This window comes from Variovorax sp. H27-G14 (assembly GCF_046156345.1).
Classification (GTDB): Bacteria; Pseudomonadota; Gammaproteobacteria; order Burkholderiales; family Burkholderiaceae_C; genus Variovorax.
On the sequence record NZ_JAYLVN010000001.1, the window covers coordinates 503,523 to 558,600 of the forward strand.

General features: G+C 67.7%; 53 protein-coding genes and 1 riboswitch (1 of these 54 running past the window's edge). Of the genes, 33 read left to right on the plus strand and 20 right to left on the minus strand.

Features of this window, described 5'->3' with window-relative positions; translation table 11 throughout:
- The 13 genes from VLK31_RS02360 to VLK31_RS02420 form a co-directional block, all read left to right on the plus strand.
- A partial coding sequence (locus VLK31_RS02360; protein WP_409166761.1) for a hypothetical protein occupies positions 1 to 625 on the plus strand: 625 nt, incomplete at its 5' end.
- 14 nt (positions 626 to 639) lie between these two features.
- On the plus strand, positions 640 to 1,050 hold the full coding sequence (locus VLK31_RS02365) for a 2OG-Fe(II) oxygenase (RefSeq protein ID WP_409166762.1): 411 nt from the start codon (positions 640 to 642) through the stop codon (positions 1,048 to 1,050).
- A 39-nt stretch (positions 1,051 to 1,089) separates the two neighbouring features.
- Entirely contained in the window at positions 1,090 to 1,620 is a 531-nt protein-coding gene (locus VLK31_RS02370; protein WP_409166763.1) for a MolR family transcriptional regulator, read from the plus strand.
- A gap of 49 nt (positions 1,621 to 1,669) precedes the next feature.
- Complete coding sequence (locus VLK31_RS02375) at positions 1,670 to 2,038, plus strand: SnoaL-like domain-containing protein (RefSeq protein WP_409166764.1); 369 nt, start codon at positions 1,670 to 1,672, stop codon at positions 2,036 to 2,038.
- A gap of 438 nt (positions 2,039 to 2,476) precedes the next feature.
- A complete protein-coding gene (locus VLK31_RS02380; protein ID WP_409166765.1) occupies positions 2,477 to 3,394 on the plus strand; it encodes a LysR family transcriptional regulator in 918 nt (305 codons plus the stop codon).
- Positions 3,395 to 3,538: 144 nt separating this feature from the next.
- A complete protein-coding gene (locus tag VLK31_RS02385; protein ID WP_409166766.1) occupies positions 3,539 to 4,240 on the plus strand; it encodes a hypothetical protein in 702 nt (233 codons plus the stop codon).
- A 60-nt stretch (positions 4,241 to 4,300) separates the two neighbouring features.
- Entirely contained in the window at positions 4,301 to 5,653 is a 1,353-nt protein-coding gene (locus VLK31_RS02390; protein ID WP_409166767.1) for an MFS transporter, read from the plus strand.
- Position 5,654: 1 nt separating this feature from the next.
- Positions 5,655 to 6,389, plus strand: coding sequence for a DUF2848 domain-containing protein (locus VLK31_RS02395; protein ID WP_409166768.1), 735 nt, complete (start codon positions 5,655 to 5,657; stop codon positions 6,387 to 6,389).
- The gene (locus tag VLK31_RS02400) at positions 6,389 to 7,732 is read left to right on the plus strand and encodes an amidase (protein ID WP_409166769.1); all 1,344 of its coding nucleotides are present in this window, start codon (positions 6,389 to 6,391) and stop codon (positions 7,730 to 7,732) included. Before VLK31_RS02395 ends, VLK31_RS02400 begins: the two co-directional genes overlap by 1 nt.
- A 50-nt stretch (positions 7,733 to 7,782) precedes the next feature.
- The gene (locus tag VLK31_RS02405; protein WP_409166770.1) at positions 7,783 to 8,403 is read left to right on the plus strand and encodes a GNAT family N-acetyltransferase; all 621 of its coding nucleotides are present in this window, start codon (positions 7,783 to 7,785) and stop codon (positions 8,401 to 8,403) included.
- Positions 8,404 to 8,457: 54 nt separating this feature from the next.
- Positions 8,458 to 8,736: a DUF2277 domain-containing protein gene (locus VLK31_RS02410; protein WP_409166771.1), complete on the plus strand. Its 279-nt coding sequence runs from the start codon at positions 8,458 to 8,460 to the stop codon at positions 8,734 to 8,736.
- Between the two features lie 445 nt (positions 8,737 to 9,181).
- Positions 9,182 to 9,586 carry a GFA family protein gene (locus VLK31_RS02415; RefSeq protein WP_409166772.1) on the plus strand — a complete coding sequence of 135 codons (405 nt, stop codon included), beginning with the start codon at positions 9,182 to 9,184 and terminating at the stop codon, positions 9,584 to 9,586.
- Positions 9,587 to 9,612: 26 nt separating this feature from the next.
- A complete protein-coding gene (locus VLK31_RS02420; RefSeq protein WP_409166773.1) occupies positions 9,613 to 10,239 on the plus strand; it encodes a LysE family translocator in 627 nt (208 codons plus the stop codon).
- Between the two features lie 84 nt (positions 10,240 to 10,323).
- Here the strand turns inward: VLK31_RS02420 and VLK31_RS02425 are convergent, their stop codons facing one another.
- Positions 10,324 to 10,530, minus strand: a complete 207-nt coding sequence (locus VLK31_RS02425) for a thrombospondin type 3 repeat-containing protein (RefSeq protein WP_409166774.1) — start codon at positions 10,528 to 10,530, stop codon at positions 10,324 to 10,326.
- 295 nt (positions 10,531 to 10,825) lie between these two features.
- Here VLK31_RS02425 and pbpC point away from each other — a divergent pair, with 295 nt between their 5' ends.
- Positions 10,826 to 13,111, plus strand: coding sequence for a penicillin-binding protein 1C (gene pbpC, locus VLK31_RS02430; RefSeq protein WP_409166775.1), 2,286 nt, complete (start codon positions 10,826 to 10,828; stop codon positions 13,109 to 13,111).
- A 38-nt stretch (positions 13,112 to 13,149) separates the two neighbouring features.
- Complete coding sequence (locus VLK31_RS02435; protein WP_409166776.1) at positions 13,150 to 14,586, plus strand: TPM domain-containing protein; 1,437 nt, start codon at positions 13,150 to 13,152, stop codon at positions 14,584 to 14,586.
- A 28-nt stretch (positions 14,587 to 14,614) separates the two neighbouring features.
- Here the strand turns inward: VLK31_RS02435 and VLK31_RS02440 are convergent, their stop codons facing one another.
- The gene (locus VLK31_RS02440; protein ID WP_409166777.1) at positions 14,615 to 15,508 is read right to left on the minus strand and encodes a LysR family transcriptional regulator; all 894 of its coding nucleotides are present in this window, start codon (positions 15,506 to 15,508) and stop codon (positions 14,615 to 14,617) included.
- Between the two features lie 328 nt (positions 15,509 to 15,836).
- Here VLK31_RS02440 and VLK31_RS02445 point away from each other — a divergent pair, with 328 nt between their 5' ends.
- Together VLK31_RS02445 and VLK31_RS02450 are read left to right on the plus strand one after the other, a co-directional pair.
- Positions 15,837 to 16,541 carry a FadR/GntR family transcriptional regulator gene (locus VLK31_RS02445; protein WP_409166778.1) on the plus strand — a complete coding sequence of 235 codons (705 nt, stop codon included), beginning with the start codon at positions 15,837 to 15,839 and terminating at the stop codon, positions 16,539 to 16,541.
- Positions 16,538 to 17,785, plus strand: a complete 1,248-nt coding sequence (locus VLK31_RS02450; RefSeq protein WP_409166779.1) for a CynX/NimT family MFS transporter — start codon at positions 16,538 to 16,540, stop codon at positions 17,783 to 17,785. Before VLK31_RS02445 ends, VLK31_RS02450 begins: the two co-directional genes overlap by 4 nt.
- Before the next feature lie 3 nt (positions 17,786 to 17,788).
- Here VLK31_RS02450 and VLK31_RS02455 read toward each other — a convergent pair whose 3' ends face one another.
- From VLK31_RS02455 to VLK31_RS02485, 7 genes are all read right to left on the minus strand, one after another.
- A complete protein-coding gene (locus VLK31_RS02455; protein ID WP_409166780.1) occupies positions 17,789 to 18,973 on the minus strand; it encodes a M20 aminoacylase family protein in 1,185 nt (394 codons plus the stop codon).
- 41 nt (positions 18,974 to 19,014) lie between these two features.
- Positions 19,015 to 20,517, minus strand: a complete 1,503-nt coding sequence (locus tag VLK31_RS02460; RefSeq protein ID WP_409166781.1) for a M81 family metallopeptidase — start codon at positions 20,515 to 20,517, stop codon at positions 19,015 to 19,017.
- A gap of 51 nt (positions 20,518 to 20,568) precedes the next feature.
- Positions 20,569 to 22,209, minus strand: coding sequence for a dipeptide ABC transporter ATP-binding protein (locus VLK31_RS02465; RefSeq protein ID WP_409166782.1), 1,641 nt, complete (start codon positions 22,207 to 22,209; stop codon positions 20,569 to 20,571).
- 4 nt (positions 22,210 to 22,213) lie between these two features.
- Positions 22,214 to 23,155 carry an ABC transporter permease gene (locus VLK31_RS02470; RefSeq protein WP_409166783.1) on the minus strand — a complete coding sequence of 314 codons (942 nt, stop codon included), beginning with the start codon at positions 23,153 to 23,155 and terminating at the stop codon, positions 22,214 to 22,216.
- A gap of 30 nt (positions 23,156 to 23,185) precedes the next feature.
- Positions 23,186 to 24,127 (minus strand): ABC transporter permease, encoded by a 942-nt coding sequence (locus VLK31_RS02475; RefSeq protein WP_409166784.1) that lies wholly within the window; start codon positions 24,125 to 24,127, stop codon positions 23,186 to 23,188.
- A gap of 25 nt (positions 24,128 to 24,152) precedes the next feature.
- Positions 24,153 to 25,757, minus strand: coding sequence for an ABC transporter substrate-binding protein (locus VLK31_RS02480; protein WP_409166785.1), 1,605 nt, complete (start codon positions 25,755 to 25,757; stop codon positions 24,153 to 24,155).
- Positions 25,758 to 25,898: 141 nt separating this feature from the next.
- Positions 25,899 to 26,023: riboswitch (glycine riboswitch) on the minus strand.
- A gap of 143 nt (positions 26,024 to 26,166) precedes the next feature.
- Positions 26,167 to 26,952: a hypothetical protein gene (locus tag VLK31_RS02485; RefSeq protein ID WP_409166786.1), complete on the minus strand. Its 786-nt coding sequence runs from the start codon at positions 26,950 to 26,952 to the stop codon at positions 26,167 to 26,169.
- Positions 26,953 to 27,031: 79 nt separating this feature from the next.
- On the opposite strand from VLK31_RS02485, the gene VLK31_RS02490 reads away from it, so the two are divergent.
- From VLK31_RS02490 to VLK31_RS02500, 3 genes are all read left to right on the plus strand, one after another.
- On the plus strand, positions 27,032 to 27,703 hold the full coding sequence (locus tag VLK31_RS02490; RefSeq protein WP_409166787.1) for an ATP-binding cassette domain-containing protein: 672 nt from the start codon (positions 27,032 to 27,034) through the stop codon (positions 27,701 to 27,703).
- A gap of 171 nt (positions 27,704 to 27,874) precedes the next feature.
- The gene (locus VLK31_RS02495) at positions 27,875 to 30,112 is read left to right on the plus strand and encodes an NADP-dependent isocitrate dehydrogenase (protein ID WP_409166788.1); all 2,238 of its coding nucleotides are present in this window, start codon (positions 27,875 to 27,877) and stop codon (positions 30,110 to 30,112) included.
- A gap of 189 nt (positions 30,113 to 30,301) precedes the next feature.
- On the plus strand, positions 30,302 to 30,631 hold the full coding sequence (locus VLK31_RS02500; RefSeq protein ID WP_409166789.1) for a DUF1161 domain-containing protein: 330 nt from the start codon (positions 30,302 to 30,304) through the stop codon (positions 30,629 to 30,631).
- 40 nt (positions 30,632 to 30,671) lie between these two features.
- On the opposite strand, the gene VLK31_RS02505 is transcribed toward VLK31_RS02500, so the two are convergent.
- Positions 30,672 to 31,574, minus strand: a complete 903-nt coding sequence (locus VLK31_RS02505; RefSeq protein ID WP_409166790.1) for a response regulator transcription factor — start codon at positions 31,572 to 31,574, stop codon at positions 30,672 to 30,674.
- A 265-nt stretch (positions 31,575 to 31,839) separates the two neighbouring features.
- Between VLK31_RS02505 and VLK31_RS02510 the strand changes: the two genes are divergently transcribed.
- Positions 31,840 to 32,814, plus strand: a complete 975-nt coding sequence (locus tag VLK31_RS02510) for an AraC family transcriptional regulator (RefSeq protein ID WP_409166791.1) — start codon at positions 31,840 to 31,842, stop codon at positions 32,812 to 32,814.
- Between the two features lie 25 nt (positions 32,815 to 32,839).
- Here the strand turns inward: VLK31_RS02510 and VLK31_RS02515 are convergent, their stop codons facing one another.
- Positions 32,840 to 33,715, minus strand: a complete 876-nt coding sequence (locus tag VLK31_RS02515; protein WP_409166792.1) for a lysophospholipase — start codon at positions 33,713 to 33,715, stop codon at positions 32,840 to 32,842.
- Between the two features lie 397 nt (positions 33,716 to 34,112).
- On the minus strand, positions 34,113 to 34,742 hold the full coding sequence (locus VLK31_RS02520) for a nucleoside 2-deoxyribosyltransferase (RefSeq protein WP_409166793.1): 630 nt from the start codon (positions 34,740 to 34,742) through the stop codon (positions 34,113 to 34,115).
- A gap of 263 nt (positions 34,743 to 35,005) precedes the next feature.
- Between VLK31_RS02520 and VLK31_RS02525 the strand changes: the two genes are divergently transcribed.
- A complete protein-coding gene (locus tag VLK31_RS02525) occupies positions 35,006 to 35,767 on the plus strand; it encodes an SDR family oxidoreductase (RefSeq protein ID WP_409166794.1) in 762 nt (253 codons plus the stop codon).
- Here VLK31_RS02525 and cynS read toward each other — a convergent pair.
- Both cynS and VLK31_RS02535 read right to left on the minus strand, forming a co-directional pair.
- Positions 35,761 to 36,204 carry a cyanase gene (gene cynS, locus VLK31_RS02530; protein ID WP_409166795.1) on the minus strand — a complete coding sequence of 148 codons (444 nt, stop codon included), beginning with the start codon at positions 36,202 to 36,204 and terminating at the stop codon, positions 35,761 to 35,763. The two genes, VLK31_RS02525 and cynS, sit on opposite strands and share 7 nt — an antisense overlap.
- A 64-nt stretch (positions 36,205 to 36,268) precedes the next feature.
- The gene (locus tag VLK31_RS02535; protein WP_409166796.1) at positions 36,269 to 36,691 is read right to left on the minus strand and encodes a DUF1348 family protein; all 423 of its coding nucleotides are present in this window, start codon (positions 36,689 to 36,691) and stop codon (positions 36,269 to 36,271) included.
- A 122-nt stretch (positions 36,692 to 36,813) separates the two neighbouring features.
- Here VLK31_RS02535 and VLK31_RS02540 point away from each other — a divergent pair, with 122 nt between their 5' ends.
- The 5 genes from VLK31_RS02540 (at position 36,814) to VLK31_RS02560 (ending at position 41,745) form a co-directional block, all read left to right on the plus strand.
- Positions 36,814 to 37,410, plus strand: a complete 597-nt coding sequence (locus VLK31_RS02540) for a TetR/AcrR family transcriptional regulator (protein WP_409166797.1) — start codon at positions 36,814 to 36,816, stop codon at positions 37,408 to 37,410.
- The gene (locus VLK31_RS02545) at positions 37,407 to 38,294 is read left to right on the plus strand and encodes a LysR substrate-binding domain-containing protein (protein ID WP_409166798.1); all 888 of its coding nucleotides are present in this window, start codon (positions 37,407 to 37,409) and stop codon (positions 38,292 to 38,294) included. Before VLK31_RS02540 ends, VLK31_RS02545 begins: the two co-directional genes overlap by 4 nt.
- A 123-nt stretch (positions 38,295 to 38,417) precedes the next feature.
- Positions 38,418 to 39,575 carry an L-lactate dehydrogenase gene (locus VLK31_RS02550; protein ID WP_409166799.1) on the plus strand — a complete coding sequence of 386 codons (1,158 nt, stop codon included), beginning with the start codon at positions 38,418 to 38,420 and terminating at the stop codon, positions 39,573 to 39,575.
- Positions 39,576 to 39,718: 143 nt separating this feature from the next.
- Complete coding sequence (locus VLK31_RS02555) at positions 39,719 to 41,059, plus strand: MFS family transporter (RefSeq protein WP_409166800.1); 1,341 nt, start codon at positions 39,719 to 39,721, stop codon at positions 41,057 to 41,059.
- Positions 41,060 to 41,136: 77 nt separating this feature from the next.
- Entirely contained in the window at positions 41,137 to 41,745 is a 609-nt protein-coding gene (locus VLK31_RS02560) for a hypothetical protein (protein WP_409166801.1), read from the plus strand.
- Between the two features lie 183 nt (positions 41,746 to 41,928).
- Here the strand turns inward: VLK31_RS02560 and VLK31_RS02565 are convergent, their stop codons facing one another.
- The 3 genes from VLK31_RS02565 to VLK31_RS02575 all read right to left on the minus strand — a co-directional run bounded on the left by VLK31_RS02565 (position 41,929) and on the right by VLK31_RS02575 (position 46,570).
- Positions 41,929 to 42,369 (minus strand): helix-turn-helix domain-containing protein, encoded by a 441-nt coding sequence (locus VLK31_RS02565; RefSeq protein ID WP_409166802.1) that lies wholly within the window; start codon positions 42,367 to 42,369, stop codon positions 41,929 to 41,931.
- 110 nt (positions 42,370 to 42,479) lie between these two features.
- On the minus strand, positions 42,480 to 43,850 hold the full coding sequence (locus VLK31_RS02570) for a hypothetical protein (RefSeq protein WP_409167350.1): 1,371 nt from the start codon (positions 43,848 to 43,850) through the stop codon (positions 42,480 to 42,482).
- Entirely contained in the window at positions 43,832 to 46,570 is a 2,739-nt protein-coding gene (locus VLK31_RS02575) for a tannase/feruloyl esterase family alpha/beta hydrolase (protein WP_409166803.1), read from the minus strand. Before VLK31_RS02575 ends, VLK31_RS02570 begins: the two co-directional genes overlap by 19 nt.
- Positions 46,571 to 46,689: 119 nt before the next feature.
- Between VLK31_RS02575 and VLK31_RS02580 the strand changes: the two genes are divergently transcribed.
- Together VLK31_RS02580 and VLK31_RS02585 are read left to right on the plus strand one after the other, a co-directional pair.
- On the plus strand, positions 46,690 to 47,619 hold the full coding sequence (locus VLK31_RS02580) for a LysR substrate-binding domain-containing protein (RefSeq protein ID WP_409166804.1): 930 nt from the start codon (positions 46,690 to 46,692) through the stop codon (positions 47,617 to 47,619).
- A complete protein-coding gene (locus VLK31_RS02585; RefSeq protein WP_409166805.1) occupies positions 47,616 to 48,650 on the plus strand; it encodes a Bug family tripartite tricarboxylate transporter substrate binding protein in 1,035 nt (344 codons plus the stop codon). The genes VLK31_RS02580 and VLK31_RS02585 overlap by 4 nt, the downstream gene beginning before the upstream one ends.
- Before the next feature lie 4 nt (positions 48,651 to 48,654).
- Here VLK31_RS02585 and VLK31_RS02590 read toward each other — a convergent pair whose 3' ends face one another.
- A complete protein-coding gene (locus VLK31_RS02590) occupies positions 48,655 to 49,218 on the minus strand; it encodes a putative glycolipid-binding domain-containing protein (RefSeq protein ID WP_409166806.1) in 564 nt (187 codons plus the stop codon).
- Between the two features lie 165 nt (positions 49,219 to 49,383).
- Here VLK31_RS02590 and VLK31_RS02595 point away from each other — a divergent pair, with 165 nt between their 5' ends.
- From VLK31_RS02595 to VLK31_RS02605, 3 genes are all read left to right on the plus strand, one after another.
- Positions 49,384 to 50,001, plus strand: coding sequence for a YiiX family permuted papain-like enzyme (locus VLK31_RS02595; RefSeq protein WP_409166807.1), 618 nt, complete (start codon positions 49,384 to 49,386; stop codon positions 49,999 to 50,001).
- Positions 50,002 to 50,114: 113 nt separating this feature from the next.
- A complete protein-coding gene (locus tag VLK31_RS02600; RefSeq protein ID WP_409167351.1) occupies positions 50,115 to 51,302 on the plus strand; it encodes a Y-family DNA polymerase in 1,188 nt (395 codons plus the stop codon).
- Between the two features lie 4 nt (positions 51,303 to 51,306).
- Positions 51,307 to 52,002: a TIGR02117 family protein gene (locus VLK31_RS02605; RefSeq protein ID WP_409166808.1), complete on the plus strand. Its 696-nt coding sequence runs from the start codon at positions 51,307 to 51,309 to the stop codon at positions 52,000 to 52,002.
- A 291-nt stretch (positions 52,003 to 52,293) separates the two neighbouring features.
- Here the strand turns inward: VLK31_RS02605 and VLK31_RS02610 are convergent, their stop codons facing one another.
- On the minus strand, positions 52,294 to 53,364 hold the full coding sequence (locus VLK31_RS02610; protein ID WP_409166809.1) for a purine-nucleoside phosphorylase: 1,071 nt from the start codon (positions 53,362 to 53,364) through the stop codon (positions 52,294 to 52,296).
- 142 nt (positions 53,365 to 53,506) lie between these two features.
- Between VLK31_RS02610 and VLK31_RS02615 the strand changes: the two genes are divergently transcribed.
- Positions 53,507 to 54,781: a DNA topoisomerase IB gene (locus VLK31_RS02615; protein ID WP_409166810.1), complete on the plus strand. Its 1,275-nt coding sequence runs from the start codon at positions 53,507 to 53,509 to the stop codon at positions 54,779 to 54,781.
- On the opposite strand, the gene VLK31_RS02620 is transcribed toward VLK31_RS02615, so the two are convergent.
- Positions 54,724 to 55,078 carry the 3' portion of a hypothetical protein gene (locus VLK31_RS02620; protein ID WP_409166811.1) on the minus strand. Its footprint extends 326 nt past the window's final position, so 355 of the gene's 681 nt are visible here — the last part of the coding sequence; its start codon lies off the right edge, out of view; the stop codon is at positions 54,724 to 54,726. The two genes, VLK31_RS02615 and VLK31_RS02620, sit on opposite strands and share 58 nt — an antisense overlap.

Consider the following 55,078-nt stretch of genomic DNA (forward strand, 5'->3'; position numbering starts at 1 on the left):
TTCCACCCACCGCCACCCCCACCGCCCTCACCGCGCCATGAGCCAGGACCGCATCTTCTTCACAGGCAACCCCTGGCCCGAAGGCCACCCCGTCAAGGAATTTCGCTGGACGGCTGCCGTGCGCGACGGCCAGGTGCGCTTCGACCTGCACCTGCGCAGCGACGACTACGAGGCCGAGCGAGAAATCGAAGACCCCGAAGAAAACGACGAAGAAGGCGAAGAAGGCAACGACACCGAAGACCGCGCGTACATCGGCGACTGGCAATCGGTCGGCGTGTGGACCAACTACCACCGCTGCACGCTCTCCTCCACGAACTGGGGAGCGGGCGACGGCCTGCCCGTGTGCGCCACGGCCGACTACAGCCTGGCGCTGCTCGACGGCCTGGAGATCGAGGTGGACGACCCGCCGCCCGCCAACATCGAGGACAACTTCTTCCACATCTACCTGCTGGGGCACGACGCGGCGGCCGCGCACCGCATTCGCTTCGACCGCATTCCCGGCACCGACCGCTTCAACATCACCTGGACCGGCAAGATCGCGCTGGCCTATGCCGGTGACAACGAATACAAGTACGAGTTCGCCGCCCACCTCTATGGCGTGGAGGCGCCGCGCCTTCCGGCGTGAGCCTGCGTTCACCAATGCGTTTCGCCGCCGTCAGCGCTGCCTTTCACGCCGCCCTTCGCACTTACCTCTCCCAGGCTTTCCGCTGGCAGCGCGGCCGCCAGGGCACGGGCTACGACAAGATGCTGCTGGCCACCGCGCGCTGGCCGCTGCCGTTCGACAGCTACCTTCTTCGCTACCCCGAAGGCTCGGAGATTCCGCCGCACACCGACCCGGTGCAGGCCGGGCGGCACTACCGGCTCAACATCGTGCTGAAGTCGCCGCGCTCAGGCGGTGAGTTCGTGTGCGCCAACCCGATCTTCGAGACGCGGCGCATCAAGCTGTTCCGCCCCGATGCCTGCGAGCACAGCGTGACGCGGGTGGTGGGCGGCAGCCGGTATGTGTTTTCGCTGGGCTGGGTGCTGGGCCGTGACAAGGCCCAGGCCTAGCTTTTCTCATTCGCGCCTTCACACCCCTGGAGCTACCTGATGACCCATCACTTCGACGACCCTGAAGAAGGCCTCGCCCGCGAGACCAGCCACCCGCGCTTCGTGGCGCTCGCCGCCGACGATTTCTACTACGACGTGGGCGACGACTTCAGCCCCTTCGGCAGCGACGACGGCAACGACACGCTCTCGTCGCTGGAAGACTGGTACCGCGACGGCGGCAAGACCAACAAGGTTGCGGGCTTCCTCAAGGACCTGCTGGCCGACTGGGACTTCGGAGTGCCGAAATCCATGCACCGTGCAGAGGCCGAAGCGCGCGAAAAATGGCTCGCGAAGGACGACATGCACGAGACCTGCCTGCAGTCCGAATGCCGCGCGCGCGTTGCAACCGCCTTTGGGCAACTCAAGATCACAGGCGAGGTCGATCCCGGCATGCGCGACGAAGCGCTGGCCGCCATCGCGTGCCAGTTGGCGCTGAACGAGCGCGCCCGCACCCTGCACCCCGCCTGGCCGCATGCCGACGAGAACCAAGCGCGGCTGACCGCGATGCGGGCAGTGTTGAACACCCTCTGACACACGCATCGGCCTAAACTGCCTTCCCCTCTTCCTCAGGAGAAAGCCCATGACCACGATGGAGATAGCGAACAAGCTCGTCGCGCTGTGCCGCGAAGGCAAGTTTCAGGACGCGAGAGCGCTCTACGCAGACGATGCCGTGAGCGTCGAGGCGGGCGCCCCGCCCGGCGGGCAGCGCGAGGCTGTCGGCCTGGCGGCCATCGAGGCCAAGGGCAAGTGGTGGACCGACAACCACGAGGTGCACTCGGCCAAGATCATCGGCCCGTGGCCGCACGACGACCGGTTCATCGTCGGCTTCGAGTTCGACGTGACCCTCAAGCCCACCGGTCAGCGCTTCAAGATGGAGGAAGCGGGCCTGTACACGGTGAAAGACGGGGCCATCGTGCGCGAAGAGTTCTTCTATTCGATGGGCGGTTGAAGGCGCGCGTGTCCTGGCGAGACGCGTCCACGCTGATGTTCGGGGACACGGTTCATTCAGGGCGGCGCTCACGCCGACGGGGTGCTCCCCTCCGCGAATGTCCCCCGGCCTGCGGCCTCCTCCTTTATTTCGCTGCGGGGAGCACCCCATCGACGTGATCGAGTTCGGAGCCAGGGTTGATCAGCCGCACACCGACAGCAGGGTCGTTGCTCAGAACAGTAGTTGATCAGCGAGCACCAGCAGCGCGTCCAAGTGCACAGGGCGTCGGGTGCTCCCCGCAGCGAAATAAAGGAGGAGCGAAGCGGGGGACATTCGCGGAGGGGAGTACCCGGCGGCCTGTGCACGCGCCCTGAACAACAGCGCCCCGAATAACAGCGCCCCGAAACAAGCCGCCGCACCGCCGGCATGATCCCGGCAAAATGCCCCGCAGGTGCATTCATGAACACACGATTTGTCGAAGCCTTTCTCTGGGCTGCCCGCCTGGGCAGCTTTCGCGCAGCCAGCGACCGGCTGCACATCACGCAGGCCGCGGTGTCCAACCGCGTCGCCTCGCTAGAAGAAGACATTGGCGCGCGCCTGTTCGAACGCGACGCGCGCGAACTGCGGCTCACGCCCGTGGGCGTGCGGCTCATGGACTACGGCGAGCGGCTGCTGGAGCTGCGCCGCGAAATCGTCTCGCTCGGCCGCCCACGCGACGACCTGCTGGGCCTCGTGCGCATCGGCGCCATCGAGACGGTGGTGCACACCTGGCTGCTGGGCTTTCTGACCAACCTGCGCTCCACCTACCCGGGCATCGAGGTACAACTGACCTCGGAGACCACGCTGGCCCTGCACCGCGGCCTGCGCGAAGGCGCACTCGACATCGCGCTGCAGACCGACCACATCGCCGGCGCGGGCATCGTGAGCACGCCGTGCCTGCCAATGCCTATGGGCTGGGTCGGCCCGCAAGGCGCCGAGGCCACGCAAACCGTCGACCAGCTGCTGCGCCAGCCGGTGCTGACCATGAGCCCCGGCTCGCAGCCGCACGAAGCGCTGAAGAACCTGTACCGCGCAGTGGGCATTCCGCTGGGCAAGGTGCATTGCGTGAGCTCGATCTCCGCGCTCGCGCGGCTGGTGAAGTCGGGCTTTGGCAACGCGCTGGTGCCGCTGCCGCCGGTGTACGAGTACGTGGCCAGCGGCGACGTGCGCATCATCGAATGCGACGCCCTCATCTCACCGCAGCGGCTGGTGGTGAGCCACCTGGAAGCGGCCGACTCCGACGCCATTCGCCTCGTGGCCGAGCTGGCCTGCCGGGCGTCGGACCAGTTCACGGCCTCCGCTATCGCACCAACCTGGAGCGGCGGCGCAGAGGGTTAACCCTCCAGAACGTGCATTTCCGCCCCACGAAGGGGCCAGTAATTCTTGTGCCTGTCGCCCACAAAAACTCGTTTGTGACAGTGGCACCCCGCGACGGAAGATCGCGCCTTCATTTTTCGAAGGCCCGCCCGCTCCTCCGCCGCCATGACCACGACCGACGCTTCCTCCGCTCCTGACACCGCTACCGACAGCAATGCACAGGCCGTGAACGGCCTGCTGTTCGTGGCCTGCGACGTAGCCCCGGCCGACGACGCCGACTTCAACCGCTGGTACGACCGCGAGCACGTGGAAGAGCGCGTGCGCATTCCCGGCTTTCTGTCGGGCGCGCGCTATTCCTCGCTCGAGGGCGGGCGCAAATACCTGGGGCTGTACCGCACCGAATCGCTGGACGTGTTCGGCACCGCGGGCTACCGCGCCGCGTTCGAGAAGCAGACGCCCTGGTCCATCGCCAACCTGGACCGCATGCGCCAGCCGATGCGCCGCGTGTGCGCCGTGCGCGCCGTCACCGGCTTCGGCAGCGGCAGCCATGCGGTCGTGCTGCCGCTGGCGGCCACAGCCGATACAGAAGCGCTGGCCGCCCATGCCGCACGCGTCGGCAAGGCCCTGGCCGAGCAGGCAGGCTTCGTGCAGTCGTACCTGCTGGTGCCCGACACCGTGCTCAGCACGCCCCTGCCGCGCGAGTCGACCGAAGGCCGCGTGCTGCAGCCGCTGCTGGTCGTGGAGACCAGCAGCGCCAACGCCGCGCGCAGCGCGCGTGCCATGGCCGCCACCGCCTTCGACACCGACCCCGCCACTGGCTGGCTGCTCGCACTCGGCTGGAAGCTGAGCGCGGCCGAGCTACGCTGACCCGGCCTTCCTGCAACCTTCCCCCGACTTCATCCGTCTTCACCGAACAAAGGCATTTCCATGACCGACCATGTTCTTCCCCCGGCCACAGCGGCAACAGCGGCAACATCCGCCACAGCGGCCGCACCCACCGCCGCACGGGCCGCGCCCAGGATGGGCCGCCTGGCCATGGCCAGCTCCATCGGCACCACGCTGGAGTGGTACGACTTCACCGTCTACAACATCATGGCCGCGCTGGTCTTCAACGCGGTGTTCTTCCCCTCGTTCGACCCGCTGACCGGCACCATCCTGGCCTTCTCGACCTACGCGGTCGGCTACATCTCGCGCCCGCTGGGCGGCGTGGTGTTCGGCCACCTGGGCGACCGGCTGGGCCGGCGCTTCGTGCTGGTGGCCACGCTGGTCATCATGGGCATCTCCACCGGCTTGATGGGCCTGCTGCCCACCTACGCGACCTGGGGCATCTGGGCGCCGGTGGCGCTGGTGGCCTTGCGCTTCGTGCAGGGCGTGGCGCTCGGCGGCGAATGGGCCGGCGCTGTGCTGCTGTCGATGGAACACGGCAAGAGCGACGAGCGCGGGCGCAACGCTTCGTTCACGCAGGTCGGCCCGTCGTGCGGCACGCTGATCGGCACGGGCTTCATCGCCATCGTGTCGGCCTGGCTGAGCCCGGAAGAGTTCCAGGCCTGGGGCTGGCGCTTGCCGCTGATCTCCAGCGTGGCGCTGGTGCTGTTCGGCCTGTGGCTGCGCCGCGGCGTGGACGAGACGCCCGTGTTCCTGGAGATGGAACAGAAGAAGGCCACCGCCAAGACCCCCATCAAGGAAGTGTTCACGCAGCACTGGCGCAGCCTGCTGGTGGCCGGCGGCTCGCGCATCGGCTCCGACGTGCTGTACGCGCTGGTGGTGGTGTTCACGCTGACCTACGTGACGACAGTGCTGCACCTGTCGCGTCCGCTGGCGCTCACCGCCACCATGATTGGCGCGGCCTGCAACGCGATTGCGGTGCCGTGGTTCGGCGGGCTGTCCGACCGCGTCGGGCGCCGCCCGGTCTACATTGCCGGCGCGTTGCTGGGCATGGTGTGGGCCTTTGTGTTCTTCGTGCTGATGGACAGCGCGCACCCTGTCGCCATCTGCGCGGCGGTGGTGGTGGGCCTGCTGATCCACGCCATGATGTACGGCCCGCAGGCCGCCTTCGTGACCGAGCAGTTCCCAGGCCGCGTACGCTACGCGGGCGCCTCGCTGGCCTACACGCTGGCCGGCATCGTGGGCGGCGGCTTTGCGCCGCTGATCATCGCGAGCCTGTTCAAGTCGTGGGGCAGCACGCTGGCCGTGTCGCTCTACGTGGTGGCGGCGCTGAGCCTCACGCTCGTTGCCCTGGTGGTTGCACGCGAAACCGCCAAGCGCCCGCTGGAGACCTGAAATGCCTGTCGACACGACCATGCAACGACTGAACTTTGCCTGCGAGAGCGTTGCCGAAGACGGCACGCGCTCCACCGCCCTGCACACCGTGGCGCCGCGCGCGCTGGTGGTGGCGGGCTGGACCGGCCGCGACGTAGCGGCCATCGAGCACCACATCGAGGAGCTGGCGGCCATCGGCGTGCCGCGCCCGTCGAGCGTGCCGCTGTACTACCGCGTGGCGGCCCAGCTGCTGACGCAATCGCCCACCATCGAAGCCCTGGGCGACCAGAGCTCGGGCGAGGCCGAGCCTGTGTTCTTATTCTCGCAGGGCGCGTGGTGGCTCAGCGTGGCCTCCGACCACACCGACCGCCAGGTCGAGAGCTATTCGGTGGCCGTGTCCAAGCAGATGTGCGCCAAGCCCGTGGCCGAGACCGCCTGGCGCTGGAGCGACGTGCAGGCGCACCAGGACACGCTGGAGCTGCGCTCGCGCATCCTGGAAGACGGCCGCTGGGTCGACTACCAGCGCGGCACGCTCGCATCCATCCGCCCGCTGGCCGCGCTGCGTGACGGCATGCCCGGCGCCAGCGCCGCGCCCGAAGGCCTCTTCATGACCTGCGGCACGCTGGGCGCGCTGCCCAACGCCAAGGGCGAAGGCATCCGCCCGGCCACACAGATGGAGATCGAACTGCACGACCCCAAGCTGCAGCGGCGCATCGTGCATCGCTATGCAGTGCAGGCACTGCCGGTGGTGGCGTGATGAACACGCGCCTCACCATTTCAGAATTGCGCGCACGCATCGCCAAGGGCGAGCTGTCGCATGAAGCGCTGATCGACCAGGTGCTGGACGCGGCCGCGCAGCCTGCCGCCGCGCATGTGTTCACGCGGGTCTACGCCGACGCCGCGCGTGCCGCGGCGCGCCATGCCGACGCGGCACGCAGGGCCGGCGTGCAACTGGGCCCGCTCGCAGGCCTGCCCGTGTCGGTGAAAGACCTGTACGACATCGCAGGCGAAACCACCATGGCGGGCTCCGCCGTGTGCGCCGGCGAGCCGCCAGCCGCGCACGACGCGGTGGCCGTGGCACGGCTTCGCACGCAGGGCGCGGCCATCGTGGGCAAGACCAACATGACCGAGTTCGCGTTCTCCGGCGTGGGCATCAACCCGCACCACGGCACGCCGCGTAACCCCGCGGACGTGACCACGCCGCGCATTCCCGGTGGCTCGTCGTCGGGTGCGGCGGTGTCGGTGGCGCTGGGCCTTGCCGTGGCGGGGCTGGGCTCGGACACGGGTGGCTCCATCCGCATTCCGGCCGCGCTGTGCGGGCTCGTGGGCTTCAAGAGCACCCAGTCGCGCGTGCCGCGCACCGGTGCCTTCGAGCTGGCGCGCTCGCTCGACACCGTGTGCGCCATGGCGCGCAGCGTGCAGGACTGCCTGACCCTAGACGCAGCCATTGCCGACGTGCCCCTGGCCGTGCGCCGCCGTCCGCTGCAGGGCATGCGCCTTGCGGTGCCGCGCACGCTGATGTTCGACGACATCGAGCCCGCCGTGGCGCAGGCCTTCGACCGTGCGCTGCACGCGCTGTCGGTCGCGGGCGCGCACATCGTCGACATCACGCTGGCCGAGCTGGCGGAGATATCCACCGTCAATGCGCCCGGCGGTTTCTCGCCCGTGGAGGCCGCGGCCGTGCACCGCGAGCGCTTTGCGGCCAAGCGCGCCGGCTTCGACGCCCGCGTGGCCGCGCGCATTGCGCTGGGCACCGAAGTGCGCGCCGCCGACTACATCGCCATGCAGGACCGCCGCCGCGACTGGGCCGGCCGCGTCGAGCGCGCCATCGAAGGCTTCGACGCGCTCGTGTGCCCGACCGTGCCGATCGTTGCGCCGCCCATCGCGGCGCTGGCGCAAGACGCGGCCTTCTTCAAGGCCAACGGCCTGTTGCTGCGCAACACCTTCGCCATCAACCTGCTCGACGGCTGCGCCTTCAGCCTGCCCTGCCATGCGCCGGGCGAACTGCCGGTGGGGCTGATGCTGTCGTCGGTGCGCGGCGACGACGCGCGCCTGGCTGCGGTGGCGCTGGCGGCGGAGCCGGTGGTGCGGTCGAACTGAGCAAGCCGAACGCCGGTGACGCGTCAGCGTCATCGGCTATCGTTTGGCGCATGTCGCTCGCGCAACCCTCGCTCACCGGTCCCCGTCTTCTGCTTCGCCCGTTGCTTGCCGCTGATACGTCGGCGCTGGTCGAGGCCGCCTCCGACGGCCAGCTCTGGACCCTGCCTTTCACCGTGGTGCCTTCGGCCGACACGGTAGAGGCCTACATCGGCAACGCGCTGGCCGGCCAGGCGGCCGGCACGGTGATGCCTTTTGCCACCGTGTTGCGCGAGACGGGCCAGGTGATCGGCTCCACGCGGTTCTGGAAGATCGACCGCGTCAACCGCAAGCTGGAAATCGGCAGCACCTGGATTGCGGCCTCATGGCAAAAGACCTTCGTGAACACGGAGGCCAAGTACCTGATGCTGTGCCATGCGTTCGAGGTGCTGCAGTGTGTGCGCGTGCAGTTCACGACGGACGAGATCAACGCGAAGTCGCGTGCGGCCATCTTGCGGCTGGGTGCGCAGCAGGAGGGCATCGTGCGGAACGAGCGCATCATGCCGGATGGTCGCAAGCGCAATTCGGTGCGTTTCAGCATCATCGACAGCGAATGGCCGCAAGCAAAAGAACAGCTCCAGATGCGGCTTGGTGCGGTTCTGCAGGCGCACACGGCCCAGGCGCTGCGTCGCTAGACTGAACGGTGCAGCGGTTGCGCTGTATCGTTTTTTTGTCAAACGGAGAGTGCCATGTGCCGCAGCATCAAGACCCTCTACAACTTCGAGCCGCCTGCCACCGAGCAGGAAATTCGCGCGGCGGCGTTGCAGTTTGTGCGCAAGCTCAGCGGCTTCAGCGTGCCGTCGCGTGCCAATGAGGAGGCGTTCGAGCATGCGATCGATGAGGTGACTGCTACGGCGACTCGGCTCCTCGAATCGTTGGTGACTACGGCAGGGCCGCGTGATCGAGAGGTCGAGGCGGAGCGTGCCAAGGTTCGCAGCGCGTTGCGTTTCGGAACTGCTTCTGACTGAAACGCAAGGCACGGTTCGGGCTCCGTTCAGGGCGACGCCCACGCCGACGGGGTGCCTTGCTCCGCGAATGTCCCCCGGGGCTTCGCCCCTCCTCCTTTATTTCGCTGCGCAAGGCACCCCATCGACGTGAGCGTGTTCAGAGCCGAGGTTGATCGTGCGATCACCGGCGGCGTGCCCAAGTGCACAGGGCGTCGGGTGCTCCCCGCAGCGAAATAAAGGAGGAGGGGCGAAGCCCCGGGGGACATTCGCGGAGGGGAGTACCCGGCGGCCTGTGCACGCGCCCTGAACAGGAGCCCCGAACAGGAGCCCTGAACAAGAGCCCCCAAGAAATCAAATGCCCCGCAAACAGCGAGCCCCAAAAACCGGACCCGAAGCACTCCGGCCCAGCCTTTGCTATGGTCCTTTTCAGCGCCACCTTGCGCCGCATTGCCGGATCCCCGAGCGTATGAAAAAGACCTATACCGGCGGCTGCCACTGCGGCGCCGTTCGATTCGAAGCCGACATCGACCTCAGCCTGGGTACGTTGCGGTGCAACTGCTCCATCTGCACCAAAACCCGCTTCTGGCCAGCAGCCGTTGAGCCCGACGCCTTCCGCCTGCTGGCCGGCCAGGAAGAACTCACCGAATATCTCTTTCACACACGCCAGAACAAACACTTCTTCTGCAAACACTGCGGCGTGCGATCCTTCGGCCTTGGCAACAGGCCCGACGACGGCAGCGCCATCTACGGCGTGAACGTGACCTGCCTGGACGACGCCGAACCCGAAGAGCTCATCAACTCACCCATCACCTACGTCGACGGCCGCAACAACAGCTGGCACCTTCCGCCGGCCGAAATACGCCACCTCTGAACCACCCACCGCAGCACCACTCCACCATGCCTATCGAACTCTGGCTCGCCTTCGTTGCAGCGTCCGCGCTCATGCTGATCATTCCCGGCCCGACCATCCTCACCGTCATCAGCTACTCCATGTCGCACGGCCGCCGCGCCAACGTGCCGCTGGTGGCCGCCGTGGCGCTGGGCGACTCCACCGCACTGGTGGTGTCACTGCTGGGCCTTGGCGCGCTGCTGGCCACCTCGGCCTTCTGGTTCACCGTGGTGAAGTGGGTGGGCGGGCTCTACCTGCTGTACCTCGGCATCAAGCTGCTGCGCGCCGGCGTCTCGCCCACGCAAGTTGCGAAGCCGGCCGCGCTCGTGTCGCGCTGGCGGCTGTTCGCCAACACCTACCTGGTGACCGCGCTGAACCCCAAGGGCATCGTGTTCTTCGTGGCGTTCCTGCCGCAGTTCATCAGCCCGGCCGCCGACGTCACGCGCCAGCTGTGGGTGCTGGCCGTGACCTTCGTTGTGCTGGCCGCGACCAATGCCACGCTGTATGCGGTGTTCGCGGGTTCGGCGCGCAAGCTGCTCTCGTCGCCGCGCGCGCAAAAACGCTTCAACCTGGCGGGCGGCTCGCTGCTGAGCGCGGCCGGCATCTGGGCGCTGATGGCACGCCGACCAGGCTGAGCTGGCGGACGCACTCGAAAAAAAGGCCGCGAAGCACATGGCTTCGCGGCCTTTTCTTTTCAAGCGCCGGTGGGACGCTGTCGCTCAGTTGCGATTCGGGTTGTTCGGGGCGCGGTCGTAGCGGTTGGGCACGCCGTCGTTGTCGCGGTCCCGGTCATAGCGGTTCGGCACGCCGTCGCGGTCACGGTCGCGATACCCGCCGCGCGGCGGTGGCGGGCGGTCGTAAGGGGCCACCACGCAGCCCGCCAACAGGGCCGATGCGGCCAGCAAGATCGCCAATGTTTTTGTCATGTGATTTCTCCTTGGAGTGTTTATGAAACGGGTGCTCGCCCTCTGCGATCCGCGAGCCCGTGGGTGCATTGAAGGCCACACCGGTATGCCTCGGGTTTCCCAATGAAAACCCTTGCGTGAAGTTCGTTACCGGATGTGGTGCGTGGTACGTTGCAGGCAGTGAGTGATGCGAACTTTGGCGTGCGGTTTTCACTGGCCGGGGCGGTCGGCGGCCCGTGTGCAAGTAGGCGCGGTTCCCGTGGTGCATCGCGGAGAATGTCACCGGCCCACACTTTCGGATACGACGCTTTTCTCGATGCAGTTCGCGCTTTTCCACCTCCCCCGCAAGACCCTTGCAGCCGCGCTGCTGGCCATCGCCTGCGCGCACCCGGCCTGGGCCCTCACCAGCTTCGAGGACGTGAAGCGCGAGTTCCGCTCGTCCGACACCGCCGTGCTCGACCGCAACGGCGAACTGCTGCAACGCGTGCGCACCGACCCCTCCGTGCGGCGCGGCCAGTGGACCGCGCTGGCCGACGTGTCGCCCGCGCTGCGCACGGCCATGGTGCTGAGCGAAGACCGGCGCTTCTATGAACACAGCGGCATCGACTGGCGCGCCGTGTCGGCCGCCGCGTGGGGCAACCTGTGGAACACGCGCACGCGCGGCGCATCGACGATCACCATGCAGCTGTCGGGCCTGCTGGACGACGAGCTGCGCCGCAATTCAGGCGGGCGCAGCTTCACGCAGAAGATCGGCCAGACGGTGGCGGCCGCGCAGCTGGAACGCAACTGGCGCAAGGACCAGATCCTGGAGGCCTACCTCAACACCGTGCCGTTTCGCGGCGAAATAGTGGGCATCGACGCGCTCTCGCGCACGCTCTTCGGCAAGGCACCGAGCGGGCTCGACACGCGCGAGGCGGCCGTGGCCTCGGCGCTGGTGCGCGCACCCAACGCCAAGCCCAACGTGGTGGCGCAGCGCGCCTGCGAAGTGCTGCGCGCGATGGAGCCGCAGCAAAAGGTCGACTGCGAAGCGCTGGACATGTTCACCAGCGCGGCCGTGCAGCGGCGCGCCTTCGAGGCGAACGAAGGCATCGCGCCGCATGCCGCGCGCCGGGTGCTGCGCGAGATCAGGGACGCGGATGCGGGGACCGCATCCACCGCACCCACCCCTGCCCGCCCGCAGAGCGGGAAAGAGAAAGACAGGGAGGCCACCGTCAGCACCACGCTGCGCGCGCCGCTGCAACGCTTTGCGCTTGACACGCTGCAACGCCACCTGCGCGAACTGCGCGATCGGCATGTGGAAGACGGCGCGCTGGTGGTGCTCGACAACGCGACCGGCGAAGTGCTCGCATGGGTCGGCTCCTCAGGCCCGCTGAGCCAGGCGGCCGAGGTCGATGGCGTTACCGCGCTGCGTCAGCCCGGCTCCACGCTCAAGCCCCTGCTCTACGGGCAGGCCATTGCCGAGCGGCGCATCACCGCGGCGTCGTTGATCGAGGACTCGTCGGCGCAGATCAGCACCGCCAGCGGCCTCTACATTCCGCAGAACTACGACCGGCGCTTCAAGGGCCCGGTGTCGGCGCGCACCGCGCTGGCCGCGTCGCTCAACGTGCCGGCGGTGCGCACGCTGGTGATGGTGTCGCCCGAGTCGTTTGCGCGCGAGCTGCGCGCGGCGGGCCTGCCGCTGCGCGAAAGCGGCGACTACTACGGCTACAGCCTCGCCCTGGGCAGCGCCGAGGTGTCGCTGCTGTCGCTCACCAACGCGTACCGCATGCTGGCCAACGGCGGGCGCTACGGCACGACGACGATGATGGCCAGGGCCACGGCGCCGGCGGCATCGACGGACAAGTCCAAGGCCGTTACCAACACCAACAACCAGCCCCTGCTCGACCCGCGCGCCGCCTTCATCGTCGGCGACATCCTGTCCGACCCCAACGCGCGCACGCGCACCTTCGGCCTGGACAGCATCCTGTCGACTCGCTTCTGGAGCGCCGTGAAGACCGGCACCAGCAAGGATATGCGCGACAACTGGGCCGTGGGCTGGTCGCAGCGCTACACGGTGGGCGTGTGGGTGGGCAACGCCAGCGGCGAATCGATGTGGGACGTGAGCGGCACCAGCGGCGCTGCGCCGGTGTGGGCCGAGGTGATGCGCTTTCTGCACGCGCGCGAACCCAGCCGTGCGCCCGCGCCGCCGCCGGGCCTGGTGGAGGCGCGTGTGGAGTTCGGCCCCGGCACCGACGGCAGCCCGCTGGAAGCGGCGCGCAGCGAGTGGTTTCTGCAGGGCACCGAGCAGCCGCTGTTCGCGCTGGACACGGGCATGGCAAGCGACGCGGCCTTCGCGCGCATCACCGCGCCGTCGGACGGCACCATCATCGCGGTCGACCCCGACATTCCGCCGCTGCGCCAGCGCGTGCGCTTCGAGTCCGAAGGGCGCGGCGTGCAGTGGCGCATCGACGGCAAGCACTTTGCGCGCGGCAACACCGCGCAGTGGCTGCCCTGGCCGGGGCGGCATGTGATCGAGTTGGTGGACGCCACCGGCAAGGTGGTCGACCAGCGCCGCATCGAGGTGCGCGGCGCGGGCGTGGTGCAGAAGAGCGCGCGTCGCTGAACGGCAACCCAAGAACACGAAGACGAAGGGAGTCCTGAATGAATGCTCGTCGCTGGCCGGCATCGGCGCTGGCGTGGTTGTACCTGTACGTGTGCCTGAGCCTGCTGGCCGTGTCGCTGCCCGCCCAGGCCAAGCAGGTGCCGGTGCCCGCCATGGCGTCGCGCGTGGTCGACCTCACCAAGACATTGACGCAGGACGAGGCCCAGTCGCTGCGCGCCGACATCGCCGCGCTGCAGGCGAACACGCAGGCCCAGCTCGCGGTGCTGATCGTGCCGACCACCGGCGAGGAGTCGATCGAGCAGTACGCCACGCGCGTGTTCGCGCAATGGAAGCTCGGGCGCCAGGACGAGGACGACGGCCTGCTGCTGCTGGTGGCGCTGAAGGACCGCAAGATGCGCATCGAGGTGGGCACGGGCCTGGAGGGCACCGTCACCGACATTCAGGCCGCCCGCATCATCGACCGCGAGATGACACCGCGCTTTCGCAACGGCGACTTCGCGGGCGGCATCCAGGCCGCCGTGCAGGCGCTGTCGCAGCAGATCAGCACGCCCCTGTCTTCGAGTGCGTCGGACGCTGCGCTGGCGGTGCACGAAGAAGCACCGCCCGAGCCGCCGTCGCGCGGCGCGCACGTGACGCCCGAAGGCTGGGCGCTGCTCGGCGTGTTCCTGTGGAGCATGGCGGTGGGCGTGTGGCATGCGCGCGGCGTGACCGACAAGCCGCGCCGCGGCGCACCGCCAGCGGGCCAGAGGCACAAGAGCGGCAAGAGCGGCAAGCGTGGGCGCCGCGTCGAGCGGCCCGAGCCGTGGACCGCGGCGGTGGAGGCCATTGACCCCGCCGCAGCCAAGCGCCCGCGCGACTGGCGGGTGTTGCTGGGTCTGCTGGCCGTCGGGCCTGTCGCTGCGGCGGCCGGGTTGATGAACCCGGTGATGGCGCTGTTCGCGTTGATGCCTGCTTCCTTCTCCTACGCGCTGGGCTACGGCTGCGGGCGTTGGCGCCCCATGGCCTATGTGGTCGGCGGCATCGCGCTGTTCATTGCGGGCTTGGTCGGCGTGGGCTTCGCGGTGGGCGCGGAGCGTTTCTGGTGGGGCTTTCTGTGGGCCATGTGCGCGGGCGGTGCCTGCCTGTTCGCCACCGTCATCTTCTTCTGCATGCGCAATTGCTGGAACAAGAGCCTGAGCGGCTTTCTGCTGCGCTCGGCCGTGGTGCTGGGCGTGTTTGTCTTCGTGCTGAGCCAGAGCCACCTGAGCCCGGTGCCCGACGAAACCTGGATCCCCCTGGCGCTGGCGACCTTCATCGCGCTGTTGTTCGCCTACCTGCCGTACGGTGGTGGCGGTGGCGACGGGGGTGACAGCGACGACGACAGCGGCTGGAGCAGTTCGTCGAGCAGCAGCTCGTCTTCGTCCTCTTCGTCCTCTTCTTCGTCCAGCAGCGGCGGCGGCTCCAGCAGCGGCGGGGGCGCCTCGGGCAGTTGGTAGTGCAGGTAGCTCAGGCAGCTCAGGGCATTCAAGAGGCCCTGAACACGCCCAGCAGGTAGTCCACAAAGGTCTTGATCTTGGGCGAGTTGCGCCGCGCGGGCAGGTAGACCAGGTTGATCTCCTGCGGCTTGAGCGTCAGCGACGGCAGCACCGGCACCAGCAGGCCGCCGCCCAGCTGCGGCTGCGCCAGCGACACCGGCAGCAGCGCGATGCCGCGGGCCGACAGCGCCAGTTGCAGGATGAGCTCCAGGTCGTCCGACTGGAACACGCTGTCCACCCGCACCCGGTGCACCTTTTCGACCGCGGCCAGGTGAATCTCGCGCTTGCGGCCTTCGGCATCGGCGCCCAGGAAGGCATGCGAAGCCAGGTCGGCCAGGCTCTCCAGCGGGGCATTCGACGCCAGGTAGGCCGGAGCGGCGCACAGCATCAGCGGCTCGCTCTTCAGGTGGCGCGCGACCAGGTCGTCGCAGCCTTCGCGGCCACGCCGGATGGCCACGTCGGTCTCGTCGCGGGCCAGGTCCACGCGGTCCTTGCCGGTCTCGACCCACACGTCGAGCTGCGGGTAGGCGGCCATGAAGTCGGGCAGGTGGCTGGTGAGCAGCTCGCGGCCGTAGTAGTGCGGCACGGCAATGCGCAGCCGGCCGGTGACCGTGCCCCCGCCTCCGGACAGGTTGAGCATCACGTCGTCCAAGATGCTCAGCACATGCTGCGCCGCCACCAGAAACTCGCGCCCCTCGTCGGTGAGCGAGAAGCGCGCGGCGCCGCGGTGCAGCAACTGATGGCCCACCGTGGCTTCCAGCCGCTGCAGCTGGCGCGACGCGGAGGCCTTGGGCACGTTCAACACATCGGCTGCGGGCGTCAGGCCGCCAAGCTGGGCGGCTTTCGTGAAGAGCCGCACGTCCGACAAAGAAAAGTCCTTCATTTCAACTTCAAGGGAATCCGTTTTCTGCTTTTGGGGTGGCGGGAGGAGCGACTTGCGGTCAAACAAGTGACCTTTAGTTTCATTTTCAACCAGTCAGGCAATAATTAGTAACAAATGGTGAACGTTTCATCAATTCCGGAAGAAGTTCACTTTTCTTGGACATATCTTTGAAACCAGCTTGCGCAATGCCGCGAACAAGAAGTTGCCGTGTTTGTGGCTTCAACGCCCACACAGCCCCTGAACGACCCCCGGCAACCACCGCACTGCTGGCCCGGACTTCCCATTGGCGGCAAAATTCGTCCAATCATTGAATGAATAGGCTTTCTTGATGCTTGCCCAAGCCCCCCGCACTTCCCTGGCCGACTCCGCCGCCCACAGCATCCGCGCAGAAATTTCCGCCGGCCGCTGGGCCGTTGGCTCCCGCATTCCGATCGAACCCCAACTCGCCCAACTGCTGGGCGTGAGCCGCGGCACGGTGCGCGAAGCCGTCAAGACGCTGGTGTCGCGCGGCCTGCTCGAAGTGCGCCAGGGCTCCGGCACTTACGTGCGCTCGGGCTTCGACCCCTCCGCCAGCCTGCAGAAGATGCGCCTGGCCAGCCTGCGCGACCAGTTCGAGGTGCGCCGCGCGCTGGAGGTGGAGGCCGCCCGGCTGGCCGCCGTGCGCCACACCGCGCGCGACCTGCGCCGCCTGCACACCCTGCTCGACAAGCGCGGCCTGCCCGACGCAGCCGACAACGGCGCGGCCTTCGTCGAGCGCGACCTGGCCTTTCACCTGGCCATCGTCGACGTGTCGGGCAACCTGGCGCTGGCCGAGACCTGCCGCTTCATCACCGGCTACATCAAGGAGACCATTGCCAGCACCATGGGCACCGTGCTGCCCGAGCCCGACGAGGCCGCGCACCGCGCCATCGTCGAAGGCATTGCCAGCCGCAACCCCGACCTTGCCGCCGAGGCGGTGCGCGCCTTCATGGCGCCGATGATCAATGCGCTGGCACTGGGCACGCCGGGTGCACCCGCGCAAGGCACGGCATGAACTCCGCGACGCTGACCCCCGGCACCTCGAGCGCCGGCTCCACCTTGCCGCGCGACCCGCAAAGCCTCGCGCGCCGCATCCTGCTGGGCGCCAGCGTGGTGCTGATCGCCTTCAACCTGCGCCCGGTGTTCGCCAGCCTGTCGGTGGTGCTGCCCGAGATCATTCAGGCCACCGGGCTCTCGGCCACCGCCGCGAGCCTGCTGACCACGCTGCCCATCGTCTGCCTGGGCGTGTTCGCGCCACTGGCGCCGGGGCTGGGCCGGCGCTTTGGCACCGAGCGCACGCTGCTCGGCTGCATGGTGCTGATCCTGCTCGGCACGCTGCTGCGCGGCACCGGCAACATTGCGCTGCTGTTCCTGGCCTCGGCCATCGCGGGCAGCGGCATCGCGGTGTCCAACGTGCTGCTATCGGGCCTGGTGAAGCGCGACTTTGCCCAGCAGGCCGCGCTGATGATGGGCCTGTACACCATGGCCGTGTGCGGCGGCGCGGCCAGCGCGGCCGGGCTCACCGTGCCCATCGAGCACGCGCTGAACGGCGGCTGGACCACCGCGCTGGCCATGTGGGCGCTGCCGGCCGCGCTGGTCACGCTGCTGTGGGCGCCGCAGGCGCTGCCGCGCAAGCCGGTGGCCAGCGAATCGGGCTTCACGGTGCGCGGCCTGTGGCGCGACAAGCTGGCCTGGCAGGTCACCTTCTTCATGGGGCTGCAGTCGGCCCTGGCGTACATCGTGATGGGCTGGCTCGCGCCCATCCTGCGCGAGCGCGGGCTGGGCAGCGAGACCGCCGGCTACGTGGTGTCGCTGTCGGTCATGACGCAGGTGGTCACCTGCCTGGTGGTGCCGGCGGTGGCGGTGAAGCTGCGCAACCAGCGCGGGCTGGCGGTGGTGCTGGCCGTGCTCACGGTGGCGGCCATGTTGGCGATGTTGTTCGCGCCACTGACCGGCGTGTGGGCCTGGGCCGTGCTGCTGGGCATAGCGCAGGGCGGCACCTTTGCGCTGGCGCTCACCATGATCGTGCTGCGATCGCCCGACTCCCACGTGGCCGCGCACCTGTCGGGCATGGCGCAGGGCGTGGGCTACATGGTGGCGGCCTTCGGCCCGCTGGGGGCCGGGCTGCTGCACGGCTGGACGGGGAGCTTCAGGGCCTCGTCGTGGCTGTTCATCGGGCTGGGCATCGCGCTGGTGATTGCCGGTCTGGGCGCGGGCCGCACGATGCATGTGGGCACGACCACCGTGCCGCGGCGCTGAGCCTTACTGCAGATAGCTCTCCGCCAGCAGCGCCCAGTAAGCCGCGCCAATCGGCAGGTTGCTGTCGTTGAAGTCGTAGCCCGGGTTGTGCACCCCGCAGCCGCCGTGCTGCCCCGGCGCGCCGTTGCCAATGAACAAATAGCAGCCGGGCTTCTTCTCCAGCATGAAGGCAAAGTCTTCACTGCCCGTGACGGCCGCGGCCTGCGGCTCCACGTGGGCCTCGCCCACCAGCTCGTAGCCGATGCGGCGCGCGAACTCGGTTTCTTCCGGCGTGTTGACCAGCACCGCATAGCCCTTGCGGTAGTCGACCTGCGCCTTCACGCCAAAGCTTTCGGCCTGCGCGTTGACGATGACCTTCAGCCGCTTTTCGAGCAGCACGCGCATCTCGCGGTTCAACGAGCGCACGCTGATCTCCAGCGTGCAGGTCTCGGGAATCACGTTGTTGGCCTTGCCTGCGTGGATGGCGCCCACGGTCACGATGGTCATCTCCTGCGGATCGGCGTTGCGCGACACGATGGTCTGCAGCGCCATCACGATGCTGGACGCCGCCACGATGGGGTCGGCCGTGCGGTGCGGCATGGCGCCGTGGCCGCCCACGCCGGTGAGCGTGACGGTGGCGTAGTCCGACGACGCCATGGCCGCGCCTTCGCGGAACGCCAGGTTGCCCTGCGGCCGGCCGGGCATGTTGTGCATGGCGTACACCGCGTCGCACGGGTACTTGTCGAACAGGCCGTCTTCCATCATCTTGGCGGCGCCGCCCATGCCCTCTTCGGCCGGCTGGAAGATCAGGTTCAGCGTGCCCGAGAACTCGCCGTGCTGCGCCAGGTACTTGGCCGCGCCGAGCAGCATGGCCGTGTGGCCGTCGTGGCCGCACGCATGCATGATGCCGGGCCGCCCGCTGCGGTAGGCCAGGCCCGTTTTCTCTTCGATGGGTAGCGCGTCCATGTCGGCGCGAATGCCGATGGTGCGCGTGCCGCCGCCACGCTTCAGGCGCCCCACGAGGCCGGTCACTCCCAGGCCGCGCTCTACTTCGTAGCCCCAGGCCGTGAGGCGCTCGGCGACCAGGTCGCTGGTGCCGAACTCTTCGAAGCCGAGCTCCGGGTTCTTGTGAATCTGCTGGCGCACCGTCACGAATTCGGCGGCGTTCTTTCTCATGTATTCGAGGTAGTGCTGTGCGTTCTGAGGCATCGTGTGCTTTGAAGTGAGGTGAAGAAAAAAGAGCGAACTGTTCAGGGCCGCAGCGCCATCGTGGCGGGCAGCCGGGTCCAGGGCAGGTCGGCCGGGTCGGCGGCCATCGGGCCCGGCGCCTTGGCCACCAGGATGGCGCTGGCGATGGGTGCGAAGTCGGCACGAAAGTGCACCGAGCTCTTGTTGACCAGCACCTTCATCGCCTCGGGCTCGATGCCCAGGTAGCGGAAGAATTCGCGGTCGAGCATCTGGCTCTTGCCGCTGGCCACGGCAATGCGCACGCCGTCGATCTCCAGGCAGGCGCTCAGCCCCAGCGACACCGTGCCGCCGCGCGACATCGGCCCCTTGCCCTGCACCTGCCCGTCGCTGAGCGCGGTGACGGTGAACACGCCTTCGACCGGCGCATCGCTGAACTGCCCGCCCCAGGTGGGCACCGAGGTGCCGAGCGCGATGCGGATCTGCGCGCCCACGCCGGCCTTGTGCGCGGCAGCGGCGGAGGCCGGGTCGAACATCAAGCCCAGTGCCACCTTGCCCGGAAAGCGCTTGCCCGCGCCTTCGGCCAGCAGCGCGTGCAGCATGCCGGTGGTGTTGCTGTCGGCGCCCGCGCCGGGGTTGTCTTGTGTGTCGGCAATCACGACCGGCTGGCTCGCGCCTTCGGCCAGTTCCAGCGCGCGCGCCACCGCCGCGCGGGGCTCCAGCACGTCGAGCCGCCATTGCGAGCGCGGCTGGTCGATGCGCTCGTACAGCGCGGCCACGGCCGCGCCGGCATCGTCGCCGTAGCCCCACACCACCGGGCCGCATTCGGCGATGTCGGCGGCCGGGAAGCCGGTGGCAAAGCTCAGCACGGCGTCGTGCTTCACATCGAGCTCCTTCAACAGCCCGTACACCGACGCGGCCGGCTCGATCATGGTCGACTGCACGTTCAGTGGCAGCAGAAAGGTGAAGCGCCGCGCATGCAGCGGCTCGCGCGTGCCGCGTGCCATGCGGCGCTCCAGCAGCGTGGCCGCGAGCCGGCCGGTGTCGGCCATGTCGATGTGCGGATAGGTGCGATAGGTGGCCAGCGCATCGGCCTCGGCCAACATCTGCGCGGTGATGTTGCCGTGCAGGTCCAGGCTGGCGACGATCGGCACGTCGGGGCCCACCAGCAGGCGGATGCGCGCAATGAGCTCGCCCTCGGGGTCTTCCAGGTGCTCGGTCACGGCCGCGCCGTGCAGGTCGAGGTACACCGCGTCGATGCCGCCGTCCGCCAGCGCAGCGGCCAGGTCTTCGGTGATGGCGGCGGAGATGCGCTCGAAGGCGTCTTCGGTCACGTGCGCAGACGGCGTGGCACCGGCCCATGCGGAAGGCACCAGCGACCAGCCCTTTTCACGCGCCGCATCGATGAAGCCGCCCACCGGAATGTTGCGCCCCGCATAGGCCTCGACGATGGCCGCGCCGCGCCGGTACGGCGGAAAGCTGGAGCCCGCGTTGAACGCGGCCCAGTCGGCCTTGCTGGGGGCGAAGGTGTTGGTTTCGTGCTGGAAACCGGCGATGAAGACTTTCATGGATTCCTTGTCGTGGGGTGAAGCAATGAACGAACAGCGCGCAGCTTTTTTTCAGCTGCGCGCAAAGGCAAAGTCGCGCCCGGGCGCCGCGGCCAACAGTTTGCGCGTGTAGTCGTGTTGCGGTGCGAAGAACACGTCGGCCACCGGGCCGCGCTCCACGATTTCACCCTGGCTCATGACCAGCACGCTGTCGCAGATCTGGCTGGCCACGCGCAGGTCGTGGGTGATGAACAAGATGCCGATCTTCAGCCGCTGCTGAATCTCGTCGAGCAGCCGAAGAATCTGCGCCTGCACCGACACGTCGAGTGCCGACACCGCCTCGTCGGCGATCAGCACCTTGGGGTCGCAGGCCAGCGCGCGCGCAATCGAAATGCGCTGGCGCTGGCCGCCCGAGAACTCGCTCGGGTAGCGGCGCAGCGCGTCGGGCGACAGGCGCACCAGGCGCATGAGTTCTTCGGCGCGGGCCCAGGCCTGGTCGTGCGGCATGCCGAAGTTGACCGGCCCCTCGACGATGGACGCGCCCACGGTCTGGCGCGGATTCAGCGAGCGGTACGGGTCCTGGAAGATCACCTGCACCGTGCGCCGGAACGGCGACAGCGCGCGGCCCTTGGCATGCGCCACCGAGCGGCCGTCGGCAAAGATGTCGCCAGAGGTCGGGTCGATCAGCCGCGCAATGCAGCGCGCCACCGTCGACTTGCCCGAGCCCGACTCGCCCACGATGCCCACGGTTTCGCCGGGCCGTACCGCCAGCGACACATCGCGCGCCGCGTTCACCGTGCGGCGCTTGCCCGGCCAGCTGCCGGTGACGTAGGTCTTGCAGATCTTCACCGCATTGAGCAGCGGATAGGCCTCGGCCACCGGGGGCCGCGTGGGGGCGGAAAGCTCGGGCACCGCGTCTAGCAGCATCTGGGTGTAGGGCTCGCGCGGCGCGGTAAGCACGGCCATCTTTTCACCCTTCTCGATCATGGCGCCCAGCTGCAGCACCACCACCTCGTCGGCAATTTCGGCGACCACGCCGAAGTCGTGCGTGATGAACAGCACGGCCGTGCCGTTCTCGGTCTGCAGCTCCAGGATGAGCTTGAGGATCTCGGCCTGCGTGGTCACGTCGAGCGCGGTGGTCGGCTCGTCGCAGATCAGCAGCGCGGGCTTCAGGATGAGCGCCATCGCGATCACGATGCGCTGGCGCTGGCCGCCCGAGAGCTGGTGCGGGTACGACGCGTAGATGCGCTCGGGCTCGGGCAGCCGCACGCGTGCCATGATCGCCAGGATCTTCTGGCGCCGCTCGGCCGCGCCCATGCGCACATGCTGCGCGAGCATTTCGTCGACCTGCGCGCCGCAGGTCATCACCGGGTTGAGCGCGGTCATCGGCTCCTGGAACACCATGGCCATCGACGGGCCGCGCAGCGCGCGCAGGCGGCCTTGCGGCGCGGCCAGCAGGTTCTCGCCCTGCAGTTCGATGCTGCCGCGCACGGGCACCAGGCCCGGCGGCAGCAGGCCCATGACCGCGTTGGCGATGACCGACTTGCCCGAGCCCGATTCGCCGAGCAGGCAGACGATCTTGCCGGGTGGCACGTCGAAGGAAATGTGCTCGACCGCATGCGTGCGGTCGGCGCCGGGCGGCAATGCGATGGCGAGGTCGCGAACGGAAAGAACGGGGGTGGCGGTGGTGGCGGTTGTGGCGTTGGTGGTCATCAGCTCAGCCTCCGCGCTTGTTGAACTTGGGGTCGAGCGTGTCGCGCAGCCCGTCGCCCAAAATGTTCACCGCCAGCACCGTGAGCGCCAGGAAGATGCCCGGGAACAGCACGTTGTGCGGGAACTGGTTGAACTGCGCACGGCCCTCGGCCATGATGTTTCCCCAGGTCGCCATGTCCGCCGGCAGGCCCACGCCCAGGAACGACAAGATGGCCTCCACCAGAATGGCCGACGCGCACACGTAGGTCGCCTGAATGATCAGCGGCGCAATCGCGTTAGGCAGGATGTGGCGCATGAGGATCTTCCAGGTCGGCGTGTCCAGCGCAATGGCCGCCTCCACATAGGGCTCTTCGCGCACCGTGAGCACCACCGAGCGCACCAGCCGCGCCACGCGCGGAATCTCGGGCACCGCAATGGCCACCACCACGGTGAGCAGCTTGCCGCCGAACAGCGCCACCAGGCTGATGGCGAACAGAATGCCGGGGATGGCCATGACGCCGTCCATCAGCCGCATGAGCACGCTGTCCACGCGCCTGAAGTAGCCGCCCAACAGCCCCACGAGCATGCCGAAAACCATCGCCAGCGCCGCCACCGCCACGCCCACGGTGAGCGACACGCGCGCGCCGTACAGCGTACGGCTCCAGATGTCGCGCCCCAGGCTGTCGGTGCCCATCACGAACAGGTGCTCGAAGGTGTCGCCAGCCAGGCTGTTGAACTCGCCGCGCGTGCCCGGCAGGATGTTGGAGCTGGCGGGGTCGATGGCGGTCGGGTCGATGGTGCCCAGCCACGGCGCGGCCAGCGACATGAGCACCAGCAGCACCAGCACGCTGCCACCCGCGCGCACCGACCAGTTGGCCAGAATGCGCTTGAGCAGCGAGCGGCGTCGGGGTGGCGGCAGTGCCTCCACGGCGCCTTCGGGTGCAAGGGAAAGAGAGGAATCGGTCATGGGGTGTTTCTTCGTTGCGGTGCGGTGGCTTCAGTACCGGATGCGGGGGTCGAACACCAGGTAGCTCACATCGATCAGCAGATTGATGAGCACGTAGATGACGGAGAAGAACAGCGTGATGCCCTGAATCAGCGGAAAGTCGCGCGACAGCACCGCGTCGACCGTGAGCTGCCCGAGCCCCGGAATGGCGAACACCGTTTCTGTGACCACCACCCCGCCGATGAGTAGCGCAATGCCGATGCCGATCACCGTGACGATGGGAATCGCCGCGTTGGCCAGCGCATGGCGCATGAGCAGGCGCGTTTCCGAAATGCCCTTGGCGCGCGCGGTGCGGATGTAGTCCTCGGTCATGGCCTCGGCCACGGCCGCGCGGGTGACGCGCGCAATCAGCGCCACGTAGATCACCGACAGCGTGATCGACGGCAGTATCAAATGCTTGAGCCACGGCAACGGCCCCTGGCTGAGCCGTGCATAGCCCTGCACCGGCAGCCACTGCAGGTGCAGCGCAAAGATCCAGATGAGCACGTAGCCGATCACGAACGCGGGTATCGAAAATCCCATCACCGAAAAGCCCATGAGCATCCGGTCGAGCCAGCCGCCATGCCGCCACGCGGCAATCACGCCCAGCGGCACCGCAATGAGGATGGTGACCACCAGCGTCACCGCCGCCAGCGACACCGTGGCCTCGATGCGCTGGCCGATCAGCTCGGCCACCGTCTTCTTCATGAAGTACGACTCGCCCAGGTTGCCCTGCAGCAGTTGCGTGCTCCAGTGAAAGAACTGCACCGGCAGCGACTGGTTGAGCCCCAGCTGCTCGCGCACCCTGGCAATGTTTTCGCTGGTGCCGCTGTCGCCCACGATGGCGGCGGCGGGGTCGCCGGGCGCGAGCCGCAGCATCAGGAACACGATCAGCGCGACGATGACAAGCACCGGCACGGTCGACAGAATGCGGCGTGCAAGAAAGAGCAGCATGGGGCGGGTTCCGTGAGCGCTTCGCTCAGTTCTTCTTCAGGTTCCAGAACACGCCGACCGGCGAGCGCACCACGCCGCTCACCACGCCCTTGCGGTAGGCCGTGAGCGGCTTGTATTCACCGATGGGCGCATAGATGCCGGTGTCGTACACGCGCTGCTGAATGGCCGTGGCCAGCTCCTTGCGCTGCGGCTCGTCTGCGGTGGCCAGAAACTGCGACTTGAGCTGCTCCAGCTTGTCGTCGGTGGCCCAGCCGAACCAGCCCTTTTCGCCGTTGCCGGTGAGCGGTGCGAAGAACATCGGGTTCATGTTGTCGGCAATGCCCCAGCCGGTGATGAACAGGTTCCAGCCGCCGTTGGCCACCGGGTCTTTCTTGGCACGGCGCGTGACCAGCGTGGGCCAGTCCATCGACTGCATGTCGACGTTGAAGCCGGCCTGCTTGAGCAGCTGCGCCATCACCGGCGGAAACTTGTTGAGCACCGCAAAGTCGGCCGGGTACATGAGCACCACGGGCTTGCCGTCGTAGCCGGCTTCCTTCAGCAGCGCCTTGGCTTTTTCGAACTGCGGCTTGCCGGTGAAGTAGCCCGTCTTTTCGGAGGCATAGGCCGAGCCGCACGGGTAGATGGAGGCGCAGCTGTTGTACAGCTCCTTGTGCACCAGTTGCGCGCGCATCAGCGCCTCCTGGTTGATGGCCATGAACGCGGCCTGCGCGATCTTCGGGTTGTCGAACGGCGGAATCAGGTGGTTCAGGTGCAGCGCGAAAGAGCCCTTGGCGACCGGGCTGTCGAGCGTGATGGCGGGGTTGTTCTTCAGCGCGGTGTACTGCTCGGAGGGCACCCACTCGATCATGTCGACCTCGCCGTTGGCCAGGGCGTTGGCCTGGGTCTGCGCGTCTTTCAGGATGATCCATTCCATGCGGTCGACGTACACGTTCTTGCCGCCGGCGGTGCCCGAAGGGGCCTCGGTGCGCGGCACGTACTTGGTGTTCTTCAGGTAGACGATCTTCTCGCCGGGGCGGTATTCGTCCTTCTTGAAGATGTAGGGGCCGGAGCCGGTGGCGTCGTCGATCTGCTTGTCCGACGGCGTGGCGGCCACGCGCGCCGGCATGATGAACGGCGGGTTGGAAGACGGCTTGCTCAGCGCGTCGAGGACCATGCCGAAGGTGTCCTTGAACACCAGCTTGAAGGTGTTGGCATCGACGGCCTCGGTCTTGTCGAGCGCGGTGAACATCTTCTGGCCCAGGCCGTCGCGCTGGCCCCAGCGCTTGAGCGAGGCAATGACGTCTTCAGCGGTGACGGGCTTGCCGTCATGAAAGGCCAGGCCCTTGCGCAGCGTGAAGGTCCAGGTCTTGCCGTCGGGGCTGGCGGTGTACTTGTCGACCATCTGCGGATGCACCTTGCCCTGCTCGTCCACGCCGAAGAGCGTGTCGTACACCATGTAGCCGTGGTTGCGCGTAATGAAGGCGGTGGTCCAGATGGGGTCGAGGATCTTCAGGTCGGACTGCGGCACCATGCGCAGCACCTTGCCTGCGTCCTGGGCGAAAGCGGTGGTGGCGGTGGTGAGCGCAGCGGCAGCGGCCGTGGCCAGCAGGGCGCCCGCGAACATGGCTTTCAGTTGTCGTTTCGTCAGCATGGATCAGTTCTCCGGTTGAAAAAGAGGGACGCGAACACGCGCAACGCCCAGGCACGCATGCGTTGGTGGGCGTTGCAGAAAACAAGTCATGAAAGAAGCGGCTCCAGAAACGAACAAGGGCACACCGCGCGCCATGCGCGGTGTGCCCCTGCTGTCCTTTTGCCTGAGAGATTCACCCTGCGCGCACATCGCACAGGGCTTGCCCCTTCGGCGGCTGCCCTCGGCCCCAGTGACGGTGCCGGTCAGCGCTCTCCAGCGTTGAAAAAATCCAGTCTTGGGACCTGAGCGTTACGGGCTGTCGCCTTCGGTAATGCACTAACTCGAAGCATCGAGCCGGCATTTCTCCTGGATGAACTTCTCAAAGCAGATTGCGTGCCAAAAGCACACGCAGGCGAGAAGTCTTAGGTGCTTACTGCGGGCCGCCGCAGAAGTCGGCGCGCTCGGTGGTCTTCGCGGTGAAGCGGATGCGCGTGGTGCTGGTGGCGCGCTGCGGTTCGTTCTGCGGCCACTCGCTCTGCAGCCATGTGTACTGCCAGTCGTACGGCGCGCCGGGCTTTGCGGCAGCGCCGTAGGCGATGCGCAGGCTGCCGTTGCTTTCGTCATGGCAGTGCCTGGAGGTTTTGTATTCCTTCTCGCTGAAGCAGGCGCGGATCATCTTGAAGCACGAGAAGGGAATCCCTTCCTGCGCCGGCTTGCCGCCTTCGAGCGGCACGAAGTCGGCGGTGTCGAACGAGGCGCCGCCGCCCGAATACATCTCCGACACGGTGTGCAGCACGGCCACGGCCCACTGGCCTTCGGCCAGCGGATAGAGCGCGGGCGCGAGCGACAGGCGGGTGTCGCGCGCGCCTTCGCTGTCTTCCTTCTTGAGCGACGCCACGTAGGCCGAGAAGTCGTTCAGCCGGTCGAGCTGCCAGCCCTTGGGCTCCGCGCCGCGCTTGACGCGCGCCATGGCCAGCGGCTCGGCCGAGAGCACCACGTAGTCCGCGGGCGTGGCACCGCGCGCCCGGTACAGGCCGAGCTGCTGCACGTTGCACGGCTGCGGCAGCAAGGCGCACAGGCGCTCACGCCATTGCGCATCGAGCGACTCGGGCTTGGCCACGGGGTCGAACACCTGCGCGGAGGGGGCAGCCGCAGCGGCGAGCACAGGGCCGGCAAACAGCGACACGAGGAGACCGGCGACAAGCAGCTTTTTCATGGTGCCGAATGGTAGCCACGCACCGGCATTTGCGTGTGGCCGTTCTTCGGCAGCGGCTTGATAAAGTCGGCCGCCAACCATGAACCCTTCCACCGCCCCTGCCCCTTCCTCTTCCGTCCTGCAGATCGACGCGCTCGGCTTCGCGTACCCCGACCAACCGGCCATCGCAACCAACTGGACCGCCTCCATCGGCCCCGGCGTCACGCTGCTGTACGGCGACACCGGCGCTGGCAAGTCGGCCTTGCTGCAGGTGATTGCGGGGGCGCTGCCCGCCACCGGCCAGTTGACCGTGGCGGGCACGCGCCTGGCCACGTCGCCCGAGGCCTACAGGCGCAACGTCTTCTTCGTCGACCCGTCCACCGACCGATTCGACCAGGCCACGGTGCGCGGCTGCACCGCCGCGCTGCGTGAAGGCGATGCGGGCTTCGACGACGCGCGCTGGCAGGCGCTGGTGGAAGGCTTCTCGCTGGTGCCGCACCTGGAGAAGTCGATGTTCATGCTGTCGACCGGCTCCAGGCGCAAGGTGTGGCTGGCCGCGGCGCTCGCATCGAGCCGGCCGCTGGTGCTGCTGGACGAACCGACCGCCGCGCTGGACGCGGGGTCGGTGCGCTGCCTGTGGCGCGAATTAGGTGAACTGGGCGAACTGGGCGACCCGAGCAAAGGCGCCACGCCAAGGGCCTTCGTGGTCGCCAGCGCGGAGCACATCGACGCCGTGCCGCTCGCGGCCACCATCACGCTGCCGCTCTCCTGATCTCCCCCTGAAGCTCCCCTGAAACCCCATTGACAGAGCACCCGTGGGGGTGATCTCGCCTCTGGCGGCCCGAAGCGGCCGCCGACGGGCGACAATGACGCGTTCCGGCGGTGCGATCCCGCCAGACCTTTTCCAGCCACCCCGACAACCCGCATCTACGGAAGCCAGCGCATGAGCTCGAAGCAACCCACCATCGTCTACACCCTCACCGACGAGGCGCCCCTGCTGGCGACCTACGCGTTTTTGCCCATCATCCGCGCCTTCACCAACCCGGCCGGCATCAACGTGACCACGAGCGACATCTCCGTGGCCGCCCGCATCCTGGGTGAATTTCCCGAATGCCTGAGCGACGCGCAGAAGGTGCCCGACAACCTCAGCGAACTCGGCAAGCTCACGCTGCAGGCCGACGCCAACATCATCAAGCTGCCCAACATCAGCGCCTCGGTGTCGCAGCTCAAGGCGGCCATCAAGGAACTGCAGGGCAAGGGCTACAAGCTCCCCGACTACCCCGAGAACCCGACCTCCGACGAAGACAAGGACATTCGCACGCGCTACAACAAGTGCACCGGCAGCGCGGTGAACCCCGTGCTGCGCGAAGGCAACTCCGACCGCCGTGCGCCCAATGCCGTCAAGGAATACGCACGCAAGAACCCGCACAGCATGGCCGACTGGAGCCAGGCCTCGCGCTCGCACGTGTCGCACATGCACGGCGGCGACTTCTATCACGGCGAAAAGTCCATGACGCTGGACCGCGCGCGCAACGTCAAGATGGAGCTGATCACCAAGAGCGGCAAGACCGTTGTGCTCAAGCCCAAGATCGCGCTGCTCGACCGCGAAGTGATCGACTCCATGTTCATGAGCAAGAAGGCGCTGCTGGCCTTCTATGAAAAGGAGATCGAGGACGCGCACAAGACCGGCGTGATGTTCTCGCTGCACGTGAAGGCCACCATGATGAAGGTGTCGCACCCCATCGTGTTCGGCCACTGCGTGAAGATCTTCTACAAGGAAGCCTTCGAGAAACACGGCAAGCTGTTCGACGAGCTGGGCATCAACGTGAACAACGGCATGGTCGACCTCTACGCCAAGATCGCCACGCTGCCCCAGAGCACGCAGGACGAGATCAAGCGCGACCTGCACGCCTGCCACGAGAACCGCCCCGAGCTGGCCATGGTCGACTCGGCCAAGGGCATCACCAATTTCCATTCGCCCAACGACGTGATCGTGGACGCATCCATGCCCGCGATGATCCGCAACGGCGGCAAGATGTGGGGCGCCGACGGCCGCCTGAAGGACGTGAAGGCCGTGATGCCCGAATCGACCTTCGCCCGCATTTACCAGGAGATCATCAACTTCTGCAAGTGGCACGGCGCCTTCGACCCCAAGACCATGGGCACGGTGCCCAACGTGGGCCTCATGGCGCAAAAGGCCGAAGAGTACGGCTCGCACGACAAGACCTTCGAGATTCCGGAAGACGGCGTTGCCAACATCACCGATCTGGACACCGGCGAAGTGCTGATGAGCGAAGACGTGGAGCAAGGCGACATCTGGCGCATGTGCCAGGTCAAGGACGCCGCCATCCGCGACTGGGTGAAGCTGGCCGTCAACCGCGCGCGCAACTCCGGCATGCCGGTGGTGTTCTGGCTGGACGCCTACCGCCCGCACGAGGCGCAGCTGATCACCAAGGTGAAGATGTACCTGCACGAGCACAACACCTCGGGCCTGGACATTCAGATCATGAGCCAGGTGCGTGCCATGCGCTACACGCTGGAGCGCGTCGTGCGCGGCCTGGACACCATCAGCGCCACCGGCAACATCCTGCGCGACTACCTGACCGACCTGTTCCCCATCATGGAGCTGGGCACCTCGGCCAAGATGCTGTCCATCGTGCCGCTGATGGCGGGCGGCGGTTTGTACGAAACCGGCGCGGGTGGCTCGGCCCCCAAGCACGTGCAGCAACTGGTGGAAGAAAACCACCTGCGCTGGGACTCGCTGGGTGAATTCCTGGCGCTGGCCGTGAGCCTGGAAGACCTGGGCCTGAAGACCGGCAACAAGCAGGCCGCCATTCTGGCCAAGACGCTGGACACCGCCACCGGCAAGCTGCTGGACAACAACAAGAACCCGTCGCCCAAGACCGGTCAGTTGGACAACCGCGGCAGCCAGTTCTACCTGGCCATGTACTGGGCACAGGAGCTGGCCGCGCAGACCGACGACAAGGAACTGCAAGCCAAGTTCGCCAAGCTGGCCGAAGCGCTGACCAGCAACGAGAAGAAGATCATCGACGAGCTCGCGGCCGTGCAGGGCAAGCCGGCGGACATCGGTGGCTACTACCTGGCCGACCCCGAGAAGTGCTCGGCCGTGATGCGTCCGAGCGCAACGCTCAACGCGACGCTGGCGTCGGCACAGGCCTGACGACACTGCGCGCAACGCCGCGCACGACACGCACGAAACGCACTACGGGATGGCAGCCACTGCCCGTCCGTCGTGCCTCCAGGGGCTCCGCAAGGGGCCCTTGGTGCTTTCGCCTCCAGACGGTGGCGGGTGACGCGGGTGCGGGACTAGACTCCACCTCCCTCCATCCGCTGGCAAGGCAGGCCCCCCATGAAACACTGGTTGCTTCCCATCGCGCTGACCGTGGCCGGCGCCGCCACCAGCGCCCATGGCGCGCAGAGCTGCGACGAACTGCGCACGCAGATCGAGTCGAAGATTGCCGCGTCGGGCGTGGCGCGCTTCACCGTTACCGTGGTCGATGCCAATGCATCGGCCAGCGGACAGGTGGTGGGCACGTGCGAGCTCGGCAGCAAGAAAGTCGTCTACGAGAAGGGCGCCGGGCCCGATCGCGGCACGGCGCCGGCTCCCGCATCAGGCGGGCCCCTGCTCACCGAATGCAAGGACGGCACCGTGTCCGTTGGCGGGGACTGCAAGAAATGAATGCGGCCGCGGGCTGTCGACTGTTCCGCCGATCAGCCGATCAGCCGCCGCAGGCATCTTCCAGGTTGATCAGCCCCGCCTGCATGGCCTCGCGCACGGCCTGCGCGCGCGTGTTCACGGCCAGCTTGCGGTAGATGTTCTTGACCTGCGCGTCCACCGTGTGCAGCGAGCGATAGCTCTGTTCGGCAATCTGACGGTTGCTCAGCCCCTGCGAAATCATGCGCAGCACATTGAGCTCGCGCGGGGACAGCGCGCCCCGTGCATGGTCCGCGCCGGCGGGCGGCGTGGCGCGCGCGCGCCGGGCCTTAGCAGACGGAGCAGGCTCGGCCTGCTGCTCGTGCACCTGCGCTGGCACATCGGGTTGCGCCGTGGCTGTTCGCGGCACGTGCGACATCTGCAATATCTGCGGCCCGTCGTGTGCCACCGCAGCCTGCTTCACCCCGACGATGCGCCGCGCAATGCGCGAAGCGGTGGCAGTGTCGCCCTCCGCAATCAACCGCATCAGAAAAGCCAGCTCCACCTCGTTGGCGTCGATGAACAGCGCGCCCACGGCGCTGGCGGCCACGGCGGAGTTGACCGGTTGCACGTCGTCGGCGAGTGTGCGAACGAGCGCCTCGTCGCTGTGGTGGGAGGCCACGCGCAAAGCCGAGGCCTCTCGCGCCGGGAAAGCGGCTGAAGAAGCAGATGGCGACGCTTGCAACGGTGACGCCGCCAGCACGCACAGCTGGTCGATGCGGCGCGACCGCTCCCTGAGCGCGACGATGCGCGCCTGCGCTTCCCAGCGCTTCACGCCCAGGCTGCGCCGCGCAATCTTGCCGCGGCCCGCGGCGTCTTTGGCCAGTGAGCGCAACGGCATGGCCTCCAGCGCCATGCGGGTGGTTGCCGGGGTGCGGTTGCTGCTTGCCAGCTGCGTGGCAACCCGCTGGATTCTCACTTTGGACATGGACGCCTTCACTCGCTCGAGCATGGGGTAACACCACGGCCCACGGGGCCGCATCGCGCAGCGGTGGCCTTGCAACCACCTCGGCCCCAAGATTGATTGCAAGCGCCAAACGGGCTTGACCGTGCGTCTCAGTTCTTGAGAAAATCCGGCCAATCCCCGGGAATTTTTGGCACTTTTGTCTTATTTCTAGTTTTTATGACGGCCGCATGGCCGTTTGACAGACACCTCGATGGGCCAGCGCAACCTAGAAACCGGCGTCCGTTCCATGCTCCCGAACGGCCTTCCCTTCAGCCATTTCGACGTGCAGGCCGAGCCGCCGGCGCGCCAGTTGCTGGCCTGGCGCGAACGTGTGGGCCACGTGATCGACGTGCAGCCGACGCCCGAGGACATCGGCCGGCCGTTTCATGCCGCCATCGACCGCTACGAGGTCGGCGACATCGTCTTCACCGACTGCCGCTCCGACGCCATGCAGCTCGAACGCTCGCTCGCGCGCATCTCCACCGACAACGTGCGCAACTACGCATTGCACGTGTTCCTGGAAGGCGATGTGCAGAACGTGGCCGTGCGCGCGTCCTCGCGCCCCAGGGACCTGCCGGTGTCGGCCAAGGTGATCGCGCTCGACATGGGCCAGCCGGTGCGCATGCGACGCAACGGCTGCCACGTGCTGACCTTCTTCGTGCCCGCCACGCTGGTGCAGGACGTGTTCCCCGATCCCGAGGCCATTCACTGCCGCGTGATGCCCGTCGACACGCCGCTCGCGCAGCTGGCCATCGCCCAGGCGGAAACGCTGGGCCGCGACATCGCGCACATGAGCGCTCCCGCCGCGCAAGACGCCGTGCAGGCCAGCGCCAACCTGCTGCTGGCCGGCTTCGGCAAGGAGGCCCGGCTGAGCGGCGGTGCCCGTGCCGCGGCGCGCGCGGCCATGTTCGGCCAGGTGCGCCGCTATGTGCAGACCCATCTGCACCGCGCCGACCTGTCGCCAGAGCAGGTGCTGGCCGCGCTGCACCTGCCGCGCCCCACGCTGTACCGGCTGTTTCAGCACGAAGGCGGTCTGGGCGCTTACATCCGCCACCTGCGGCTGCGGCATGCGGCCGACGATCTGGTGCGCTACCCGCACCTGATGGTGACCGACGTGGCCTATGGCGTCGGGTTCAAGAGTCCGTCGGATTTCACGCGGGCGTTTCGCCGCGCGTACGACATGTCGCCGCAGGAGTTCAGGGCAGCGGGCAAGGTCGCCTGAACAGCACCTGCGGGCAAGGCTCGGCTCAGCCCTTCTTGCCGACCACTCGCGCAATCCACGCGAGCAGCACCGCCTCGACCTCTTCGCGGTTGGTCTCGTTCAGCGTCTCGTGGCGCGCGCCGCCAAACACGTGGCATGACACATCGCGCAGCCCCGCCTCGCGGTAGCGCTGCACCAGCGGATACAGCCACTCGGCCTTGTTGCTGACCGGGTCCTCGTCGCCCACGAACAGGTACAGCGGCAGCCCGGGGCGGATGCGGTTGCGCATGGCTTCGGCAGTCAGGTCGGCCAGGTTCGCGAACATCGAGCCCATGCCCGCGGCCGACACGGTGAAGCCGCACAGCGGATCGGCAATGTAGGCATCGACCTGGGCCGGGTCGCGGCTGAGCCAGTCGAAGGGGGTGCGAACCTCGGGCAATGCGGCGTTCATGTCTTCGAGCTTGAAGCCCGATTGCAGCGCGGTGCCCAGCAGGTCGAGTGCCGTAGTGCCTGAGAGCACCGCGCCGGCCAGCAGGTCGCTGTGCTTGACCAGGTAGTACTGCGTGGCGAAGGAGCCCATGCTGTGGCCGAGCAGGATCAGCGGCAGGCCCGGGTGCACGCCGTGCACGTGGCGGCTGAGCAGGGCCATGTCGTCCACGAGTCCGGCAAAGCCACGCGGGCCGAGCTCGCCCAGTTCGCCGCGCGCCGAGGCGCCCTTGCCATGACCGCGGTGTTCGTTCGAATACACGACGTAGCCGGCCTGCACCAGCGATTCGGCCAGGTGCCTGTAACGCAGCGAATGCTCGCCCATGCCATGCGCCAACTGAATGACGGCGCGCTGCGATGCGCCCTGCCACCGGTGCACCTCCACCGTGACGCCATCGTTGGCGGTCAGGTCGAAGTGCGTCTCTGTGATCGGCATGCGGTGCTCCATTGAAAAGGGGACTGTCATCCTATGGGGGCTTGCTGCTTTGCGCTACCTGGGTTGTCTGGATTCGGGATCGAATCGGGCGCTTCAGGGCGCGTGCACAGGCCGCCGGGTACTCCCCTCCGCGAATGTCCCCCGGGCTTCGCCCTCCTCCTTTATTTCGCTGCGGGGAGCACCCGACGCCCTGTGCACCTGGGCACGCTGTCGGTGATCGCGCGATCAACCACTGCTCTGTCCAACGCTCACGTCGATGGGGTGCCTTGCGCAGCGAAACAAAGGAGGAGAGGCGGTAGCGCGCAGCCCCGGGGGACATTCGCGGAGCAAGGTACCCCGTCGGCGTGAGTGCGCCCTGAACAAATAGCGCGCCGCGCCAAAACAAAGCTCGGAACTTTTAAGACCCAGACACACGCCGCAGAGCCAGCACCTCCGCCATCTTCTTCAACGCAGCCTCGGGCGTAGCCTCGATGTGGACAGAGCAAGCCAGCATCAGATTCAGCTGCTGCCCGAAGTCTTCGATCGCAATTCCCGTGCCCCGCTCCCGCAGCACGCCACCCGGGTCTTTCTCGCACGGCAACGCCGCCCTCGCACGGTCTGCATAGCTGCCCTCCGGCACACCGTAAGCCGCGACCGGAATCCCCAGCGCCACCGCCGCACCCACCTCGAACACCGTGCCCGAATCGGGCTCCAGCCCCCGAAAAGAAGCGAGGTTGGCAACCACCCCGTCGGCGCTGCGCAAACGCTGCATGTTGGCCTCGTAGATCTGCTTCTCGGGGCTGTCAGCGGTCTGGTCTTCATTGCCGTCGGCGGGCAACAAGGCCGCAAGGCCCAGCGCGTCGCAGGCCGCGGCAAGGCGCACGAAATGGTCTTGGGCATCGGGGCGGAAAACGTCGGGGCCCGCCAGGTAGATCTGCGGGCGCGGGGGAGTTTGAAGGGTGTCGTCCATCGACAGAGCATCAACGATTTTTCGGTCTCGCTCAACAGGAAGCGACAACGTTTTCGGCACCCCGCCATCGTGCGGCAAGTCGCACCCGCCCCGGTGAATTGGGCAAGCACGACCCCGAGCGCCATATCGGCATGCGACCGACTCCGCACTGTCACATTCGCCATGAACCGCTGAACCACCGCGCCGGCCGAACACACGTTTTGCAGGATCAGGCAGAAACCCAGTTCGATTCGGATACCGCCCGCAGCCCTTGCCGCGAGACACTTCTTTCCACACCCGACGCGCCCTCTTCCGTGCGCGCCCCACCCAAGCCAGCCCAACCACCGCACAAGGAGTTCACCATGACCGCCATCCAGGAAAAAGTTGTTCTCATCACCGGCGCGAGCAGCGGCATCGGCGAAGCGACCGCGCGGCTGCTTGCGCGGCGCGGTGCCAAGGTGGTGCTGGGTGCGCGGCGCACCGATCGGCTCGCGGCGCTGGTGGCCGAGATCAATGCCACCGGCGGCACCGCGAGCTTTCAGCGGCTCGACGTGACGCACCGGCCCGACATGGAAGCCTTTGCCGAATTTGCCCTCGAAACGCACGAGCACATCGATGTGCTGGTCAACGCCGCGGGCGTGATGCCGATGTCGCCGCTGTGGAACCGCAAGATCGAGGAGTGGGAGCTCATGATCGACGTCAACCTGCGCGGCGTGCTGCTGGGCATTGCCGCGGTGCTGCCGACCATGCAGGAACAGGGCTGGGGCCACATCGTGAACGTGGCGCCGGTGGCCATGCAGGGCGTGTCGCCCAGCTCGGCCGTGTACCACGGCACGCAGTACGCGGTGAACGCAATCTCCGAGGGGCTGCGCCAGGAGCACGCCGGGCGGCTGCATGTCACGGTGGTGCGCCCCGAGGTTCATGGCCCGGCCGACCCGCTGGCCGAACGCATTGCGGCCAGCTTCTCGCGTGAACGCATGCGCACCCATCGGCGCATTGCGGTGCCGCTGGACGCGGTGGCGCGCTCCATTGCCGGGGCCATCGAAGGCTACGGCATCACGGCCAGCGCCGTGCGTGCGCAGCAGCCCCGGCAACGCCCGCACCCCGCCGAGTACGTTCAGTAGGTCTTGTAGGGCAGGAACTTGCCCGACAGCACCACGTTGACGCGGTCGCCCTTGGGGTCGGGCTGGCGCTGGATGTCCATGCTGAAGTCGATGGCGCTCATGATGCCGTCGCCGAACTCTTCATGAATCAGCTCCTTGATGGTGGTGCCATACACGCTCACCAGCTCGTACCAGCGGTAGATCAGCGGATCGGTCGGCACGGGCGTGGGCAGCGAGCCCTTGTAGGGCACCACCTGCAGCCACTTCTGCTCTTCGGCGGTGAGGCCGAATATCTTGCCGATGACCTTGGCCTGCTTGTCGTCCAGCGTCATCTGGCCCAGGCAGGCGGCGGTGGTCCACTCCTTGGAGAGGCCGACCTTCCTGGCCACGTCGGCCCACTGAATGCCCTTGCTCACCTTGACGGTGATGATCTTCTCGGTAACGTCGTTGCGGTTCATGTGGTCTCCCGTGTAAATGGCTCAGTCAAGCAACTGCTGTGCCCGAGGTCAGCGGGTCATCGGGTCAGCGCGCCCAGTGGAACTTGCGCTCGGCTTCCTCGATGGGCTGGTCGTTGATGCTCGCAAAGCGCCTTTGCATCAGGCCGTTGTCCGCAAACTCCCAGTTCTCGTTGCCATGGCTGCGAAACCATTGGCCGGCCGCGTCGTGCCATTCGTACTCGAAGCGCACCGCGATGCGGTTGTCCATGAAGGCCCAGAGCTGCTTCTTCAGCCGGTAGTCGTGCTCGCGCTCCCACTTGCGCGCGAGGAACTCGGCCACCTGTGCGCGCCCGTTCACAAACTCGGCGCGGTTGCGCCATTCGGTGTCGGGCGTGTAGGCCAGGCTCACGCGCACGGGGTCGCGCGAGTTCCAGGCGTCTTCGGCGGCCTGGACTTTCTGGAGGGCCGACTCCAGGGTGAAGGGAGGCAGCGGGGGGCGGGATTCCATGGCGGGCTTTCGGCAGTTGGGGGGGGATCGGAGGGCGGGTCGGAAGACGGGTCGGAAGGCGGGTCGGAGGGCCGCAATGTGCCACACGTAGACAGACCTGTCTACATGCCTACAATCGCGGCATGGACATCTCCGCCGTCTCAGCACTCCCCGCGCGCGAACGCATCCTGCTCACCGCGCACGACCTCTTCTATGCAGACGGCATCCGCGCGACCGGCGTCGACCGCGTCATTGCGGCATCGGGCGTCACCAAGGTCACCTTCTACCGGCACTTTCCGTCGAAGGACGACCTGGTGCGCGAGTTTCTCGACCACCGGCACACGCGCTGGATGGCCTGGTTCGTCGATGCGCTGGGCCGGCGTGGTGCGCACGAGCGTGCCGGCGACGCCGGTGCCCTGCTCCTGCTGGCCGACGTGATGGCCGAATGGTTTGCCGACCCGGTGTTTCGCGGCTGCGCCTTCATCAACGCCACGGCCGAAGTGGGCGCCAGCGTGGAAGGCGCACTGCAACGCGCACGCGCGCACAAGCGCGAAATGGTCGAGGTCATCGCGGGCCTGCTGCCCACGGGGCTGTCGTCTCGCATGGCGCTGGCACAGGCGGCCGGGCTGGGCATCGACGGCGCCATCGTCAAGGCCCAGATGGGCGACGCGGCCGTGGCGCGCGAGGCGGTCGACGACCTGCGCCGGCTGCTCGACGCCCTGGCGGCAGCCGCGGCATGAATGCCCCCACGCGCCTCCCCTCGACCCAAGGCCTGCTCGCCTTCGAGGCCCTTGCACGGTTGCGCAGCGTGAACCTGGCGGCCGAAGAACTCAGCGTGACGCCCAGCGCGGTGAGCCACCGCATCCGCCAGCTCGAGCTGCTGCTGGGCCTGAAGTTCTTCGTGGGCAGCGACTTCAGCCTCAGCGCCGACGGCGTGGCCTACCTGGCCCGCGTGCGCGAGGCCATCGCGGCGCTGCAGCAGGTGCCCGGGCGTGAACCCGCATCGCAGGTGCGCCGGTTGCGCGTGGCGGTCACGCCCACCTTTTCGCGGCAGATGCTCTTGCCGCGGCTGGCCCGGTTTCGCGACGCCTATCCGAACATCGAGCTCATGCTGCAGGTGACCACGCCCGTGCGCAACATGACGGCCGAAGAGGCCGACATCGAGCTGCGCTTCGGCCCCGGCCCTTTTCACGACCGGGAGTTTCTGCAACTGCTGGCCGACGAGATCACGCCCGTGTGCAGCCCCGCCTACCTGCAGCGCCACGGTCCGTTCGACGACTTCGCGACCGACGCGGGCGTCTCGCGTGCCCAGCTGCTGCGCACCCCGCTGGAGGCATGGCGCACCTGGTTCCAGGCCTGCGGCATTGGCCTGCCGGAGCCGGCCACGGGCCACCAGTTCAACGACCTGGGCCTGGCGCTGGACGCGGCGGCCGAAGACTTCGGCGTGGTGCTGATGCACCTGCGCCTGGGCAGCGCCTGGCTGGAGAGCGGGCGGCTGGTGCGGCTGTCGGCGCGCAGCGTGCCTTCGCCCAATGCCTACTTCCTGTGCTGGCGGCCGGGGGCGATGGAGCGATGGGAATGCGCCACCTTCGTCGAGTGGCTGCGCGAGGCGCTGAAAAACTGATGCAGGGCGACTGAATTTATTTCAGTTGCCGTGCCGGTTTTTTTCAGATGGCCGCTGGAGGTGCCTGCGGATAATGGTCGGTTCGCCCCCGCCTTTACACAACGACCAGCCAGGAGACAGCCCGTGTCCGACCTTTCCAAGATCACCAGCATCGAAGACCTGCGCCTGATCGCCAAGCGGCGTGTGCCCAAGATGTTCTACGACTACGCCGACTCCGGCGCGTGGACCGAAGGCACCTACCGCGCCAACGAAAGCGACTTTCAAAAGATCAAGCTGCGCCAGCGCGTGGCCGTGAACATGGAAAACCGCTCGCTGCGCACCACCCTGGTCGGGCAGGAAGCGGCCATGCCGGTGGCCATTGCGCCCACCGGCCTCACCGGCATGCAGCATGCCGACGGCGAGATCCTCGGCGCCCGCGCGGCCAAGGCCTTCGGCATTCCGTTCACGCTGTCGACCATGAGCATCTGCTCGCTGGAAGACATTGCGGAGAACACCGACCGGCACCCGTTCTGGTTTCAGCTGTACGTGATGAAGGACCGCGACTTCATCGAGCGGCTGATCGAGCGCGCCAAGGCCGCCAACGTGACCGCGCTGCAGCTCACGCTGGACCTGCAGATCCTGGGTCAGCGCCACAAGGACATCAAGAACGGCCTCACCGCGCCGCCCAAGCCCACGCTGAAGAACCTCATCAACCTGGCCACCAAGCCGCGCTGGTGCATGGGCATGCTGGGCACCAAGCGGCGCACCTTCGGCAACATCGCGGGCCATGCCAAGGGCGTGAAGGACCTGTCGTCTCTGTCGTCCTGGACCGCCGAGCAGTTCGACCCCGCGCTGAGCTGGGCCGACGTGGAGTGGATCAAGAAGCTCTGGGGCGGCAAGCTCATTCTGAAGGGCGTGATGGACGTGGAAGACGCGCGCCTGGCGGCCTCCAGCGGCGCCGACGCGCTCATCGTGTCGAACCACGGCGGGCGCCAGCTCGACGGCGCGCCCTCCTCCATTGCGGCGCTGCCCGCCATCGTCGATGCGGTGGGCACCGAGATCGAGGTGTGGATGGACGGCGGCATTCGCAGCGGACAAGACGTGCTGAAGGCCCGCGCACTGGGCGCACGCGGCACGCTCATTGGCCGCAGCTTTCTCTACGGCCTGGGCGCCCACGGCCAGGAAGGCGTGACGCGCGCGCTGGAAATCATCCGCAAGGAGCTGGACATCACCATGGCGTTCTGCGGGCGCACGAACATCGACGACGTCGATTCGAGCATCCTGCTGCCGGGCACCTTCTGAGGCCCTGCCAAGGCGCTTCCAACGCTTTGGTGAAGGCCACGTCGGGGGTAGGCCGATGCGGTGCCGACTGACACGCCACAGCGGGGTGGCGGCGCAGAATGTTCGGGCAACAACAACATTGCCCACCGGCATAAAAAGGCACCATGAGCGCAGTCACGCCTGTTCACGGAGGCCCCGCGGCCTCATCCTCAGAAACTTCTCTTCCCCACTACTCCGCCGAAGAAAAACGCCACCGCGTCTTCGCGATCATGGCGGCCTCTTCAGGCAACCTGGTCGAGTGGTTCGACTTCTATGTGTACGCGTTCTCGGCGCTGTACTTCGCGCCGGCCTTCTTCCCCAAGTCGGACCCCACCGCGCAGTTGCTGAACACCGCCGGCGTGTTTGCCGCGGGCTTTCTCATGCGGCCGATCGGCGGTTGGCTCTTCGGCCGCGTGGCCGACCGGCTCGGGCGCAAGACCTCGATGCTCATTTCGGTCACCATGATGTGCGCCGGCTCGCTGGTCATCGCCTTCTTGCCGACCTATGCGCAGATCGGCGCATGGGCGCCCTTTCTGCTGTTGATGTGCCGGCTGTTCCAGGGGCTGTCGGTAGGCGGCGAATACGGCACCACCGCCACCTACATGAGCGAGGTGGCACTGCGCGGCCAGCGCGGCTTCTTCTCGTCGTTCCAGTACGTCACGCTCATCGGCGGCCAGCTGCTCGCGGTGCTGGTCATCGTGGTGCTCGAGCAGTTGCTGACCGAGGCAGAGCTCAAGGCCTGGGGCTGGCGCATTCCGTTCGTCATCGGTGCCATTGCCGCGGTGGTGGCGCTGCTGCTGCGCCGCACGCTGCATGAAACGCAAAGCGCCGAGGCCAAGGCCAACAAGGAGGCCGGCAGCATGTCGGCCCTGTTCAAGCACCACACACCGGCCTTTCTTACCGTGCTGGGCTACACGGCCGGCGGCTCGCTGATCTTCTACACCTTCACCACCTACATGCAGAAGTACCTGGTGAACACGGTGCACCTGCCGATCAAGACCGCGAGCTACGTGATGACCGGCGCGCTGTTCGTCTACATGTGCATGCAGCCGGTGTTCGGCGCCTTGTCGGACCGCATCGGGCGGCGCAACAACATGCTGCTGTTCGGCGGGCTGGGTGCGCTGGCCACCGTGCCCATTCTCACGGCGCTGCAACACACCACCAGCCCGGTGCTGGCTTTCCTGCTGATCATTCTGGCTCTGGCCATCGTGAGCTTCTACACGTCGATCAGCGGCATCGTGAAGGCCGAGATGTTTCCGCCCGAGGTGCGCGCGCTGGGCGTGGGGCTGGCCTACGCGGTGGCCAATGCGATCTTCGGCGGCTCGGCGGAGTACGTGGCGCTGGGACTCAAGTCGCTGGGGCACGAGTCGGTGTTCTTCTGGTACGTGAGCGGCATGATGGTGCTGGCCTTTGTGGTCAGCCTGCGCCTGCCGCGCCAGGCCAGCTATCTGCATCACGATCACTGAGCGGTTTAAGCCCCTTTGTTCGGCCAATTCAGGCGCCGGAGCGCGGGACATACTTCGGGCCTCCAGAGGAAAGAGGCATGAAGTCAAAGTTGGAAAGCGCAGCCGTGTGCGGCGCCGCCGTGCTCATTGGCGGTGCGTTGATCGGTATCTTCGCGGCCTACCCGCCGCTCACACCCGGCGACTGGGCGGCCTGGGCGCAAGCCTTCGGCTCGATCGCGGCCGTGGGGCTGGGCCTGTGGGTCGTGCAGCGGCAACGCACGCTTGAAATGCGCCGCCATGCAGAGCTGGCGGCGGCCGCAAGGCTGTCGCTGCACCAGGGCGCACTGCAACTGGTGGGCGCCGTTTACCAAGTCTCGGAGAAGGTCAAGTCGCACCCCGACGAAACCGCGCTCGACCTGCTGCACCTGTCGCTGGAACTCGAAGGCGTGACCGCGGCCCTGGCCTCGGTGGATCCCCTGCGCTTCGACATGCCACGCGCAATCGACGCGCTGCTGGTGGCGCAGGCGGCCTCCCGAAAACTGCTGTCGCACCTGCAGCGCGCCTACGACCTGTCGCTCGACGGGCGCGGGCACAAGTGGGCGCCGGTGAAGGAATTTGCCGAGCAGGCAAGCGAGGCGGTGAAGCCGCCAATGGAGGCGCTTCGCGCGGCACTGGGCGAGATGCAAGAGGCGCCTACGCCCAATTGAGACAAGCGTATTTCAAACTGCGCGAAGCGGTGAAGCTTCCGCGCGGAACATCGCTCTGCGTCTTTTGAGCCACGCGAACCGCTCAATGCGCTGCTTGAAGACAAACGACAAATCGGTTGTCTTCAAACATTCAACACCCGGGCCTGCCGTCGAATTGCCGCTTTAACAAGCCGGCAATTGCACTTATTCGGCGCCCAGCCGCTCCGTGACTTCGTGCTTGCCCAAGCCCCGCACCGAAGCCAGGCTTTCCAATTGCGCCGCCCTGGGGCGTGCCTTGCCTTGCTCCCAGTGGTAAATGGTTTGACCTGACACGCCCACCAGCTTCCCATAAGAAGCGGCGGAAATGCCCAATTTGGTGCGGTGCGAAGCCAGCCGCCCCGCGCTGAAACGCCGCTTGGTTTCGCCGTCGCCCGCGTCGTCGGGCTCGCTGGCACGCGCGCTGCGGGCCGAGCCCTTTGCCACGCTGCGCAGTTCTTTTTCCAATGCGCTCACCTGGCGGCGCAGCGCAGCAATGGCCGCGCGGTGCTGCACAGAGGCCTTCTTGAGGGTTTCGATTTCCACGCGCACTTCCTTGCGGGCGACACGTGAAATTTCAGACTTAAGGATGGAGGCAATGTTTGGCATGCCGGCATTGTGCCCAGCAAATGTAAATCTGCTGTAAGAATCTTAAATTTCCAAACAGTCCCAATTTGAGTCTTTGGATTGCGCCGGCAAACGCAATCACGCGCGGTTTTTCACGGGGCGCGCAATGGCACCCGGCTTTCGAGCAAGGGCGGTTGCCACGCCGGCTGAATGTGGCAGCCGTTCTTGCCGTCGGTGTCGTAGCGCGGCATCAGGGCCTTGCAGCGTTGCGCCAGGCCTTCGGGCGTGGGCTTGTCGCCCTGGTCGATCCATTCGAGCAACGCGGCGAAGAGCGCGGGGTATTCCGAATCGCTCAGGTAGCTGTGCTCGTGCTCGCTGCTGAAGCTCTGCACCAGCAGGCTGCCGGTGCCGGCTGCATCGCGGATGCGGCGGTACGAACTCTCCAGCTCGACAAAGGCCGTCGGGTCGTCGATGGCATGCAAGCCCACGGTGGGCAGCGCGGTGCGACCGGTGGGCTGGCTGTCGGCCGCCAGTGCGCCCTTGGCCTGCGGGTCGGCCGCATAGCGCGCCACGCCGGCGTTCAGCGCCGCGTCGTCGGCCGAGCCGCTGTAGACCACGCCGATGTTGCCGAAGGGGTTGCGCCCGCCCAGGCGCTTTTGCACCACGTCCTGGAACAGCCAAGTCGCCCAGCCGAGGTGGCCGAGCAGCGAGCGCTCCTGGATCTTCACGACCGACAGAATGGTCTTCAGGTGCGCGGCCTGCTCGGGCGTGCGTTGCGCGGTGGGCAGGCCGACGCCGGTGCAGGCCTTCACGCGCTGCGCGAGGTCGGCGCGCGTGAGCTTGGCGTCCATGGGCAGGCCCATCCACAGCGGGTACTGCGGCTCGTCGGGGCGCGGATGGTTGCGGCAGACGTACTGGTACACCACGCGCAGGTCGAGCCTGAAGTCGTAGTTGCTGTTGCCGCCGCCGATCACGCCGCTGGTCAGCAGCAAGCCGTCATAAGGGCCCTTCGCACCGCCGGCGGGGGCATACAGTTCGGCCGCCTTGGCAGCGACGCCGCCGCCATAGCTCTGGCCGTGCAGCAGCGTGCGGCGCGGCTGGCCGAAGTAGCGCACGAAGATCTGGCGCAGCCGCTCGGTGTCTTCGGCGGCCATGGTCACGCCGTAGCCGCCGCGCCGGTAGGTGGAGCCGGCCCAGGCGTAGCCGGCCTTCACGGTGACGGCCCAGCGCTTCAGGTCTTCCTCGCTGCGCTCCAGCTTGGGCGGGCCGGTTTCGGGGCCGCCGTGGGCGTGCATGACGAGCACGCCCTGCTCGCGGCTCCAGTCCTTCGGAATGGCAATCCAGTAGAGCGCGCCGGTGCCGTCTTCACCGGTGTAGCAGCGCGCGGCCTCGGGCACGGGCGCGGGGCAGGCGGTGGCCTTGGGCGAGCCCGATGCCGCGTGCGCGCACAGCAAGGGCGCCGCGCCGATCAGCGCGCAGGCTGCAAGGCGGTAGAAATTTTTGTTCAATGCCGTACTCCGAATTCCAGCGCCGCATTCGTACCAGGGTTGGCAACGAACGCAAGCACGCCGCTGTTGAAGATGAAACTGCCCGGCCGCCCCGCATCGGCCTGCGCCACGCCGGGCACGGGCGTGTCGTAGCTCAGCAGCGCCGCCGCGCCCCCCAGATTGAAGCCGCTGCCGGCCACCGTGGCATCGTGGTTCTCGCCCTTGACACTGACCATGGCGTAGCTGCCGTCGGCCACGCCGGTCAGCAGGCCTTGCTGCAGACCGAATACACGCAGGCCCGCGTTCGACGCCGATTCGCGCACCAGGTGCAGCGGCACCGCCACGCCGTTCACCAGGCCGATCACCATCGAGCCGGTGAGCGTGCCGCCGGTGGTCGCGGCGCTGCCGGTGGGCGAGGTGGTGAACAGGTCGAAGGCGGCGCGCGCGGTGTTGTAGGCGAGGTAGCCCTTCTCGGTCTGCGTGCAGGCCGCGTCGTAGACCATGAAGCCGCCCGAAACCGGGTCGCGGCAGTACTGGAAGGTGCCCGCGTTGCGCAGCCGCACCGACAGCGACTGTGCAGCCGTGCCGCCCGTGCCCTGCTGCACGCCCACCGCGTTGAAGATGTTCGCGACCGACTTGAAGTCGCCCGACACCGGCGCCGCCGCAAAGCTGTTCTGAAACGCCAGCAGGGGCGCGAAGCCGCCGCCGCTCGGCGCGTTGACGCCGCCAGAGATCACGCCGCCCGGCGCAAAACTGAACACCGCGCCGCTCTCGGCGCTCGAATAGCTGCAGTTGCCCTCGGCGATCAGCGTGCCGGTGCGCTGCGTGCCCGCGGCGCGCTGCAGGCTCGCGTCGATGGTCACGGTGTAGGCCATGGTGGCGGGGTCGATCTGCACGCGCAGCTCTTCGCCGAAGCTGTTGCCGCCCTTGTAGCTGGTGACGGAGGCCGGCAGGTTCGGGCAGGCCAGCGGGTCGCCCACCTCGGTCACGCAGTTGTAGTTGACGGCCGCGTCCAGGCTGCCGCTGCCGCGGTACCTGGGCCACGACGGAAACTGGCACAGCGGGCGCGTGCGGCCGTAGGTGCCGGCCACCGCGTCCACCGCGATGCCGGTGGCGGGCGCAAGGCCGGCCTCCACCCAGCCTTCGAGCGCGGCCAGCGAGTCCCAGTTGGGAATGAAGCTGCCAGTGCCATGGCCCATGCCGGGCACGGTGTAGAAGCGCACGGCCTTGTCGACCGCCGCCTGGCCCACGGTGGCAATGAGCTGCCTGTAGTAGTCGATGGTCGAGTTGGGGCTGATCACTTCGTCGGCCAGGCCGTGCAGCATCAGCAGCCGCCCGCCGTGCGCGAAGAACGGCGCCAGGTTCGGGTTGGTCGCGTCGGTGAGGTTCGACACCTCGGTCACCCGCGCGGCATACGCGCCGGGGTCGAGCGGGTCGAAGCCCAGCGTGTCGAAGCCCGCGATGCGCGTGACGAAGTACTTCACCCACTGGTCGCCGGTGACGTACATGTTGGCGTCGGCCGAGGTGGCCGGGTTGCCCGGCACCTTGCGCGTGCCAAGGTCGCGCGTGGTGTACGGGCCCGCCACCAAAGCCCCTTCGAGCAGGTTGTAGCCGCCCGCGCGCTTCACGCCGTTGGCCAGTGCGTAGGCCGTGAAGTCCAGCGGCGACTCGATGGCGCGCACAGTGGCCAGCTGCGCGTCCGACAGGCAGGTGTCGCCCGTGTCCGCGCCGCCGCCGCAGCGCAGCGACGCCAGGATCTGCGTGTTCAGCAGGCGGCAGCTCTCCACGTTGCTCACCAGGTTGTCGGCCGCGCCGTCGAGCTTGTCGCAGGCCTGCATGACGCTCTTTTGCACCAGCAGCGTCTTGGCCACGTTCATCCAGCCCGCGCCCGCGTTGTTGTACAGCGCGCGGCCCACGGCCACGTTCGACAGCCGCGTGCCGGTGTAGGCGAGCGCGGGCTCGTTGGCGATCACGCCGTCGTAGTCCAGCGGCCAGCGCTGGATGTAGCTCAGCGCGTCGCGCCCGCCGGTGGAGGTGCCCAGGAAGTACGCATGCCTGGGCGCCATGCCGTAACGCGCGAGCACCAACGCCTGCGCCACGTCGCGCGTCTTCTTGAGCGACAGGCCTCCGTAGTTGGCCAGTTGCTCGTCGTTGGCCGCGAATTTGCCGTCGGTGATGCTGCCGGACTGGTGGCCCGAATCGTCCCCGTAGGTGGCGTAGCCCAGCGCCAGCGGCGCGGGCTTGCCGGCGGGGCCGAAGCGAATGGCCTCGGTGCCGTCGATGAGCACGCCGTCGAAGCCGCCGCCGCCGAAGTGAATGGTCTTCTGGTTCCACTGCTCGGGCAGGTTCACCGCGAAGTTGATCTGCTGCGAGGCCGCATCTACCGGCGCGATGGTGCCGCGCACGCGGCAGTAGTCGCCCAGCGTGTTGCCCGCGTCGCCGGCGGCCACGGGCGTGGCGCTGGTAACGGTGGCGCCCTGCGTGGGCAGGCTGATGAGCGAGGCGGGCAGACTCTTGCCGGCGAGGTCGGCGCAGGCGACGACCGGTTGCACGGGCGGGGGCGGCAGGTTGTCGGGCGGGTCGTTGGCGGGCGGGTTGTCGCCGCCGATGACGGGCGGTGTCGACGGGGAAGGCACGGTCGGGAAGAGGCTGCCGCCCCCTCCCCCACTGCCGCCACCACAGGCGGCCATAGCCAGCGAAGCGCCGATGGCGCAAAGAACGGCACGAAGCCTGGGTGCGGGGCGCGCTGTACGCATGAATTTGTCTCCGGCATGCAGCCTCGGTGGGCTGCTTTTTTGAATGGGCGGCCGGACGATAGATTCGCAGTGACCTAGGGTCAAATAAAATAATAAGGCACTTCTCATACCAAAAACATATGGACATTCGCGCGCTTCGCTACTTCGCCGCCGTGGCAGAAACCGGCCACATGACGCGTGCGGCCGAGCAACTGGGCATTCAGCAGCCGCCGCTGAGCCTGCAGATCAAGGCGCTGGAACGCGAGCTGGGCGTGCTGCTGTTTCGCCGCCATCCGCGCGGCGTGGCGCTCACCGATGCGGGCCGGCTGTTTCAGGCCGAGGCGCTGCGCATGCTGCAGGACATGGCGGCCATGAAGCAGCGCATGGCGCGCGTGGCCAGCGGGCAGGCCGGCACGCTGGCGGTGGGCTTCACCAGCTCGGCCGCGGCGCACCGCTTCATGCCCGAGGCGCTGCGCGCCTTTCGCCGCGCCTACCCCGCGGTGGAACTGCAACTGCGCGAGGACAACGCCGCCGAGCTCACCGACGCGCTGGCCGCTGGCCGCCTGCACTGCGGCCTGCTGCGTGTGCCGGTGGCGCGGCCCCAGGGACTGGTGTTCGAGACGCTGCTGCGCGAGCCGGTGTGGGTGGCCATGCCCAGCGACCACCGCCTGGCCCTGTCGCTCGGCAAGAAAGGAAAGGCCGCGCGCCCCTTGCCGCTCGCCAAGCTGTGCGAGGAAGGCATCATCCTCGTGCGCCGCCCGGGCGCCCCCGGCCTCTATGCCGACCTGCTCGCGCTGTGCCACGCCAAGGGCCTGCGCCCGCGCGTGGTGGCCGAAGTCGATCGCATGATGACCAACCTGAACCTTGTGGCCGCCGGTGTCGGCCTGTCGGTGGTGCCGGCCTCCATGACCGGCGTGCATGCGCATGCCATCGCGTATGCGCGGCTGGCCGACGGCGGGCAGCTGGACGCGCCGCTCACGCTGGTGTCGCGCGCGGAAGAAGACAACCTGCCCGCGCAGCATTTCGCCGCGCTGCTGCGCAAGCTGGCCGCCGAGAATCCGGGGTCATGAGCGTGCCTGCGCGTCGTCGTTTCATTCAAGTTGCAGGCACCGCCGTTGCCGCGGCGTGTGCGGCACCGCATTGGCTGCAGGCCGCGCCGGGCATCGGGCCGAGCCGGCCGGTGCGGCTGATCGTGGTGTACCCGCCCGGTGGTGTGAGCGACGGCATGGCGCGCGTGCTGGCCGACCCGCTGGCGCAGGCGCTGGGCGTGCCGGTGCTCATAGAAAACCGGCCCGGCGCGGGCGGCAGCCTGGGCATGGACACGCTCGCGCGCTCGGCGCCCGATGGCAGCACGTTGGCCTTCTCGGCCATCAGCCCGCTCACGCTGCATCCGCTGATTTCGCATGGGCGCGGCGGCACATCGAATGACACGCTGCGCGGTGGCATATCCAATGACCCGCTGCGCGGCGTCGTGCCCGTGGCCAGCGTCATGCGCACGCCGGTGCTGGTGGTCGGCACGCCGGCCTTCACCGGCCGCGGCTTCGGCGCGCTGATTGCGCAGGCGCGGCAGCAACCCGGCGCGGTGCGCTGGGCCACGTCGGGCGTGGCCACCATCGGCCACCTGGTGCTGGCGCAGGTGCGCGTGCAAAGCCGCACCGACATCACGCACATTCCCTACCAGGGCGGCGGGCCGCAGCTCAACGATGCGCTGAGCGGGCAGTTCGAGGTGCTGTCGACCAATGTGGCGGCGCAGCAGTTGCAGTACATCGAGGGCGGGCGCTTTCAGCCGCTGGCGGTGGGTTCACCCGCGCGCATCGAGGCATTGCCCGAGGTGCCCACGCTGGCGGAGCTGGGCTTCGAGAAGGCCAACCGCGATTCGCTCTTCGGCATCTTCGCCCCGGCACGCACGCCCGGCGCGCTGGTGCAGCGGCTGAACACGCAGATCAACCGCGTGCTGCGCAGCGACACGGTGCGCGAGCGGCTGCAAGGGGCCTACAACCTGCCCGCCGGTGGGAGCAGCGAAGACTTTGCACGCGAAATTGCCGCCGACCTGCGGCGCAACCGCGAGCTGATGGCGGGCGACCGGTCGCAGTTCGACTGACCGGCTACTTTTCAGCCACCCAGAGCCGCGGATAGTCGTGCACGAAGCCGTCTTCCGTCACGCCCAGCGTGGCCGCGTAATCGAAGCGCTTTGCCTGGTAGGCGTATTCGGCGGCGCCGGTGCGCTGGTAGCGCTGCGTGAGTTCGCTGAGCACGCCGCCGCCGTCCACGTCGAGCCAGGCCGCCGACGCATCCGCGCTCTCGTCCTGCGACAGGTTGAGCCGGCGCAGCTGCAGCAGGTTGGTGGCGGGCGTGAAACCCAGGTCCAGGTCCACGCAATGCGACAGCTCCGGCACGGCCTCGTCGTTGAGCTTCCAGTGACCGTGCGCGTCGCGCACGATCGACAGGTCGATCGCCGACGCGCCCAGCCAGCCGCGCACCGTGCCCCACTGCGTGTGCCAGTGCAGGTCGCACCGCACGCGGTAGTGCAGCTGGCCGATGCGGCCGTCTTCAAGGCGGAACACGGCCGCGCCGTCGAGCTGCCAGGCCGATGCGTTGCGTTCGAGACGGCAGGCATCGTGACCCGGTGCATCGAGCCTGCGCCAGAGGATGGAGGCGACGGTTTGCATGGCGCGCATGATGGCACCGGCATGCTGCAGTGCGCAAGCAATGACCCGCAGGGACTGGAGGTGGCGGTCAGGTTGGGACAAGCCTGCCGTGGGGGCATGGCGCGGTCGGCGCCAACCGGACACGCGCGCGGAGTGCCCAGGTCGGTGCCGCACAATGCCCGGCAAATGACCTTCAAGCTACCCGCAGCGCTCGCGCTGACCCTGTTCGCCATGTCGCTCCCAGCGAGCCAGGCGGCCACCGCGCTGCAAGATGGCGACATCGTTTTTCACACCTCCCGCTCCGCGCAGAGCGTAGCTGTACAGCGCGCCACCGGCTCTCGCTACAGCCACATGGGCATCGTGCTGTTGCGCGGCGGCAAGCCCTACGTGTTCGAGGCGGTGCAAACCGTGCGCTACACGCCGCTGGCGCAATGGACCGCGCGCGGCAATGGCGGGCATTACGTGGCCAAGCGCCTGCGCAATGCCGACACGCTGCTGACCCCCGGCGCCATCGCCCGCCTGCAAGCCAGAACCGCAGACTTCGAAGGCCGCCCCTACGACCTGACCTTCGAATGGTCGGACCAGCGCATCTACTGCTCCGAGCTGGTGTGGAAGCTGTACCAGCGCGCGCTGGGCGTGCGCATCGGCGAGCTGCAGAAGATCCGCGAATTCAATCTGACCGACCCGGCGGTGCGCGCCAAGATGCGCGAGCGCTACGGCGACACGGTGCCCATGGACGAGCCGGTGATCTCGCCCGTGGCCATGTTCGACTCGCCCTTGCTGGTGACGGTGGAAAAACGCTGACCCGAATCGCCCCGCGTGCGCACGCAGCGTCCGGGCGCGAGACAATTGTTTCCGTGAGTTCTTCGAATCCGTCTTCCCAGACACCGCCCATCCGCCGCATCGCGCACCTCGACATGGACGCCTTCTACGGCTCGGTCGAGCTGCTGCGCTATCCGCAGCTCAAGGGGCTGCCGGTGGTGATCGGCGGCGGGCGGCGCCGCGTGGACGAGGCCATTCGCGACCTGCCCGAGGGCGGCACGCTGGCCGACATTCCGGTCGATTCGTTCCCGCGGCTGAAGGACTACACCGGGCGCGGCGTGATCACCACCGCCACCTACCCGGCGCGCCAGTTCGGCGTGGGCTCGGCCATGGGCCTCATGAAGGCCGCCAAGCTGTGCCCGCAGGCCATCATCCTGCCGGTGGACTTCGACGAATACCGGCGTTATTCGCGCGCCTTCAAGCAGGTGATTCTGGAGGTGGCGCCGCTCATGGAAGACCGCGGCGTGGACGAGGTGTACATCGACTTCACCGACGTGCCCGGTGGCCAGCGCGACGGCGGGCGCTCGCTGGCGCGGCTGCTGCAGAAGGCCATTCTGGGCACCACCGGCCTGACCTGTTCCATCGGCGTGGCGCCCAACAAGCTCATCGCCAAGATGGCGAGCGAGTTCGAGAAGCCCAACGGCATCTCGGTGGTGTACGAGGACGACCTGCAAAGCCGCATCTGGCCGCTGCCGTGCCGCAAGGTGAACGGCATCGGCCCCAAGGCCGACGAAAAACTCAAGCGCCTGGGCATCGAGACCGTGGGCCAGTTGGCGGCGCACGACCGCGACTGGCTCGTCGCCCACTTCGGCAAGGCGACCGGCGCGTGGATGCACGAGGTGTCCTGGGGCCGCGACGACCGGCCCGTGGTGACCGAGAGCGAGCCAGTGTCGATGAGCCGCGAGACCACCTTCGAACGCGACCTGCACGCCGTGCGCGACCGCGCCGAGCTGGGCGCGATCTTCACGCAGCTGTGCGAGAAGCTGGCCGAAGATTTGCAGCGCAAGGGCTATGTGGGCAAGACGATCGGCATCAAGCTGCGTTATGACGACTTCAAGATCGCCACGCGCGACCAGACCATCGAGCGTTTCACCGCCGACGCCAAAACCATTCGCCAGACCGGCGGACAGTGCCTGAAGCGCGTGCCGCTGGAGCGCCCGCTGCGGCTGCTGGGCGTGCGCGTGGGGGCGCTGGCGAAGGCGGGCAGCCCCGAGGCATTGGCGCCCGCGGGGGCGCAGCGCGCGGCGTCGGAGCCGGTAGCGACCACGGCATCTCTGTTCTGACGACATGCTGAAACGCCTGCTTCTGCGCATTGCATTCGCCCTGTTGGGGTTGCTTGCATTGGTCGGCCTCTATGTGGCCACGGCCAGCGCGCTGGTCTTCTGGCCGGCCAATGCGAAGCCATCGGCCGAAGTGGCTGCAGGCGTGCCTGCTGAAGTGCAGGCCTGGGTGCTGAGCAACGGCGTGCACACCGACTATGTGTTCCCGATTCGTTCGGCCACGGTCGACTGGTTGCAGGTGTTCCCGTTGAGGGACTTTCGCGCACCGCCGCCCGATGCCGAGTTCATTGCCATCGGCTGGGGCGACCGCGAGTTCTACCTGAACACGCCGACGTGGGGCGACCTGACGGCCCGGCGTGCTTTCGGGGCGCTGTCGGGTGGCAACCGGGCGCTGGTGCATGTGAGTTATTTGCGTCGCGCGCAGCTGGGGCGCGGGGCCTTTGCCGTGCCGCTGTCGCAGGTGCAGTACGCGCAGTTGGTGGACTATGTTCGCGCCGCGCTGCCGCAGGGTCAGGCCACGCCGATTGCGGGCGCGCATTACGACAACCAGGACGCGTTCTACGAAGCCAACGGAGGCTACAACCTCTTCGAGACCTGCAACACATGGAGCGGACGCGGGTTGCGGCAGGCGGGGGTTCCGGTCAGTCGGTGGACGCCGTTCGACTTCACTGTCACTTGGCATTTGCGGGCTGCTGTGCCTTGAAGCGTCGCGCGCACTGTTCAGGGCGCGCTCAGGAGGGCGGGGTACCTTGCTCCGCGAATGTCCCCCGGGGCTGCGCCCCTCCTCCTTTATTTCGCTGCGCAAGGCACCCCACCCTCCTGAGCGTTATTAGGAGCGGTCGTTGATCGCGCGAGCACTCAGAGCGTGCCCTGGTGCACAGGGCGTCGGGTGCTCCCCGCAGCGAAATAAAGGAGGAGGCCGCAGGCCGGGGGACATTCGCGGAGGGGAGCACCCGGCGGCCTGTGCACACGCCCTGAACTGCCTCCGCCCCAATCAGGGCTTGGGAACGCCAGCAGACCAAACAGCCCAGTTCCCAACAATGTGGTCGACCACACGCGACCCAACCAGCTCGATGTTCTCCACAGTCTCAGCAAACCCACCCGCCGTCTCCCCAGGCGCCGGGTCCAGATGCTGCAACGTGGTTTCCTTCGGACTGCCCTGGTCGAAGTTGACCGCTCCACGCAGACTCATCACACGGTCCGTGCCGTGCGTGCGCTTGATGACCAGGGTGATGGCAGCGGCCTCCATCTCGGTGATCACGTAGTCGTCCGCACCGTAGAGCTTGGCGATGTACTGCGCCTGCTTCGACATGCCCGGGCCGTGGAAAAAAGTGTCGCCCGTCATGTGCGTGCCGGTACCCACGAACGGGGCGCGGCGCGCTGCGGCGTCCGGGTAGCGCAAACGGTATTTGCGGGCCGCGTCGGAGTCCTTCAGCGGCGTGTCGCCCGAGAGCTTCATGGCCCAGCCCACTAGGTCGGGGTTGAGCTTGAAACGGCGGTACTCCTCGTAACCCTTGCGCGGCATGAAGGTCGGGGCGCCGGCCTTGTTTTCTTCGGGCGCCCAACGGTGGCCCAGGTCGTAATCGACCAGCCAGGTGGCCCAGCTCACCTCGCCGATGGTGCCGCGCGCAGGCGGCGTGCCGGCCACGCCGGAAATCACGTAGTAGGCCTGCGAAAAGTCGAGCTGCGGGTTCAACAGAATGGCCTGCATCGACGACGACGAGTTGACCTTGCCCATGCCCAGCACCGCGCCGCACACGCCGTCGGCGTTGCAGTACACGGGCTGCAGCGCGCCAGGCACGGTCATGGGCTTGGCGCCCTTCCAGTAACGCTCGTACCAGTGCTGGAACTCGCCGGCGCGGTCGCCGGTGTTCTGACCGATCTCGAACATGGCGGCGACGAAGACCTTGACCTTCACCGGAGCGGCCGGCGTGGCGGATGCAGAGGCGCCCGGGGTTGCGGTGGCAGTGGGCGTCGAAGTGGACGCGCACGCCGTGAACAGCAACACGGCGGCCGGTACCGCGAGCCAGCGGGCGGTGAAAAGAGAGGGCTTGAGGGCAGTCATTGGGGATCTCGATCTGAAAAGGAAAACACGCCATGGCTAGAGCAACAAGCGCGCCCAGCGCACCGTCGGCGCTTGCGGCGTCCTACAAACGGCGATTGTCGGCGCTGGCAAAAGCGGGGTGTCACGTCATCACTTCCACCCCATGCCGGCCACCACACCTTCCTTGCAGCCCGCTCCGTCTCTCAAGCCCGCCAGGCCACCGTCCAAGCCCACGCCCATCGCCAACGGCCTGGTCTACGTGACGCCCGAGATGCCCGGCATCCAGCGCCTGAAGCACGGCGAGCGATTTCGCTACCGCGATGCCAAGGGCCGGTGGCTGCGCGACGCCGACGAAATTTCGCGCATCCGCATGCTGGCCATTCCGCCGGCCTACACGCAGGTGTGGATCTGCCCGCTGCCCAACGGCCACCTGCAGGCCACCGGCATCGACGCGCGCGGGCGCAAGCAGTACCGCTACCACGCCAACTGGCGCTCGATGAAGGACGAGACCAAGTTCGACCGCCTCGAGGCCTTTGCGCTGGCGCTGCCACGCATTCGCGCCCGCGTGGCGCGCGACCTGAAGCTGCCGCGCGGCCAGAAGACGCCCGGCCGCGACCAGGTGCTGGCAGCCGTGGTGCGCCTGCTCGACACCACGCTGCTGCGCGTGGGCAACGAGGAATACGCGAGCACCAACGGCTCCTACGGCCTCACCACGCTGCGCAACCGCCATGCGGCGGTGCAGGGCCAGGCGCTGCGGCTGCGCTTTCGCGGCAAGAGCGGCGTGATGCACGACGCCAAGCTCGACGACCCGCGCGTGGCCAAGGTGGTGCGCCAGTGCCAGCAGTTGCCGGGGCAGGCGCTGTTCCAGTACGCGGACGAGAAAGGCGCGCCGCACACCGTGTCCTCCACCGACGTGAACGACTACCTGGCCGAGGCCGCGCGCGGCGATCGTTTCACCGCCAAGGACTTTCGCACCTGGCACGGCACGGTGCAGGCGCTGGAGCTCACGCGCCTGGCCTGCGAGCCCGGCCGCGCGGCCGGCGATGGCAGCCGCTACAGCGCCAAGGACATCCTGGCGGCCGTGGCCAAGCAACTGGGCAACACGCCCGCGGTCTGCAAGAAGGCCTATGTGCATCCGGCCGTATTGGCGCTGGGCAGCGCGCTGTCGGATGGCGACGAGGCCACGGGCGCGCTGTTCGAGACGATCGGCGGTAGCACCCAAGCCCGGCCGTCGCGCGGACTGCATGCGGCGGAACGGCGGATGCTGGCTTTCTTGAAGACGAGTCGCAAGACCATGGGGCGCGCCACGCGCAAGGTCTCGGCTGTTGTGAAGCCCTCCGCAGTGCGCAAGCCCTCGGCGGCGCGCGGCGGCAAGAAAGCTCAGTTGCCGGTGGCGAGCACCAGGCGCACGCTGTCGCCGTCGAGCGTCACGGCATAGCCCAGATCGTCGGCCAGGCTCTGCAGCGCCACGGCATCGATGGCCAGCGCGCGCGGCGCGCGGTGGGCGTCGAGCACCGAGGGCGAAGTGCCAGGGTCTCGCTTCACGGCCTGCAGGCGCACTGCATTGGCGCCGTCGGCCTCGATGCGAATCGCGCCTGCTTCGTCGGCGCCGTCGTGCAGGTAGCCCATCGCGCCAAGGAACAGGTAACGCAGCGCGGCGCCGGCGGGCCAGCGGTGTTCGTCTTCCTGCGGGTCGAGAGCGGCATCGACTTCCAGCGACACGCCGTGCAGGTCG

What these genes read in the sequence shown, in the direction of transcription:
- VLK31_RS02365 (WP_409166762.1), top strand. Translation starts at nt 640, where the DNA reads ATGCGTTTCGCCGCCGTCAGCGCTGCCTTTCACGCCGCCCTTCGCACT.
- VLK31_RS02370 (WP_409166763.1), top strand. Translation starts at nt 1,090, where the DNA reads ATGACCCATCACTTCGACGACCCTGAAGAAGGCCTCGCCCGCGAGACC.
- VLK31_RS02375 (WP_409166764.1), top strand. Translation starts at nt 1,670, where the DNA reads ATGACCACGATGGAGATAGCGAACAAGCTCGTCGCGCTGTGCCGCGAA.
- VLK31_RS02380 (WP_409166765.1), top strand. Translation starts at nt 2,477, where the DNA reads ATGAACACACGATTTGTCGAAGCCTTTCTCTGGGCTGCCCGCCTGGGC.
- VLK31_RS02385 (WP_409166766.1), top strand. Translation starts at nt 3,539, where the DNA reads ATGACCACGACCGACGCTTCCTCCGCTCCTGACACCGCTACCGACAGC.
- VLK31_RS02390 (WP_409166767.1), top strand. Translation starts at nt 4,301, where the DNA reads ATGACCGACCATGTTCTTCCCCCGGCCACAGCGGCAACAGCGGCAACA.
- VLK31_RS02395 (WP_409166768.1), top strand. Translation starts at nt 5,655, where the DNA reads ATGCCTGTCGACACGACCATGCAACGACTGAACTTTGCCTGCGAGAGC.
- VLK31_RS02400 (WP_409166769.1), top strand. Translation starts at nt 6,389, where the DNA reads ATGAACACGCGCCTCACCATTTCAGAATTGCGCGCACGCATCGCCAAG.
- VLK31_RS02405 (WP_409166770.1), top strand. Translation starts at nt 7,783, where the DNA reads ATGTCGCTCGCGCAACCCTCGCTCACCGGTCCCCGTCTTCTGCTTCGC.
- VLK31_RS02410 (WP_409166771.1), top strand. Translation starts at nt 8,458, where the DNA reads ATGTGCCGCAGCATCAAGACCCTCTACAACTTCGAGCCGCCTGCCACC.
- VLK31_RS02415 (WP_409166772.1), top strand. Translation starts at nt 9,182, where the DNA reads ATGAAAAAGACCTATACCGGCGGCTGCCACTGCGGCGCCGTTCGATTC.
- VLK31_RS02420 (WP_409166773.1), top strand. Translation starts at nt 9,613, where the DNA reads ATGCCTATCGAACTCTGGCTCGCCTTCGTTGCAGCGTCCGCGCTCATG.
- VLK31_RS02425 (WP_409166774.1), bottom strand. Translation starts at nt 10,530, where the DNA reads ATGACAAAAACATTGGCGATCTTGCTGGCCGCATCGGCCCTGTTGGCG.
- pbpC (WP_409166775.1), top strand. Translation starts at nt 10,826, where the DNA reads ATGCAGTTCGCGCTTTTCCACCTCCCCCGCAAGACCCTTGCAGCCGCG.
- VLK31_RS02435 (WP_409166776.1), top strand. Translation starts at nt 13,150, where the DNA reads ATGAATGCTCGTCGCTGGCCGGCATCGGCGCTGGCGTGGTTGTACCTG.
- VLK31_RS02440 (WP_409166777.1), bottom strand. Translation starts at nt 15,508, where the DNA reads ATGAAGGACTTTTCTTTGTCGGACGTGCGGCTCTTCACGAAAGCCGCC.
- VLK31_RS02445 (WP_409166778.1), top strand. Translation starts at nt 15,837, where the DNA reads ATGCTTGCCCAAGCCCCCCGCACTTCCCTGGCCGACTCCGCCGCCCAC.
- VLK31_RS02450 (WP_409166779.1), top strand. Translation starts at nt 16,538, where the DNA reads ATGAACTCCGCGACGCTGACCCCCGGCACCTCGAGCGCCGGCTCCACC.
- VLK31_RS02455 (WP_409166780.1), bottom strand. Translation starts at nt 18,973, where the DNA reads ATGCCTCAGAACGCACAGCACTACCTCGAATACATGAGAAAGAACGCC.
- VLK31_RS02460 (WP_409166781.1), bottom strand. Translation starts at nt 20,517, where the DNA reads ATGAAAGTCTTCATCGCCGGTTTCCAGCACGAAACCAACACCTTCGCC.
- VLK31_RS02465 (WP_409166782.1), bottom strand. Translation starts at nt 22,209, where the DNA reads ATGACCACCAACGCCACAACCGCCACCACCGCCACCCCCGTTCTTTCC.
- VLK31_RS02470 (WP_409166783.1), bottom strand. Translation starts at nt 23,155, where the DNA reads ATGACCGATTCCTCTCTTTCCCTTGCACCCGAAGGCGCCGTGGAGGCA.
- VLK31_RS02475 (WP_409166784.1), bottom strand. Translation starts at nt 24,127, where the DNA reads ATGCTGCTCTTTCTTGCACGCCGCATTCTGTCGACCGTGCCGGTGCTT.
- VLK31_RS02480 (WP_409166785.1), bottom strand. Translation starts at nt 25,757, where the DNA reads ATGCTGACGAAACGACAACTGAAAGCCATGTTCGCGGGCGCCCTGCTG.
- VLK31_RS02485 (WP_409166786.1), bottom strand. Translation starts at nt 26,952, where the DNA reads ATGAAAAAGCTGCTTGTCGCCGGTCTCCTCGTGTCGCTGTTTGCCGGC.
- VLK31_RS02490 (WP_409166787.1), top strand. Translation starts at nt 27,032, where the DNA reads ATGAACCCTTCCACCGCCCCTGCCCCTTCCTCTTCCGTCCTGCAGATC.
- VLK31_RS02495 (WP_409166788.1), top strand. Translation starts at nt 27,875, where the DNA reads ATGAGCTCGAAGCAACCCACCATCGTCTACACCCTCACCGACGAGGCG.
- VLK31_RS02500 (WP_409166789.1), top strand. Translation starts at nt 30,302, where the DNA reads ATGAAACACTGGTTGCTTCCCATCGCGCTGACCGTGGCCGGCGCCGCC.
- VLK31_RS02505 (WP_409166790.1), bottom strand. Translation starts at nt 31,574, where the DNA reads ATGTCCAAAGTGAGAATCCAGCGGGTTGCCACGCAGCTGGCAAGCAGC.
- VLK31_RS02510 (WP_409166791.1), top strand. Translation starts at nt 31,840, where the DNA reads ATGCTCCCGAACGGCCTTCCCTTCAGCCATTTCGACGTGCAGGCCGAG.
- VLK31_RS02515 (WP_409166792.1), bottom strand. Translation starts at nt 33,715, where the DNA reads ATGCCGATCACAGAGACGCACTTCGACCTGACCGCCAACGATGGCGTC.
- VLK31_RS02525 (WP_409166794.1), top strand. Translation starts at nt 35,006, where the DNA reads ATGACCGCCATCCAGGAAAAAGTTGTTCTCATCACCGGCGCGAGCAGC.
- cynS (WP_409166795.1), bottom strand. Translation starts at nt 36,204, where the DNA reads ATGAACCGCAACGACGTTACCGAGAAGATCATCACCGTCAAGGTGAGC.
- VLK31_RS02535 (WP_409166796.1), bottom strand. Translation starts at nt 36,691, where the DNA reads ATGGAATCCCGCCCCCCGCTGCCTCCCTTCACCCTGGAGTCGGCCCTC.
- VLK31_RS02540 (WP_409166797.1), top strand. Translation starts at nt 36,814, where the DNA reads ATGGACATCTCCGCCGTCTCAGCACTCCCCGCGCGCGAACGCATCCTG.
- VLK31_RS02545 (WP_409166798.1), top strand. Translation starts at nt 37,407, where the DNA reads ATGAATGCCCCCACGCGCCTCCCCTCGACCCAAGGCCTGCTCGCCTTC.
- VLK31_RS02555 (WP_409166800.1), top strand. Translation starts at nt 39,719, where the DNA reads ATGAGCGCAGTCACGCCTGTTCACGGAGGCCCCGCGGCCTCATCCTCA.
- VLK31_RS02560 (WP_409166801.1), top strand. Translation starts at nt 41,137, where the DNA reads ATGAAGTCAAAGTTGGAAAGCGCAGCCGTGTGCGGCGCCGCCGTGCTC.
- VLK31_RS02565 (WP_409166802.1), bottom strand. Translation starts at nt 42,369, where the DNA reads ATGCCAAACATTGCCTCCATCCTTAAGTCTGAAATTTCACGTGTCGCC.
- VLK31_RS02575 (WP_409166803.1), bottom strand. Translation starts at nt 46,570, where the DNA reads ATGCGTACAGCGCGCCCCGCACCCAGGCTTCGTGCCGTTCTTTGCGCC.
- VLK31_RS02580 (WP_409166804.1), top strand. Translation starts at nt 46,690, where the DNA reads ATGGACATTCGCGCGCTTCGCTACTTCGCCGCCGTGGCAGAAACCGGC.
- VLK31_RS02585 (WP_409166805.1), top strand. Translation starts at nt 47,616, where the DNA reads ATGAGCGTGCCTGCGCGTCGTCGTTTCATTCAAGTTGCAGGCACCGCC.
- VLK31_RS02590 (WP_409166806.1), bottom strand. Translation starts at nt 49,218, where the DNA reads ATGCAAACCGTCGCCTCCATCCTCTGGCGCAGGCTCGATGCACCGGGT.
- VLK31_RS02595 (WP_409166807.1), top strand. Translation starts at nt 49,384, where the DNA reads ATGACCTTCAAGCTACCCGCAGCGCTCGCGCTGACCCTGTTCGCCATG.
- VLK31_RS02600 (WP_409167351.1), top strand. Translation starts at nt 50,115, where the DNA reads ATGGACGCCTTCTACGGCTCGGTCGAGCTGCTGCGCTATCCGCAGCTC.
- VLK31_RS02605 (WP_409166808.1), top strand. Translation starts at nt 51,307, where the DNA reads ATGCTGAAACGCCTGCTTCTGCGCATTGCATTCGCCCTGTTGGGGTTG.
- VLK31_RS02610 (WP_409166809.1), bottom strand. Translation starts at nt 53,364, where the DNA reads ATGACTGCCCTCAAGCCCTCTCTTTTCACCGCCCGCTGGCTCGCGGTA.
- VLK31_RS02615 (WP_409166810.1), top strand. Translation starts at nt 53,507, where the DNA reads ATGCCGGCCACCACACCTTCCTTGCAGCCCGCTCCGTCTCTCAAGCCC.